This is a genomic window from Streptomyces sp. WM6378 (genome assembly GCF_001279695.1).
In the GTDB taxonomy this organism is placed as follows: domain Bacteria; phylum Actinomycetota; class Actinomycetes; order Streptomycetales; family Streptomycetaceae; genus Streptomyces.
The window spans coordinates 57,672-115,342 of the sequence record NZ_LGDD01000288.1 but is presented as its reverse complement, the minus strand read 5'-3'; the positions used below and the strand labels follow the sequence as shown (position 1 = coordinate 115,342).

Sequence of the window (57,671 nt, the reverse complement as noted above, 5' to 3'; positions counted from 1 at the left end):
AGCCGGATCTTCTGGTAGCCGGGCACGTCGTGGGAACCCGCCTCGGCCTCCTGCCACTGGGTCATGAGATCGCCGCCGCGTACGAGTGCGTACGAGGCGGCGATCTCCTGTTTTCCGCCCGGCGCGTGGTAGTGGATGTTGGACGGGCTCTTGGCGGTACGGGTCCAGCCCTTGGGCGGGATCCAGGCGAAGCCGGTCTCGTCGATCGAGCCGGGCGGCGGGGTCGCGGAGGGCGGGCGCGAGGTGCCGTCCACGGTGGGCGGCGCGGCACTGCTGGAGCCGCCGGCTGCGCCGCTCCCGCCGTGCTGGTTGGCGGTCGTGGCGATCAGGACGGCGGCCACGGCGGCCGCCACCACGACGACGGCCGTGAGCAGGATGCGCTTGCGCGCCCACGGGCGCCGGGGCGGCGGCTTCGGCTCCTCCGGTACGGGCTGGGGCGCCGAGGTCAACTCCCTTGGCGGGGGCGGCGGTTCCTCCCGTACGGACTGGTTGCCGGGCCAGGGCGGCGGGTCGCCGAACACCTGGAGGGTGGGGGGATGCGGCGCGGGCGCCGGTCCCGCGGCGAGGACGGTGGGGGGCGCGGCGATCGGCATCAGGCGGGCGGCGATCTCGTCCAGGCCCGGCCGCAGCTCGGGGTCCTTGACCAGGAGCTGCGCGAGGAGCGGGGCCAACGGGCCTGCCGAGTCCGGGAGTTCGGGCTCCTCGTAGAGCACGGCGTGCAGGGTGGCGAGGGTGGAGGGGCGGGCGAACGGGGAGCAGCCGGCGACCGCCGCGCACAGGGTGGCGCCGAGCGACCACACGTCGGACGCGGGGCCCTGCGGCTTGCCCGAGACCCGCTCGGGCGCCATGTAGTCCGGCGAGCCGACCAGCATGCCGACCACCGTGAGGGCGGCCGCGTCCTGGATGGCGGCGATGCCGAAGTCGGTGAGGACGACGCGGCCGCCGGGGCCGAGCAGGACGTTGCCGGGTTTGATGTCGCGGTGCAGGACGCCCACCGCGTGCACCTCGACGAGAGCCGCGGCGAGGCCGACGCCGATGCGGGCGGCTTCGCGCGGGGCGACGGGCCCGTCCTCAAGCAGGAGTTTCTCAAGGGAGCGGGACTCGACGAGCTCCATCACGATCCAGAGCCGGTCGCTCTCCTCGGCCACCACGTCGTAGACCCGCACCACATTGGGGTGGTCGATCCGGGCGGTGGCCCGAGCCTCGCGCAAGGTGCGCTCGCGGCGAATTCGGCTGTCCTCTGCATCGAGTTCATTGATACGCATTTCCTTTACGGCGACCTGCCGGTCGAGTATCTCGTCCGCCGCACGCCACACCCGCCCCATTCCCCCCTGGCCAATTGTTTCGCCCAGGCGGTAGCGCCCGGCGATCAATAGCCCCCGCGTTCCCGGCATGAACACCCACCCCCTCAGCACTTAATGTGACCAGGTCTGATTCACGACGGTGACACCATCACAGCATAATTCCTGGAAATCTTGTGGGACCCTTCTGTGCACAGATGCACCCAACGCGGGTGAGGGGGATGGGAAATGCACGTTCGAAAAAACAAAGGATCTCTTTTTGCCTCTGTATTCGCCGCCCTGCTGATTTTGCCGTTCGGAGCGGGGGCGGCGTTCGCGGCCAATCCGACGCCGGGCAGCAGCCAGGGCGGCACGCCCGGGCCGAGCGCCCCGCCGGACCTGAAGATCTCCACCGAGCTGCCGTCGACGATCAAGGTGAACAACTCGACGCACCGGACCACGTTCACGGCGACGGTCGCCAACCACGGCAGCAAGGCCACCGGGCCGGTCACCCTGACCGTGCTCGGCCTGGACGGCATGAAGATCACCGGCGTAAAAGGCTGTGTGCCGGTCGCGAAGAACAAGCTGCCGGCGGGCACCAACAGCGGCTACGGCTGCGCGATTTCGGACCTGGCGACCGGTCAGTCGAAGTCGTACACCGTCTCGGCGACGTACGACCTGTCGAAGACCGGCAAGGTCTGCCTGCCGGTGACCGAGGGGAGCAGCGACAAGGTGCTGTGGCAGCAGGGCCCGGTGCCGTTCGGCACGACCAAGCCGACGCCGAACGCGCCGGACACCCCGCTGCTGCTCGGCACGGACAACGTCCCCGCCGCCCCGCCGTCGGGCACGGCCTCGCCGACGCCGACCCCGACGACCCCGACCCCGTCCTCACCCTCTTCGCCCTCCGCACCGCCCCAGCTCCCCAAGACGGGCGTCAACGACGGAGTACTGCCGCTGGCCGCGGCGGGCGCACTGTTCCTGATCGCCGGGGGCACGGGCCTGTGGTGGACGACCCGGGGGCGGCGGTGGATGGCTAGGCACTGACGACCGCGACGCCGCTCGGCGCATGGCCGAGCGGCGGACTCGCCATCCCGGCAAGGGAGTTCGGGCCGGAACTGAAGGAGCGAGGTGTCCAGGGCCGGGTAGGGCGCGGGGAGCAGGAACTTGCCGCCGAGTTCGGTGACCGTCGTCGTCCGGTAGTGGCTCTTCGTGGGCTGCTTCTTGGTCGGGAACCAGCAGGCCCAGGGTCTTCTCCGCCGTCACACGGTGCGGTAGCCGTTGCCGATGCCCACGTGGTCGATCCCGGCCGTGGTGAGCTGGAAGCACAGCTCGGGCGGGCCCATCCGCCGGAGATGTGGACACGTTCACTCGTTCGGGAACGAAGAATCCTTCCGGCTGAGAAGTGCTGGCAGCACAAAGGGCCCGGCAGATGCCGGGCCCTTTCGCATGGTCAGTGGTGCGGAGGTCAGCCCCTGCGGCCGACCAGCTTCCACGCGGCCGGGAGCAGGCCCATGGCCAGGGCCGCCTTGAGGGCGTCGCCCAGGAGGAACGGGGTGAGGCCGGCGGCGACCGCCGCGGTCAGGGACATGCCGGTCGAGGCGGCGAGGTAGGGGACGCCCACCGCGTAGATGATCGCTGAGCCGAGCACCATCGTGCCCGCGGTGCGCAGCACCGAGCGGTCGGCGCCGCGGCGGGCAAGGGCGCCGACGACGGTGGAGGCGAGCAGCATGCCGAGGACGTAGCCGAAGGAGGCGCCGCCCGCGCCCGAGGTGCCGTCCGCGAACCACGGCATCCCGGCCATGCCGACCAGCGCGTACAGGGCGAGCGAGAGGAAGCCGCGGCCCGCGCCGAGGCCCGCGCCGACGAGCAGCGCCGCGAAGGTCTGGCCGGTGACCGGCACGGGCGAGCCGGGGATCGGCACGGCGATCTGGGCGGCGATTCCGGTCAGCGCCGCGCCGCCGACGACGAGCGCGATGCCCTTGGTGCGGGAGGCTGGCAGCAGGTCGGCGAGTACCGATCCGGTGCGGGGGGCGGCGGCGGACGCAGTGCTCATCGGAACTCCGGCAGGTGTTGGGGCAGCGGGACGTGCTGGGGACACGGTGACGTTAGCCCACTGAATCTCGCTGGATCACCAGCAGCCGCCCACAAAGCGGGCGTTGAAGCCTTGGTGGAGTCCGTACAAAGGGCGGGATTCATGCGTGGCCCGGCGTGACCCTCGTCACTGCGGTGATGGTGTCGAGTATCCCTTTTGCGCCGGAGGCCGGGACTCCGCGAGACTGTAGGTTCCCCATAAACCGAAAGTTCGAGGGCCATGCACGACTCCTTGCCCGCGGAGCCCCTCTCACACGGGCTGAAGCAGCGCCATCTGACCATGCTCGGCCTCGGCGGGGTGATCGGCGCGGGCCTCTTCGTGGGGTCGGGCGCCGGGATCGCGGTGGCCGGTCCGGGCATCGTCGTCTCGTATCTGATCGCGGGCGCGATCGCGATGCTGGTGATGCGGATGCTCGGCGAGATGTCGTCGGCGATGCCCGCGTCGGGCTCGTTCTCGGTGCACGCGGAGCGGGCGCTCGGCCGCTGGGCCGGTTTCAGCGTCGGCTGGCTCTACTGGTTCCTGCTCGTCGTGGTCCTCGCCGTGGAGGCGACCGGCGCCGCGAAGATCGCGAACGGCTGGGCGCCCGGGGTTCCGCAGTGGGCCTGGGTGCTGATCTTCATGGTGGTGTTCACCGGCGCCAACCTGGCCGCGGTCAAGAACTTCGGCGAGTTCGAGTTCTGGTTCGCCGCCCTGAAGATCTTCGCGATCGTCACGTTCCTGGCGCTCGGGCTGCTCGCGATCTTCGGCGTGCTGCCGGACACCTCCGCGGTGGGCCTGTCCAACCTGACCGGCCAGGGCGGCTTCCTGCCCGCCGGGTGGAGCGGGGTGGTCTCCGGGGTGCTCGCGGTGATCTTCGCGTTCGGCGGTCTTGAGGTCGTCACGATCGCCGCCGCCGAGTCCGACGACCCGGCCCGCGCGGTCGGGCGCGCGGTGCGCAGCGCGGTGTGGCGGATCCTGTTCTTCTACGTGGGCTCGATGCTGGTCATCGTGACGCTCCTGCCGTGGACGTCGATGAAGCCGGGCCAGAGCCCGTACGTCGCGGTCCTCGACTCGATCGGCATCCCGGCGGCCGGCCAGATCATGAACATCGTGGTGTTCGTGGCGCTGCTCTCCGCCCTGAACGCCAATCTGTACGGCTCCTCGCGCATGATCTTCTCGCTCGCCGAGCGGGGCGAGGCGCCGAAGGGCCTGCTGAAGGTGTCCGGCGGCGGGGTGCCGCGCCGGGCCGTGCTCGCGTCGGTGGCCTTCGGGTTCGTCTCCGTCCTGCTGAACCTGAAGTGGCCGGACTCGGTGTTCCTCTACATGCTCAACGCGGTCGGCGCGGTGCTCCTGTTCGTGTGGGCGCTGATCGCCCTCTCGCAGCTGCGGCTGCGCCGCCGGATCGAGCGCGAGGCGCCCGAGACGCTGTCGCTGAAGATGTGGGCGTTCCCCTATCTCACGTGGGCCGCGCTCGCCGCGATGGCCGCGGTGCTCGTCCTGATGCTCTTCGACGACTCGGCCCGGCCCCAGGTGCTGTGGTCGGCCGGAGCGACGGCGGTGGTGCTTCTGGTGGCAGGGGTACGGGAGTTGCGCACGCGCCGCGTGTGAAGTTTACGTAAACAAAACGCACCCGGCTCTTCACGCTGTGTGAGTCAGGTGTCCGCATAGCGGTCGGGTGTTCCCTCTGAGCGGGGCCGCCCTAAGACTGTGGGCTCCGCGCCGCCGACCCGGTGGATCAGCTACTGAACAGGGCATGCCCATGTCTCGGACAACCGCGCCCGCGCCGAACGACAGCCGGCCGCAGACCGACTCGCCGCTCACCCATGGTCTCAAGCAGCGCCATCTTTCGATGATCGCCCTCGGCGGCGTCATCGGCGCCGGGCTCTTCGTCGGATCCGGCACCGCGATCGCCGCGGCCGGACCCTCGATCATCCTCGCCTATGCGATATCGGGCGCGCTCGTCATGCTCGTCATGCGCATGCTGGGCGAGATGTCGGCCGCCAATCCCGCGTCCGGCTCGTTCTCGGTGCACGCCGAGCGGGCGATCGGGCCGTGGGCCGGGTTCACCGCGGGCTGGGCCTTCTGGTTCCTGCTCTGCGTGGCCGTCGGCCTGGAGGGCATCGGCGCCGCGGGCATCGTGCACGGCTGGCTGCCGGGCGTCCCGGAGTGGGCGCTCGTCGCCGTGTTCATGCTGCTGTTCTGCGGCACCAACCTGGCGGCCGTGAAGAACTTCGGCGAGTTCGAGTTCTGGTTCGCCGCGCTGAAGATCGGCGCGATCGTCCTGTTCCTGGTCATCGGCGTCCTCGCGATCCTCGGCGTGCTGCCGGACACGAGCGCCCCGGGCCTGACCAACCTCACCGGCCAGGGCGGCTTCATGCCCAACGGCAGCGAGGGCCTCATCGTCGGACTGCTCGCCTCCGTCTTCGCGTACGGCGGCCTGGAGACGGTCACCATCGCCGCGGCCGAGTCCGAACACCCCGTCCAGGGCGTCGCGAAGGCCGTGCGCACCGCGATGTGGCGGATCGCGATCTTCTACATCGGCTCGATGGCGGTCGTCGTGACGCTCCTGCCCTGGACCGCGAAGGACATCGCCACCAAGGGCCCCTACGTGGCGACCCTGGACTACCTCGGCATCCCGGCCGCGAGCCACATCATGAACGTCGTGATCCTGGTCGCCCTGCTCTCGGCGATGAACGCGAACATCTACGGCGCCTCCCGCATGGCCGGCTCGCTCGTCTCGCGCGGCCAGGGCCCCAAGGTGCTCGGGAAGACCTCCGGCGGGGTGCCGCGGGTCGCGGTGCTCGTCTCCTCCGCCTTCGGCTTCGTGTGCGTGCTGCTCAGCTACTGGCGTCCGGACGACATCTTCCAGTGGCTCCTGAACACCATCGGCGCGATCATCCTGGTCGTCTGGTTCTTCATCGCCGCCTCGCAGTTGCTGCTGCGCCGCCGCCTTGAGCGCGAGTCGCCGGAGAAGCTCGTCGTGAAGATGTGGCTCTACCCGTGGCTCACCTGGATCGCACTGTTCGGCATGGCCGTGGTCTTCGTGCTGATGGCCCGCGAGGACGGCACGCGGGTGCAGCTCTACTACACGGGCGGCCTCACCCTGGTCCTCGCGATCATCGGCTACGTCCGTCAGCGCACGTCGACCCAGACCCCGATCGACGCCTGACCGAACGGCCCCGCTCCCCTCTCAACTGTCCTGCGTCCCTTGGCCCTAGGCCTCGGGACGCAGGACTTTTTGCTGAGGTCACCCTTAGCTGCACAGCCGCATTGCTGCTGGTAGCGTGCACTTGCACATCAATTGCAATAAGCATTTGCAGTGAGCAGTCGGAGGGCTCGGACATGGCCATTTACACGCTTCCTGAACTTCCGTACGACTACGCGGCGCTCGAACCCGTCATCAGCCCGGAGATCATCGAGCTGCACCACGACAAGCACCACGCGGCGTACGTGAAGGGCGCGAACGACACCCTGGAGCAGCTCGCGGAGGCCCGCGACAAGGACGCCTGGGGCTCGATCAACGGCCTGGAGAAGAACCTCGCGTTCCACCTCTCCGGCCACATCCTGCACTCGATCTACTGGCACAACATGACGGGCGACGGCGGCGGCGAGCCGCTGGAGAAGGACGGCACCGGCGAGCTGGCCGACGCCATCGCCGAGTCCTTCGGCTCCTTCGCCAAGTTCAAGGCCCAGCTGACCAAGGCCTCGGCGACGACGCAGGGTTCGGGCTGGGGCGTCCTCGCCTACGAGCCGATCAGCGGCCGCCTCGTGGTCGAGCAGATCTACGACCACCAGGGCAACGTCGGCCAGGGCTCGACCCCGATCCTGGTCTTCGACGCCTGGGAGCACGCCTTCTACCTCCAGTACAAGAACCAGAAGGTCGACTTCATCGAGGCCATGTGGCGGGTCGTCAACTGGCAGGACGTGGCGAAGCGCCACCTCGCCGCCAAGCAGGCCGGCAACAACCTGATCCTGGCCCCGTAAGGCACGCCCTTACGACACCTGACGTCCTGCTCGTGATCGTCTTCTCAACCTTCACTTGCAGGCGGAATGACGGCCGGCCCCCGCGAGGACGTGACTCGCGGGGGCCGGTCGCGTGCGTACCCGCAACTGCCCCGAGCGGCCGGGGCGTTGTCAGTGGTGGGTGCCATGCTCGACGTATGGACACAGCAGAGCTCTGGCAGTTGATCGACGACGCCCGCGCGCAAGTGCCGCACGGCGGTGACGCGGAGGCGGTCGCCGCGCGGGCCTCGGCGCTGCTCGCGGAGCGGCCGGCCGGTGAGATCCGCGCGGCCCAGCAGGTCCTGTGGGACCTGATGGCCCGCTCCTACACCACCCCGCTGTGGGCGGCCGCGTACACGGTCAACGGCGGCTGCTCGGACGACGGGTTCGACTATTTCAGGGGCTGGCTCATAGCGCAGGGCCGCGAGGCGTACGAGGCCGCGGTGGCCGATCCCGACAGCCTGGCCGGGCTCGCCGCGGTGCGGGAGGCGGCCGTCACCTGGGAGGAGCTGGAGTGCGAGCCGGTCCTCGCGATCGCCTGGGACGCCCATCTCAAGGCGACCGGCGAGGAGCTGCCCGGCGACTGCTTCACCATCGACTACCCGGATCTCGACCCGGCCCGGGGCTTCGACTTCGACGACGCCGCGGAGATGGCCCGCAGGCTGCCGCGGCTAGCGGCGCTGCACGCGGAGTGAGCGGTGGGCGCCCGTGCGGACGGGCACGGGCGCCCGGCGCCGGTCAGAGGTTGCTGAAGTCGGGGCCCACGGTGCGGCTGCGCTTGATCTCGTAGAAGCCGGGAGTGGCGGCGACCAGCAGGGTGCCGTCCCACAGCTTGGCCGCGGCCTCGCCCTTCGGAGTGGGGGTGACGACCGGGCCGAAGAAGGCGATCTGCTCGCCGTCGGCGCCCGGCACCGCGATGACGGGGGTGCCGACGTCCTGGCCGACCTTCTCGATGCCCTCCTTGTGGGAGGCCCGGAGCTGGACGTCGTAGGTGTCCTGGTCGACGTAGTCGATGAGGTCGGCGGGCAGGCCCACGTCCTTCAGCGCGGCGGCGATGGACTCGCGGGTCACGCCGAGGCCCTCGTTGTGGATGCGGGTGCCGAGCGCGGTGTACAGCTTGCCGACGACCTCGTCGCCGTGCAGCTGCTGTGCCGCTATCACGACGCGCACCGGGCCCCAAGACTTGCCGCCGGGCCGCATGTTCGCGGCGTACTCCTCGGGCAGCTCGTCCAGGCGGTCCTCGTTCAGGACCGCGAGGCTCATCACGTGCCAGCGGACCTCGACGTCGCGGACCTTCTCGACTTCCACCATCCAGCGCGAGGTCATCCAGGCCCAGGGGCAGAGGGGGTCGAACCAGAAGTCGACGGGGGTCTTGGCGGACTCGGACATGTCTCTCCTCGGGCAACATCGGGCAAGGTCAGTCAGGCATGCATCTCTACGGTCGAACACCGGCATCAGCCGAAAGCATTCCGCCCGGCGTCCGATTCGGCCGATCTCATTCCCGCTCGGCCGCCGCCGGGGCGGCATGGGAGGATCGAGGCCGTTCGAACGAGACACGAAGGAGTGCCCGTGCCCGGTGAGAATCTGTCCCGCGACGAGGCCCGCGAGCGGGCCGAGCTGCTGTCCGTCGAGGGCTACGAAGTCTCTCTCGACCTGCGGTCCGCGGTCGGGGACGCCCCGGACGGGCCCCGCACGTTCCGGTCGCTGACCACGATCCGCTTCCGCTCGGCGCGCCCCGGCGCCTCGACGTTCGCCGATCTGATCGCCCCGTCGGTGACGTCGGTGACGCTGAACGGCCGCGCGCTCGATCCCGCCCAGGTCTTCGACGGCAACCGGATCGCCCTCGACTCCCTCGCCGAGGACAACGTCCTGGTGGTCGACGCCCAGTGCGCGTACAGCAGGACCGGCGAGGGCATGCACCGCTTCGTCGACCCGGAGGACGGCGAGGTCTACCTCTACACGCAGTACGAGCCGGCCGACTCGCGCCGCGTCTTCGCCAACTTCGAGCAGCCCGACCTCAAGGCCCGCTTCGTCTTCGAGGCGCAGGCCCCCGAGGGCTGGACGGTGTGGTCGAACGGCGCGGGTGGCCAGGAGACGGACGGGGTGTGGCGGTTCGCCGAGACCGAGCCGATCTCGACGTACATCACCTGCGTGGTGGCGGGCCCGTACCACTACGTGACCGACTCCTACACGCGCACCTTCGACGACGGCCACAAGCTGGAGATCCCGCTCGGCGCGATGTGCCGCAAGGGGCTCGCCAGGCACTTCGACGCCGACGACGTCTTCCTGGTCACCAAGCAGGGCCTGGACTTCTTCCACGAGAACTTCGACTTCCCGTACCCGTTCGGGAAGTACGACCAGGCGTTCGTGCCGGAGTACAACCTGGGCGCGATGGAGAACCCGGGCCTGGTGACCTTCCGCGAGGAGTACATCTACCGCGGCAAGGTGACGCAGGCCGCCTACGAGCGCCGGGCCAACGTCATCCTGCACGAGATGGCGCACATGTGGTTCGGCGACCTGGTCACCATGGTCTGGTGGGACGACCTGTGGCTCAAGGAGTCCTTCGCCGACTTCATGGGCTCGTTCTCGCAGGCCGAGGCGACGCGCTTCACCAACAGCTGGGTGACCTTCGCCAACAACCGCAAGGCGTGGGCCTACCGGGCCGACCAGCTGCCGTCCACGCACCCGATCACGGCCGACATCCGTGACCTGGAGGACGCCAAGCTCAACTTCGACGGGATCACGTACGCCAAGGGCGCGTCCGTGCTCAAGCAGCTGGTCGCGTACGTCGGCCGGGACGCCTTCCTCGAAGGGGCCCGGCGCTACTTCAAGCGGCACGCCTACGGCAACACCCGCCTGGGCGACCTGCTCTCGGTCCTCGAAGAGGTCTCCGGGCGCGACATGGCGACCTGGTCGCGCTCCTGGCTCCAGACGGCGGGCGTCAACTCCCTTATGCCGGTGGCCACTTACGACGCCGGCGACCGCCTCACCGAGCTGGCGATCGTCCAGGAGGCCGCCGCCTCCCACCCGGAGCTGCGCCCGCACCGGGTCGCCGTGGGCCTGTACCGCAGCGAGGCGGGCGCCCTTGTGCGCTACGCCCGCGCCGAGGTCGACGTCGAGGGTCCGCGCACGGTCGTCACCGAGCTCGCCGGGGCCGAGCGGCCCGACCTGATCCTGGTCAACGACGACGACCTGACCTACTGCAAGATCCGCTTCGACGAGGGCTCGCTCGCCACCCTGCGCGCCCACCTCGGCGACATCAGCGACCCCCTCGCGCGCGCCCTGTGCTGGTCCGCGCTGTGGAACCTGACGCGGGACGCGCTCATGCCCGCCCGTGACTTCGTCGCCCTCGTCCTCGCGCACGCGGGCCGCGAGTCGGACATCGGCGTGCTCCAGATGCTGCACTCCCAGGCCCGGTCGGCGGTCGTCCACTACGCGGTGCCGGCCTGGCGCGAGGAGGGCGGCCGGCTGCTCGCCGAGGGCGCCCTGCACGAGCTGCGGCTCGCCGAGCCGGGCAGCCAGCACCAACTGACCTGGGCCCGCTTCTTCGCGGCGACGGCCGCCACCGACGCCGACTTCCAGCTCCTTGAGGGGCTGCTCGCGGGCTCGGCGAAGATCGACGGCCTCGACGTGGACCAGGAGCTGCGCTGGGCGCTGCTCGAACCGCTGGCCGCGCACGGCGTGGTGGACGAATCGGCGATCGACGCGGAACTGGCCCGCGACGACACCGCGTCCGGCAAGCGCCACCACGTGCGCTGCCTGGCCGCGCGCCCCTCGGAGGCCGTCAAGGCGCAGGCCTGGGCACAGGTCGTGGAGTCGGACGCGCTGTCCAACGCGCTGGCGGAGGCCACGATTTCGGGCTTCAACCAGCCCTCGCAGCGCGAGCTGACCGCCCCGTACGCCCCGAAGTACTTCGAGGTGATCGAGCGGGTGTGGGCCGAGCGTTCGATCCAGATCGGCATGGACATCGTCAAGGGCCTGTTCCCCGGCCTCCAGGACGACGGGGCGACGCTGTCGGCCACGGACGAGTGGCTCGCCGCGCACGAGGACGCGGCTCCGGCCCTGCGCCGCCTGGTCCTCGAAGCCCGCGACGACCTGGCCCGCACCCTGCGCGGCCAGGCCTGCGACGCGGCGGCGGCCGCAGTCTGACGCCCGATGAGGGGGCCCGCGAACGGGCCCCCTGATCGGCACTCGAACGCCCGTACTTTAGGACGGGGTTGTCCGGATTTGTCGACGGGCATGTAACAGCGGTTAGTGGGCGGTTCGGCTGCGGAAAACCCCGCAGCATGAACCACAACACCCCGCTCTCCCCCCGCCCCCTGAGCCACCTCACCGACGTGCAGCGGCGCGTCCTGTCCGCCAACCAGCTGCGCGCGCACGGGGTTTCGGCCGCGCGGACCGCCGCCCAGTGCCAGCCCGGCGGGCCGTGGCAGCAGCTCCTTCCGGGCGTGTACGTGCTGCACCCGGGCCCCGCCACCAGCGAGGAGCGGCTGCACGCCGCGCTGATGTACGCGGGGTGGCCGGCCGCCGGGCGCACCAAGGCCATCCCGGCGCAGGGCCAGGCCCCCGCCGAGGCGCCGCAGGCGATCGTCACCGGGCTCGCGGCGCTCGCGCTGCACGGGTTCTCCTCCGCTCCCCCGCTGCTCTCGCTCGACCGGATCGACATCCTGGTGCCGCGCACCCGGCGGCTGCGCTCGACGGGCTGCGTCCAGCTGGTGCGGGCGCACGCGATGCCGTACGCGGAGATGATCACGGGGGTGCCGGTGGCGCCGGTGCCGCGGGCCCTCGCGGACGCGGTCGCCGTCGTCGGCGACGCCCAGGCCGTACGCCGCCTGCTCACCGAGGCGGTGCGCTGCGGCCACACCGAACCGGCTGCGATCGTAAGGGAGTTGACCCAGGCGCGGCTGCTGACCCGGGCCCATGTCGTGGACGCGGTGGACGCGCTGCTCGCCGAGGGGCGCTCGATCGCCGAGGAGCGGCTGTACGCGATGGTGCGCGGGTTCGGCCTGCCCGACCCGGTGTGGAACGTGGACCTGCGCCTGCCGGGCGGCCCGCACCTGGGCGGCCTGGACGCGTACTGGCCCGAGCAGGCGGTGGCGGTGGAGCTGGACACCCGGGCCCCTCGTCAGGACGACGATGCCCTGTGGTCGGAGTACACGCGCAAGCGCGAGGCGCTCGAACGGCTCGGGATCACCGTCGTGCACATCACGCCGAGGAAGCTCCGCGAGTCCCTCGAACAGCAGGCGACCGTGGTGCGGACCGCGCTGATGGCGTCCACCGACCGGGAGCCCGCCGCCTATGTGGTGGTGCTCCCCCGCTGACTCCGGTCGCGGGCGGCGGGCCTTCGGAGGGGAACGGCCCGTCGCCCGCGTTCGGAATGGGTGACACAGGCTCTCAGTCCACGGGCAGGGAGGCCTTGCCCGTGGGCGGCCGGGTGCGCCACAACTCCAGTCCCACGTCGACGAGTTCGACCCGGTCGAGCGCGGCTACCTCGGCCAGCGGGTGCCAGGCGGCCAGGTCGGTGGAGCCGTTGGTCTCGTGGCGCAGCTCGCCGCCGGTGATGCGGGCCTCGTACACGATGCGCAGGCCCTGGAAGTCGGCGAACCGGCCGAGTTTTCGGGGGTAGCGCCGGTTGATCGAGTCGATGCCGAGCAGCCGGACCGGTTCGACGGCGTACCCGGTCTCCTCGTCGAGCTCGCGCACCACGGTGTCGAGGGGGTCCTCGCCGTGGTCCATGCCGCCGCCCGGCAGCGTCCACCGCTTGGTGCCGTCCCCGGCCACCCAGCGGGCGAGCAGGACCTCCTGGACACCACTGGTTTCCCGTACGCATACGGCGTAGGCCGCCACCCGCAACTCCGTGTTCATCCGGTGAGGTTACGGGGCGGCGTGCGCGGGGGTGCCGCTCTCCGGCGTGACGACCGGGCCGGGTCGGCCTGGCGGGTCCCGAGCACTGGCGGGAAAGCGCCATGTTCACATCACGTAACGGTCAACTCTCCACAAACAACAGTCATATACGCAATGCTCAGCGGTCATCCGGCACCGAAAGTCGAACCGTTTTCTGCGGCCGGGCCCTTACCCACCTCATAGGGATGCTGAATGACCACTGAATCCCCGCGCTCCATACCCGGGGCGAGACGCACCGCCCGCATCGCGGCGGCGGCCGGCCTGGTGGCCGCGCTCGTCGCGACGGGCGCCGCACCCGCCTTCGCCGCGACGGGCGGCGACGACCCGTGGACCGCGCCGCCGGTCAAGACCGCTCCGGCCAAGACCGCCGAGGACAAGCTCGGCAAGGCCGACGAGCAGCGCCTCGCCGACGCGCAGGCCAAGGGCGAGAAGAGCGTCACCGTGATGGTGGCGACCGCCCCGGGCGCCACCTCCGCCGTCACCCAGCAGTTGCACGCGGTCGCGGGGGCGACCGTGGGCAAGCTGGACGACAAGCTGGGCTACGTCCGCGCGACGCTGCCGACGGCGCGGGCCGAGGCGGCCCTGAAGGCGGCCGCGAAACTGCCCTCGGTGCACGGCATCGACCTCAAGCAGGACATCCAGCTGGACGACCCGACGCCCTCCGCGGACACCACCAAGTCCGCGAAGCAGCTGCGCACTTCGGGCAGTTATCCGGCGCCGGGCAAGGACACGCCCGCGAAGAACCCGTACAACCCGAACTTCGAGACGGGTGCGGTCGACTTCGTGAAGCAGCACCCCGAGGCGGACGGCCGCGGGGTCACCATCGGCATCCTGGACTCGGGCGTCGACCTCGGCCACCCGGCGCTCCAGAAGACCACCACCGGCGAGCGCAAGATCGTCGACTGGGTCACCGCGACCGACCCGGTGCAGGACAACGACGGCACCTGGCTGCGCGCCAACACGGCTGTGTCCGGGCCCACGTTCACGGCCGGCGGCAAGACGTGGAAGGCCCCGGCGGGCTCGTACGACTTCTCCACCTTCGCCGAGAAGGTCACCGCGGGCGGCGACGAGAAGGGCGACCTGAACCGGGACGGCGACACCACCGACACCTGGGGCGTGCTCTACGACCCGGTGGCCGGCACGGTCCGCGTGGACCTGAACAACAACAACGACTTCACGGACGACGTGCCGATGAAGCCGTACAAGGACGGCTACCAGGTCGGCTACTTCGGCACCGACAACCCGGCGACCGACGTCGCCGAGCGCGTCCCGTTCACCGTCGAGATCCGCAAGAACGTCGTCTACGACGCGGCCGGGCACACCTCGGACTACGTCAACATCGGCGTCATCGAGTCCGAGCACGGCACCCACGTCGCGGGCATCACCTCCGCGAACGGCCTGTTCGGCGGCAAGATGAGCGGTGCCGCGCCCGGCGCGAAGATCGTCTCCTCGCGCGCCTGCAACTGGGACGGCGGCTGCACCAACATCGCGCTGACCGAGGGCATGATCGACCTCGTCACCAACCGCCACGTCGACATCGTGAACATGTCGATCGGCGGCCTGCCGGCGCTCAACGACGGCAACAACGCGCGCGCCGAGCTCTACAAGCGCCTCATCGACAGCTACGGCGTCCAGCTGGTCATCTCGGCCGGCAACGACGGCCCGGGCGTCAACACCATCGGCGACCCCGGCCTCGCCGACCACGTCATATCCGTCGGCGCGAGCATCTCCAAGGAGACCTGGGCCGCCAACTACGGCTCCGGGGTGTCCACGGACTACCAGATGATGCCGTTCTCCTCGCGCGGCCCGCGTGAGGACGGCGGCTTCACGCCGACTCTGACCGCCCCGGGCGCGGCCATCAACACCACCCAGACCTGGCTGCCCGGCAGCCCGGTCAAGGAGTCGGGCTACACCCTGCCGGCCGGCTACTCGATGCTCCAGGGCACCTCGATGGCCTCCCCGCAGGCCGCCGGCGCCTCGGCGCTCCTGATCTCGGCCGCCAAGCAGCAGGGCATCGACCTGCCGCCGGCCGACCTGCGCACCGCGCTCACCTCAACCGCCAAGCACATCAAGGGAGTTCAGGCCTACTCCGAGGGTGCCGGGCTCATCAACATCGTGGGCGCCTGGGACGCGATCAAGCAGACCGCGAAGAAGCACGCCCCGGCCCACGAGTACACGGTCACCGCGCCCGTCTCCAGCGCACTCTCCTTCGCGCTGAAGACGCCGAACGTCGGCACCGGCATCTACGACCGCGAGAGCGGCCTGAAGGCCGGGCAGAAGAAGACGTACGACGTCACGGTCACCCGCACCACGGGCCCCGACAAGAACGTCAAGCACAAGCTGTCGCTCAAGAACGACGACGGCACGTTCAAGGTGCTCGGCGACGACGAGGTGAGCCTGCCGCTCGGCAAGCCCGTCACCGTCAAGGTTCAGGCGCAGCCGAAGTCCGGCGGCGTGCACAGCGCGATCCTCCAGGTCGACGACCCGAAGACGGTCGGCGTCGACCAGCAGGTCATGGCCACGGTCATCGTCGCGACCCCGGTCGCCGGCCCCGGCTACACCTTCTCGGCGTCGTCCACGGTGCAGCGCAACTCCACCAAGTCGTACTTCCTGAACGTCCCGGCGGGCGCGAAGAACCTGGAAGTCCGCATGGGCGCGCTGCGTTCGGGCAGCCAGACCCGCTTCATCTCGATCCACCCCTACGGCGTGGCCCTGGACACGACGGCGACGCCGAACTGCTACCCGAACTACGACAACCCCGCCAACACCTGCCGCCCGGACCTGCGTTCGTACGCGAACCCGCAGCCCGGCGTGTGGGAGATCGAGGTCGAGGCACGCCGTACGTCGCCGTACCTGGACAACTCCTACAAGCTGGACGTCTCGGTGCTCGGCGTGAGCTTCGACCCGGCCACCCAGTCGGTGCCGGAGGCGAAGGTCGGCACCCCGGCCCCCGTGCAGTGGAAGGTCACCAACGGCTTCGCCGCCCTCGACGGCAAGCTGAAGGGCGGCTCGCTCGGCTCGGCGAAGGTCGCGACCCCCACCATCAAGACCGGTGAGACGCAGACCAGCACGGTCACCATCGGCGCGGGCGTCGAGCACCTGGACGTGTCGATCGGCGGCACCTCGGACGCGGGCGCCGACCTCGACCTGTACGTCCTGGACCAGAACGGCAGGACGGTCGCCCAGTCGACGACGAGCAGCGCGGACGAGTCGGTCAGCCTGGTCAAGCCGGCCGCGGGCACGTACACGATCCAGGTCGCGGGCTACGCGGTCCCGGCCGGTTCGACGACGTACGCCTACAAGGACGTGTACTTCGCTCCCTCGCTCGGCACCGTCAAGGTCGACGAGAGCAAGACCGTCAAGCTCGCGGGCGGCGCTTCGGCGCAGGTGACGGCGGACGTCGTCGCGGCGGGCGCGGCTCCCGAGGGACGCCAGTTCTTCGGGACGGTCCAGCTGGTGAACGAGCGCGGCACCGCGGCGGGCACCGGCAGCGTGATCATCGGGAAGGTCACGCAGTAACGGCTCGTACGCACACTGCGGGGCGGGGCGCTCGGAATGAGCACCCGCCCCGCTTCGTGCTGTGTGCGCTCAGCCCTTGAGCGAGCTGAGGTCGACGGCGTAGGTGCCGACGGCCTGCGCGATGACGTCGATGTTGAGGTCGAAGTACTTCTTGTCGATGTTCTTCAACGTGTCGCCCTTGGCGTGGTAGTTGGGGTCGAAGGCCTGGCCCGCCGTGCCGCCCCACTTCTTGGCCTGCTCGGGCGTCTTGATCTCCTCGGCGCCGGTGTAGGTGCCGCCGGCCGGAATGCCGACCTCGATGAAGGGGCCGTAGTCGGAGCGGCCGTCGAAGTCGTAGCCCTCGTGCTGGACGTGCCGCTTGTCGAGGTAGTTGTTGATCAGGCCCTCGATCTGCGCCGATCCCGCGGGGCCCGGGCCCGCGCCCTTCTTGTCGGAGTCGTCGCCGTCGTAGACGAGCTGGGCGGCGTTGGGCGAGGCGATCATGTCGAAGTTCAGGTAGAGCTTGATCTGCTTCTTCTGCTGCTCGGTGAGGTTCTTGACGTAGTGCTCCGAGCCGAGCAGGCCGAGCTCCTCGCCGGACCACCAGGCGAACCGCACCTTGTTGGGGAGCTGCTTGGGGTGCTTGCGGGTCTGCTTGGTCTCCTTGGCGAGCTTGAGGGCCACTTCGAGCAGGCCCGCCGAGCCGGAGCCGTTGTCGTTGATGCCGGGGCCCTCGGGGACCGAGTCGAGGTGGCTGCCGAGCGCGACCACGCTGTCCGGGCTGCCGGTGCGGGTCTCGGCGATCACGTTGCGGGTCTTCTTGGCGACGGCCTCGGTGGCCACGTCCAGGGTGACCTCGACCGGGCCCTTGGCGAGCTGCCCGGCGAGCGCCTCGCCGTCGGCGAGGGAGATCCCGGCGGCCGGGATGTGCGCGTTCTGTGGCTCCCCGACCGTGCCGTGCACGGCGTCGGTCCCGGAGTGGTTGTAGACGATGACGCCGGCCGCGCCCGCCTTGGCGGCGACGGCCTCCTTCTCCTGGAAGGTGCAGCTGCCGCGCTTCACCAGCGCGATCTTTCCGGTGAAGGTGCCGGAGGCGTAGTCGTCGAGCGAGCAGCCCGGGGTGTCGTCGACGCGGGCCGACTTCACCTCGGCGGTGAGCCCGCCGGCCGGGGTCGACTTGCTGAACAGGTAGGCGGCGGCGGTCAGTTGACGCCCGCCCACCGTCAGCTTCTGCCGCAGCGTCTTCGACTCGTAGAAGGTGAAGTCCTGGTACGAGACGTCGTACCCGGCCTGCTCCAGCTGCCCGTACACATAGGCGGCCGAGGCGTCGTAGCCGGGGGTGCCGGCCGCCCGGTTGCCGCCGTTGGCGTCGGCGATCTTCTGGAAGGCCTCCAGATGGCGGTAGGCGCTCTCCCCCGACGCCTCCTTGACCAGCTTCTTCGCGAGGTGCTGGTCGTGTCCCCCGCGGGCGACGGCGGGCGTCGCCAGGGACAGGATCACCGGGGCGGCGGCGAGGGCGGCTATGGCCCGGGTGCTGCGGGATACGGGCACGGGAAATCCTCCGGAATGCGGTGCGGTGTCGCCGATGATCGACCGGCTTGCCAGGACCGTAGCCAGCAAAAACGGCTCCGCGGGGCATTTCGGGGCGGATGCAACACGGATGCCATGGACTTGTCACAAGTGGGCAGGCGTCCCACACCCCGGACAATGGATTGGACAAGTCCGCCGGGATCCGACGCATCATGGATGGGCCGGAGCCGTACAGGAGCACGTGAAGCACGTGAGCACCAAGGGAGTCACCGTGAGGGTCGGAATCGTCGGAGCCACCGGGCAGGTCGGATCGGTCATGCGCAAGATCCTCGTCGAGCGGGCCTTCCCGGTCGACGAGCTGCGCCTGTTCGCCTCCGCGCGCTCCGCGGGCACCGTCCTGGACGGCGTGACGGTCGAGGACGCGTCCACCGCCGACTACACGGGCCTGGACATCGTGCTGTTCTCGGCGGGCGGCGCCACCTCGCGCGCGCTGGCCGAGAAGGTCGCATCGCAGGGCCCCGTCGTGATCGACAACTCCTCCGCCTGGCGCGGCGACCCCGACGTCCCGCTCGTGGTCTCCGAGGTCAACCCGGACGCGATCGCGAACCGCCCCAAGGGCATCATCGCCAACCCGAACTGCACGACGATGGCCGCGATGCCGGTCCTGCGCCCCCTGCACGACGAGGCCGGGCTCACCGCGATGGTCGCCACCACCTACCAGGCCGTCTCCGGCTCCGGCCTCGCGGGCGTGGCCGAGCTGCACACCCAGGCCTGCAAGGTCGCCGAGGCGGCCGACCAGCTGACCTTCGACGGCGACGCGGTCGAGTTCCCCGAGCCCGGCGTCTACAAGCGCCCCATCGCCTTCAACGTGCTCCCCCTCGCGGGCAGCATCGTCGACGACGGCTCCTTCGAGACCGACGAGGAGCAGAAGCTCCGCAACGAGTCCCGCAAGATCCTGGACATCCCCGGACTCAAGGTCTCCGGCACCTGCGTCCGCGTGCCGGTCTTCTCGGGCCACTCGCTCCAGGTGAACGCCCGCTTCGAGCGCCCGCTCAGCGTGGAGCGCGCGTACGAGCTCCTCAAGGACGCCCCCGGCGTCGAGCTCTCCGAGATCCCGACCCCGCTCCAGGCGGCGGGCAAGGACGCGTCGTACGTGGGCCGCATCCGCAACGACGAGACCGTCGAGAACGGCCTCGCGCTGTTCCTCTCCAACGACAACCTCCGCAAGGGCGCTGCGCTGAACGCGGTCCAGATCGCCGAGCTGGTGGCGGCCGAGCTGAAGGGTTAAGCACCCTTCACGGCCCGCAGTCGGACAGCGGCGCCGTCAGGGCCTCCGCACCTCGAACTGGAAGCAGCCGTACTCGACGGCGCGGACGTGCACCAGGGCGACCTCCGGGTCGGAGAAGGCCTCGTCGAGGGCGGTGTCGAAGGCGGCGGCCGCGTCCTCGGGGAATTCGAGGAGCCGCCCTCCGAGAATGTGCCCGTCGCCGCTGTAGCGCCGCAGGACCCGGATCGCTCCCGGCCGTGTGAAGGGGTACGGGTCGGCACCCGCCGACCCGTCGCACTTCTCGGCGTGGATGAAGACGGGACCCTGCTCGTCATACGCCCCCGGCGCCGCCGACGTGTCCGCGGCCCAGCGCCGCAGCGGGGCGTAGGAGACCAGGGCGACCTTCTCGCCGGGTGCGATGGGGCGCAGGCAGCACCGCAGGGGGGCGCCACCCTCCTCGTCGACGTAGGGAACGCAAGGGCGCCCGGCGTCGTCCGTGTCGCGGAGCTGCTTGAGGACGGCGGGCTCGATGGGACGGGCGGTGTAGATCGTCATGGCACCAGCGTGGTCGCGCGAGGCCCTGTTCACCGGCGGAAAACGGACATCGCGCTGTGCGGACCCTGCGTGCAAGGATGGCCGGAACGTCACGATCTGATGGAACTGAAGCATCTGAAGGAGATGACCGGGTGCCTGGCACGAATCTGACCCGTGAAGAGGCGCAGCGGCGGGCGGCCCTGCTCACCGTTGACTCGTACGAGATCGAGCTCGACCTGAGCGGCGCGCAGGAGGGCGGCACCTACCGGTCCGCGACCACCGTGCGCTTCGACTCCGCGGAAGCCGGGGCGGAGACCTTCATCGACCTGGTCGCGCCGGCCGTGCACGAGGTCGTCCTGAACGGGACCGCGCTGGACGCGGCCGCCGTGTTCCAGGACAGCCGGATCGCGCTGGCCGGGCTCGTAGCGGGCCCGAACGAGCTGAGGGTGGTCGCGGACTGCGCGTACACCAACACCGGCGAGGGCCTGCACCGCTTCGTGGACCCGGTGGACCAACAGGCCTATCTGTACACGCAGTTCGAGGTTCCGGACGCGCGCCGCGTGTTCGCCTCGTTCGAGCAGCCGGACCTGAAGGCGACCTTCCAATTCACCGTGAAGGCGCCGACGGGCTGGACGGTGATCTCCAACTCGCCGACGCCGGAGCCCAAGGGCCCCGATGGGAACGTGTGGGCCTTCGATCCCACCCCGCGCATTTCCTCGTACATCACCGCGCTGATCGTGGGCCCCTACCACTCGGTGCACTCCTCGTACGAGGGCCCGGCCGGGCAGTCCGTGCCGCTGGGCATCTACTGCCGTCCCTCGCTCGCCGAGTTCCTCGACGCGGACGAGATCTTCGCGGTGACCCGGCAGGGCTTCGACTGGTTCCAGGAGAAGTTCGACTACGCCTACCCGTTCGCCAAGTACGACCAGCTCTTCGTGCCGGAGTTCAACGCGGGCGCGATGGAGAACGCGGGCGCGGTCACCATCCGCGACCAGTACGTGTTCCGCTCGAAGGTGACGGACGCCGCGTACGAGGTGCGGGCCGAGACCATCCTGCACGAGCTCGCCCACATGTGGTTCGGCGACCTCGTGACGATGGAGTGGTGGAACGACCTGTGGCTGAACGAGTCGTTCGCCACCTACACCTCGATCGCCTGCCAGGCGTACGCGCCCGGCTCCAAGTGGCCGCACTCCTGGACCACGTTCGCCAACTCGATGAAGACCTGGGCCTACCGCCAGGACCAGCTTCCCTCGACGCACCCGATCATGGCGGACATCCGCGACCTGGACGACGTCCTGGTCAACTTCGACGGCATCACGTACGCCAAGGGCGCCTCGGTCCTGAAGCAGCTCGTGGCGTACGTCGGCATGGACGAGTTCTTCCAGGGCGTGCAGGCGTACTTCAAGGCGCACGCGTTCGGCAACACTCGCCTGTCCGACCTGCTCGGCGCGCTGGAGAAGACGAGCGGGCGCGACCTGAAGACCTGGTCGAAGGCGTGGCTGGAGACGGCGGGCATCAACGTGCTGCGCCCCGAGATCACGACGGACGCATCCGGCGCCATCACGTCCTTCACCGTCCTGCAGGAGGCTCCCGCGCTGCCGGCCGGCGCGAAGGGTGAGCCGACGCTGCGCCCGCACCGCATCGCGATCGGCTTCTACGACCTGGACAGGTCGGGCAAGCTGGTCCGTACGAACCGGTTCGAGCTGGACATCGAGGCCGCCGCCCGCACCGAGGTCGAGCTGCCCGCGGGCACGTCCCGCCCGGCGGTCGTGCTCCTGAACGACGACGACCTGTCGTACGCGAAGGTCCGCCTCGACGAGGAGTCGCTGCGGGTCGTCACCGAGCACCTGGGCGACTTCGCCGAGTCCCTGCCGCGCGCCCTGTGCTGGGCCTCGGCCTGGGACATGACCCGCGACGGCGAGCTCGCGACGCGCGACTACCTGGCGCTGGTCCTGTCGGGCATCGCCAAGGAGTCCGACATCGGTGTGGTGCAGTCCCTGCACCGCCAGGTGAAGCTGGCCATCGACCTGTACGCGGCACCCGAGTGGCGCGACGCGGGCCTGACCCAGTGGACGGACGCGACGCTGGCGCACCTGCGCACCGCCGAGCCGGGCAGCGACCACCAGCTGGCATGGGCCCGCGCCTTCGCGGCGACGGCCCGCACGCCGCAGCAACTCGACCTGCTCCAGGGCCTGTTGGCGGGCGCGGAGACCATCGAGGGCCTCGCCGTGGACACCGAGCTGCGCTGGGCGTTCGTGGAACGGCTCGCGGCGACGGGCGTCTTCGACGAGCCGGAGATCGCGGCGGAGCTGGACCGCGACAAGACGGCCGCGGGCGAGCGCCACGCGGCGACCGCCCGGGCCGCGCGCCCGACGCCGGAGGCGAAGGCCGAGGCGTGGGCGTCGGTGGTGGAGGGCGACACCCTCCCGAACGCGGTGCAGGAGGCGGTGATCGGCGGCTTCGTCCAGACGGACCAGCGCGAACTGCTGGCCCCGTACTCGGCGAAGTTCTTCTCCGCGGTGAAGTCCGTATGGGAGTCCCGCTCGCACGAGATCGCCCAGCAGATCGCGGTGGGCCTGTACCCGTCGCTCCTGGTCTCCCAGGAAACCCTGGACGCGACGGACGCCTGGCTGTCCTCGGCCACCCCGAACGCGTCCCTGCGCCGCCTGATCTCGGAGTCCCGCTCGGGCGTGGAGCGGGCCCTGCGGGCACGAGTGGCTGACGCGGAAGCCGCGTAGCGGGGGGGCGGGGTGGGGGGTCGGTTCCCTGCGGGGCTGCCCCCACCCCGCCCCTTCCCGAAGGCCTCCGGCGGTGGCTGCAACAGGAGAGGCGCTCCCCCCTGGGGGCTCCGCCCCCAAACCCCCGGCGGGGCTACGCCCCGAACCCCGCTCCTCAAACGCCGGAGGGGCTAGGGGTGGGGGCATAGCTGCAGGCCGTGGATGGCTGCTCGCCCAGTTCCCCGCGCCCCTAAACCCGCCTCCGACCGCAGACCGCGCGTGGCTGGTCTCGCCGACTCGGCGGACCCGCACAATGACACACCCCCGCGCAGCAAGCATTTCCAGCCTGCCATGGGGCCCCTTCCCTGGCCCTTAAGGCCTTGGTGGAGCTTGAGGACGAGCGCCCTTAAGGGGCGAACCGGGGTCCGGGACAGGGCCTGAGCAGGGGCTGCGGCAGAGCCTGAAGCGGGGGCCGGGGCAGGGCCTGAGCAGGGGGCCGGGGCCGGAGCCCCCGGAAGGGGTGCAGGGGACGGAGTCCCCGCAGGGGGTCTGGGGCGCAGCCCCAGGGACCCGTCTCTCGCCGCCGGAGGCTTTCGGGAAGGGGCGGGGTGGGGGAAATGAGACCCGCCCGGCGAACGGGCGTCGAACGCGCAGCCGTCCACCGGGCGGAAGAAGAGGTAGGGAGGGACCGGAGGTCAGGCGGTCAACTCCGCGTAGCGGCTGCGGAGTTCGGCCGCCCCCGCCGCTGTCAGGGCACCGTGCAGCCGCATCCGGGCCACCCCGCCGTCCGGGAACGCGTCGAGGCGGACGTGCGTCGCCACCGCCTGCGCCGGAAGGCGGAACCGGTGCAGCGTGTCGGGCTCAAGCCTCGTACGCGGGATGATCTCGAACCACTCCCCCGTCTCGCCGTTGCGCCCGCTCAGCGCGACCCACCCCGCCGAGTTGCCCTTCAGGTACGCCGTGTCGATCTCGACCGCCCTGATCGCCCCCTGTGCGACCAGCCGGAAGCGCACCCAGTCGTTGGTGTCGCGGACGCGGCGACGGCGGTTCTCCCAGCCGTCGTCCATCTTCTGCGACGTCCCCGGCAGGATGATCTGCGTCGGCGAGGAGTAGAACTTGTCCGACGCGTCCTCGTACGAACCGCCGTTGGCGACCGCCACGAGGTCGATCGTGCCCAGCGTGTCGAGCCACTCCGGGTCGGGGACGACCTCGCCGTGCACGCGCAGGCGGGCGACGCCGCCGTCGGGGTGCTGGCAGAGCCGGACGTGGGTGTAACGGCGGCCCGTAGTGATGTCAAAACCGTTTTCGGCGTGGCCGCGCACCGGCGTCGGCGGGACGATCTCGTCCCACTTCACGTCGTCGGCGAGCAGCTGCTCGGGGCTGGGCGAGCCCTCGACCGCTGTGGCCTGTACGGAGATTCGCTGCGGGTAGTTGCCGCGGAAGTGCGCCGTGTCGACGACGATCCCCTTGATCACGCCGGGCGCGCCGAGCCGTACGAGCGCCCAGTCGTGGTCCTCGGGCGCGGGGAAGACGTGGTCGGCGTCCGCGCCGCGACGGCGGCGGGTCTCCCAGCCGTCCATGATCTTGCCCTTGTGCCCGAAGTGCTCCGGGTCGAACACGGCCCGCTCGCGGACGAGCAGGTTCTCGCGCTCGGCGAAGAACTCGTCGTTGGCGGCGATGACTCCGGCGCCGAGCCTGCGGTCCGCGAGGTCGACGAGCTCGGTGAACGCGAAGTCACCGGAGCGGTAGTCGGCGTACGGGTCGCCACCTCCATAGGGGGCGGCGTCGTTGGCGTGCGGGTCCTCGGCGGAGGCGTGGTCGGCGATGTTCTCGGTGGCGGAAGTCATGACCCGACTCTCGCCCGCCCCCACCCTCCACGTCCACCGAAAGTTTTCGCACAGTCTGTTCAGTGGTACTGAACAGACTGAACGGTCCTGGCAGCTTGTTGCCAGCTTCCGGCTGGCTGCCCCGCCCCTGCCAGACTCCCGCCATGACCACGACCTCAGAAATCATCACCGCGGCCGCCGCGGGCACCTGGCGGCTTGGCGACCTGACCGTCAACCGGATCGGCTTCGGCGCGATGCGCCTGCCGCAGCAGGGCGCGGCCCTGCGCGCCGACGCCGCATCGAGCGACCGGAAACGGTCAATCGCCGTACTGCGCAAGGCAGTTGAGCTCGGCGTCAATCACATCGACACCGCCGCGTTCTACTTCTCCCCGCTGCGTTCCGCGAACGAGCTGATCGGCCGGGCCCTCGCCCCGTACGCGGACGATCTCGTCATCACCACCAAGGTCGGGCCCACCCGGGTCCCGTCGGGCGAGTGGGGCGAGCACGCCAGGACGCCCGAGGCACTGCGCGGGCAGGTCGAGGAGAACCTGCGCCAGCTCGGCCGCGACCACTTGGACGTGGTGAACCTGCGCATCACCGGCACCGATTCGATCGCCGAGCGTTTCGGCGCGCTGGCCGAGCTGCGCGAGGCGGGGCTCATCCGCCACCTGGGCCTGTCCAACGTGGGCCCCGCGCACCTCGACGAGGCGCTGGCGATCGCACCCGTCGTGTGCGTGCAGAACCCGTACGGCATCGGCGCGCCCGCGGCGCAGGAGGAGATGCTCCGGCTGTGCGGCGAGCGGGGGATCGCGTTCGTGCCGTTCTACGCGATCGCGGGGGCCGGGCGTGAGACGGGCGCGGGCGGCGCGGAGAGCGAGGCGGTGCTGGCCGTCGCGCGCGAGCGCGGGGTGAGCGCGGCGCGGGTCCGGCTCGCCTGGACGCTGCACCGCGGCCCGCACGTCCTGGCCATCCCCGGCACCGGCGACCCGGCCCACCTCGTCGACAACGTGGCGGCGGGCGGCCTGCGCCTGACCGACGCCGAGCTCGTCCGCCTGGACGCGCCCGCGAAAACCGCTTAACCGGCGGGGCGTACGTTCGCGACGTCCCGCAGCGCGGCCAGCACCCGGGCCAGGGCGGGGCCCTCCTCCGCGCCGCGCCGCACGGCGGCCACGACATGCCGCCGAGGCTGGTCCGCGCTGAGTATCCGCATGACGACGCCCCCGCGTCGGTCGGCCGCGGCCATCCGGGGCACCAGGGCGACGCCCATCCCGGCCTCCACCATGGCCAGGATCGCGGTCCAGCCGGCCGCGCTGTGCGCCTGCTCGGGGACGAATCCGGCCGCCTCGCAGGCCGCCGTGGTGATCTCCGACCAGGGGCCGCTGCCACCGAAGATCCACGGCTCGTGTGCCAGGTCGGCGAGCCTGAGGCCCGGTTCGGCGGCGAGCGGGTGCCCGGCGGGCAGCGCCACGTCGAGCGGGTCGGTGAGCAGCGGAAGCAGCGCGAACTTCGGGTCGCGGGCGCTCGGCGCATGGGCGGCGAGGGAGAGGGCGAGGTCCACGGCCCCGGCCGAGAGCAGCTCGTACGCCTCGGCCGCCTCGGCCTCCCGCACCCGTACCTCCAGGGCAGGATGGCTGCGGCGCAGCTGCTGCACGGCCGGTACGACGAGGGCGGGCACGGCGGTCGAGAACGCCCCGATCCGCACCTCGCCCGCCTCGCCCTGGAGGTAGCCCGTCAACTCGGCGTCCGCGCGCTCCAGTTGGGCGAAGACGGCCTCGGCGTGGCGCAGCACGAGATGGGCGGCGTCGGTGAGGCGGACCCGGCGGCCGTGCGCTTCGAGCAGCGTCACACCGAGCTGTTTGGCGAGGTTGGACAGCTGCTGCGAGACCGCCGAGGGCGTCATCATGAGCACCTCGGCGGTCGCGGTCACGGTGCCCTGCTCGCGCAGGGTCCGCAGGATGTGCAGCTTCTTGATGTCCCACTCGCTCATGGGACGCAACATACCGGCGCCTCCCCTGGGCGGTTCACCTGCGGGATCCGAGGACGACCCCGCCGAGGATGAGCGCCATGCAGACCAGCTGCGCCGGGCTCATCGCCTCGCCGAGCAGCGGGTAGGAGAGCAGGGCCACGCAGACCGGCTGGAGGTAGTAGACGACTCCGGCGCGGGCGGCGCCGATCAGCGCGATCGCCTTGTTCCAGGCGAAGAAGGCGACGGCGGAGGAGAGCACGCCGACGTAGAGGAGCGGGCCGACGGTGCCGGGCGTCGCGGCGAAGCCGCCCTGGACCGCGAGGCTGACCCCGTACACCGGGGCCAGCATGAGCGCCCCGAGCACGAAGGTGGTGAACAGGAAGGCGAGCGGACCGAGTTCGGCCGGGCGGCGCTTGAGGAGCACGCTGTACGAGGCGAAGCTGAGGGCGGCCGCGACCATCCACAGGTCGCCGGGCGCGAGGTCGAGATCGAGCGAGCCCTTGCTGACCAGGAGCAGCACTCCGGCCACGGCGACGAGCAGTCCGATGGTGCGCCGGGCACCGAGCCGGCCGCCGGTGAGGCGCTCGTGGACGGCCATCAGGACCGGGGAGGCGGCCATGATCATGCCCATGTTGCCGGCCGAGGTGGAGGTTCCGGCCTGGTTGACGAGGGTGTTGTACACGGTGATGCCGAGCAGCGAGGCGACCGTCAGGTATCCCAAGTGGCGCCGGATCAGGTCCCGTTGGCGCCAGGCCTCCCGGACGGCGAAGGGGGCGACCGCCACGATGGCGATCAGCCAGCGCCAGAACGCGGCCTGGATGGGCGGCACCGAGTCGTGCAGGGCCCGGGAGGCGACGAAGCTCCCGGACCAGACGACCGTCGCCACGGCCGCGAAGACGAGCCCGAGCCCGTAGGCCCCGCCCACCCTCGTGGCCGCGGTGGCGCGCGGCGTGCTGCGGACTCGGTCCAGGACGGTCACGATGACTCCGTTTCGGTGCGTGGGGTTTGCCGGCGCCTGGTGTGGCGCTTGATGTGCCCCTACCGTCGCATCGAGCGACTTGTCACGTCCATCGAAAGTTTTAGTGACTTATCTTCAGCAGAGCTGAAAGATCGAGCGGAAGGGTCCGCCGCCTCGGCGGGCTTCTTCGGGGCTGCCTGGCCGGCCAGGGTGGCGCCGAAGGCGATGGCCATCCCGAGGAGCTGCACGGGGGCGAGGGCCTGGCCGAGTGCCGCCCAGCCGATGACGGCGGCGGTGAGCGGGGAGAGCGGGCCGAGGAAGGTGACGGAGGTCGCGGTCATGCGGCCGATGCCGCGGAACCAGAGCCAGTACGCGACGGCGGTGTTCACCAGGGCGAGGTAGACGTATCCGGCGAGGTTGCGCCCGTCGAGCGCGGGCGGGGCGCCCTCGACGAAGAAGGCGACCGGCGCGATGAGGAGCCCGCCCGCGGCGAGCTGCCACCCGGTCAGAACCAGCGGACCGACGCCCTCCGGCCGCCCCCAGCGCTTGGTGAACACGGTCCCGGCGGACATCGACGCCGAGGAGCCGAGCGCGGCGATCACCCCGATCGCGTCGAAGGCACCGGCCGCCTTGAGGACCACGAGGCTGACCCCGAGGGCTGCGGCGATGCCGGTGAGCAGGCTCCGCAGGGTGGGCTTCTCGCCGAGGAACAGGGCGGCGAGCCCCGCGACCCACAGCGGCCCGACCGACCCGATCACGGCCGCCATGCCGCCGGGCAGCCGGTACGCGGAGAGGAAGAGCAGCGGGAAGAACGCCCCGATGTTGAGCGCCCCGAGCACGACGGCCTTCCACCACCAGTCACCTCTGGGCAGCCGTCTGGTGAGCGCTATGAGGGCGAGCCCGGCGGGCAGGGCCCGCATCATGCCGGTGAACAACGGGCGGTCCGCGGGCAGGAATTGGGTGGTGACGAAGTAGGTGGAGCCCCAGGAGACGGGGGCGAGGGCGGTGAGGCCCACGGTGACGAGTCGGTTCTGGTTCATGTGACTTCTGACTTCCCTGTCGGTTCTGGAGCGCCCTTCAGGCGCGATACGGGGTCTGGGGCGGAGCCCCAGGAGTCCTCTCACCCCCGGAGGGTTTGGGGAAGGGGCGGGGTGGGGAGCGCAACCCGCCCGGCGAGAGCGACCCGTACCGCCCCACCCGGCAGCACCCGCTCAAGCCGCACCACCACCCCCGCCGCCACCAGCGACGTACCGACCAGCACGGCCCACGGCAGCCGCCCGTCGACCGACATCAGCGCGGTGAAGAGCGACGGCGCGAGCGCCGCGGAGAGCGACCAGGACAGCTGGTACGCCGCCAAGTACCGTCCCCGAAGCGCCTCCGGCGCGGCCGCCACCGACAGCGCCCCGGCGGACGGGCTGTGGACGAGCTCGCCCATCGTGTACAGCGCGACGATGAGCAGCAGGGCCCCGCCGAGCACGACCCCCGAGCCGGGCCGGAACGTACCGAGCACGATCTGCGCGGCGAACGCGGCGGCGAAGAGGAGCGAGCCGAGGGCCGAGGAGCGGGTGCGCCGGGCGCCGCGGGAACGGACCCGCGCCGCGACCACGACCCCGCCCGCCGCGCACATCACCGTGTTGAGCGTGAACGCGGTGCCGGTGATGGCCTGGGGCCCGTGCAGCCAGGTGGTGATGTAGAGCGGGAAGAGGACGGAGAGGGCCGAATACCCCAGCGCGTTGAGGAAGTTGGCGGCGGTGAGCCCGAGGAAGGGCCGGTCGGCGAAGACCTGCCGGTAGCCGGCGGACGGCCGGGCCGCGCCCTCGACCGGCGCCCGCCGCTCGGCCCGTACGCCCCGCATGAGCAGGGCCGCGAGCGCGAAGCTGGCCGCGTTGAGCCAGGCCGCCGCGGTGAACCCGGCGTCCCCGGCGAACCCGACGACGAGCGAGGCGAGCAGCGAGCCGGCGCCGAGTCCGCCGTTGCGCAGGGCGCGTGAGGAGGCCTGGAGCCGGTCCCGGTCGGCGCCCTGGGCGACCTCGCCGAGCAGCGACTGCTGTACGGCGGGGAAGGCCCGGTCGCCGAAGGCGGTGGCGAGCGCGACGGCGGCGAACGCGGGGAGGGAGTGGGCGAAGGGGTACAGGAGGAAGCCCGCGCCCCGCACTCCGTACAGCAGGAGCTGCACGCGTCTCGCCCCGTACCGGTCGACGGCGGCCCCGGCGAGCGGCAGCGCGCCCAGCCCGAGCAGCCCCACGACGGTGAGCACGAGTCCGACGGTGGCGAACGGGAGCCCGGTGACGTGGTGGAAGAACACCAGGCTGAACGGCACGTACATCCCGGAGCCGGTCGCGTCGACCGCCATGGCGACGAGCATCCGGCGTTCCCCGGCTATGCGGGGGGTGCGGGTACGGCTGCGGAACGCACGCATGGGGACTCCGGGGTGCTCGGGGTTCGCGGTGATGGATGGTTCGGCGTAGTAGCTCGATGGAAAGTAGCTTACTCGTAAGCTACTTTTCGTCAAGCAACTTTCTTGCGTCCGACTCAATGGCCTCGGATACTGGGTCTCATGACTGCCGCGAAGACGACTCCCCCGGCTCCCCCGACGCCCGCCGAGCCGCTGCCCGAAGCCCCCTCGGACGCGGTGGACGCGATCACCGACCAGTGGGCGGCGGTCCGCCCGGACCTCGAAACGGTCCCGATGGCGGTGTACGGCCGGATCTACCGGATCGCGCGCGCGATGGGCGAGCGGATGGACAAGGAGTACGCGAAGTTCGGCATCGGGCGCGGGGAGTTCGACGTCATCGCCACGCTGCGCCGCTCGGGCGCCCCGTACACGCTGTCGCCGCGGCAGCTTTCGGCGACGCTGATGCTGACGACGGGGGGGATGACGGGGCGGCTCGACAAGCTGGAGAAGGCGGGGCTTCTGCGTCGCAGCCCCGATCCGACGGATCGCAGGGGTCTGCGGGTGACCCTCACGGAGAAGGGGCTGGCCCTGGTGGAGGAGTCGGTGACGGCCGGGCTGGCCGCCCAGACCGAGCTTCTCACTTCCGCGCTGAATGCGGAGGAGGCGGCTCAACTGTCCGCGCTGCTGCGGAAGTTGCTGGCGGCGCACTGAGGCGCGGGGCCGTCCGCAGGGGTCGGGCGGACGGCAAACACCCGCCCGGCTCGCCCGGCCCTCAGAGGGGGCGGAGCGAGCCGGGCGGGAAGATCAGGCCGACAGCCCGGCTACGCCTTCTTCGGCGCCTTCCGGGACTTGTCGAGGACCATGACCAGTCCGGCGATAATCGCGAACAGCGCGATGGGCGCGACCACGAACAGACCGATCGTGTCGATCACGCTCAGGCCGGGCCCCGGGTCGTCACCGTCGTCGCGCGTGAGCGCGAGCGCGGGGGACGACATGAGCAGCATCATCAGCGTCGTTCCGGCTGCTACGGCGCCGGCGCGCAGGGCGTTCTTCTTGTCCACGGTGCAAACGTAGCGAACGCCTAAGAGGGCCGCGCGCCCGGGGGTGCCGTACGGGGACCGACAGCGCTGAACACCCGCATCAGCGCGTGCAGCCGAGGCGAGCCCACGATCGCCTCCAGCGTCAGCGGCTGCCCGTCCGGCCCCGCCACCGGCAGGCGCCAGTTGGGGTACTCGTCCCACGTGCCCGGCAGGTTCTGCGGTCTGCGGTCGCCCACCGCGTCCGGCAGCCATACGCCCACCATCCGGGCCGGGGTGCGCAGCAGGAAGCCGTAGACCGCGCGGATCTCCGCCTCCTCGTCGCCGGGGGCGTCGGGGAGGAGGCCCAGGCGTTCCAGGTAGCCGAGCCACTCGGCCACCTCCGCGCGGGCCGCGTGCTGCTCCTGGGCGAGCGGGGTCGCGAGGAGGCCCAGGCGGTGGCGGAGCTGGACGTGTTCGCCGGTGAGGCGGGCCGCGGTGGACGGCAGGTCGTGGGTGGTGGCGGTGGCAACGCAGCCCGACCGCCAGGATTCGGGGGGCAGGGGACGCCCCGTACCCGTCCAGTCGCGCTCGAACCAAAGGACCGATGTGCCAAGGACACCCCGCTCGGCCAGAGCTTCGCGCACGCCCGGTTCGACCGTGCCCAGGTCCTCCCCTATGACGACCGCGCCCGCGCGGTGCGCCTCCAGGGCGAGGACGGCGAGCATCGCCTCCGCGTCGTAGTGGACGTACGTGCCGTCGGTCGGCGGGTGCCCCTCCGGCACCCACCAGAGGCGGAACAGGCCCATCACGTGGTCGATGCGCAGGGCGCCCGCGTGGCGCAGGAGGCCCTGGAGAAGGCCTCGGTACGGGGCGTAGCCACCGGCGGCGAGGACGTCGGGGCGCCAGGGCGGCAGGCCCCAGTCCTGGCCGCGCGCGTTGAAAGCGTCCGGGGGCGCCCCGATCGACATGCCGGGCGCGTACGCGTCCTGCTGGGCCCAGGCGTCGGCGCCCTCGGGGTGCGCGCCGACCGCGAGGTCGTGGACGAGGCCGACCGGCATGCCCGCCTCGCGGGCGGCGCGCTGGGCGGCGGCGAGCTGGGTGTCGGTGAGCCAGGCGAGCCAGGTGTGGAAGTCGACGCGGTCGATGAGCTCGCGGCGGGCGCGGGCGGTCGCGGCGGATCTCGGGTCGCGCAGCCCCTCGGGCCAGCGCCGCCAGTGCGGCCCGTACCGCTCGGCGAGCGCGCACCAGGTGGCGTGGTCCTCCAGGGCCTGGCCCTGCCCGGCGAGGAAGTCGCAGTAGGCGGCCCGGCGGCCGGGCGCGAGCGGCACCCGGTGCAGGATGTCCAGGGCCTCGCGCTTGAGCTCCCACACGGCGTCCCGGTCGATCAACTCCCCCTTGACCACGACCCGTTGACGCAGCGCGGCCGCGCGCACGGTCAGCCCGTCGAGTGCGGCGCGCTCGGTGGCGTACACGTACTCGGGGATGTCCTCGATGCGCAGGTGTACGGGGTCGGGGAAGCGGCGCGAGGAGGGGCGGTAGGGGGACGGGTCGGCCGGGGCGCCGGGTACGGCCGCGTGCAGCGGGTTGACCTGCACGAATCCGGAGCCGAGCGTGCGGCCCGACCAGCTCGCGAGCTCCGCGAGGTCGCCGAGGTCTCCCATGCCCCAGGAGCGGGTGGAGAGCAGCGAGTAGAGCTGGACGAGGAAGCCGTGGGTCCGGGACGGTGGCTGCGGCACGCCGTCCGGCGCGACGATCAGCGTCGCGGTCGCCGCACGCCCGTCTCGGTGGCGCACCTCCAACTGGTGTACACCCAGCGGGAGTTGATCGGCCGGTGTGCCGATGACCGTCAGCTCGTCGGAGAGGCCCGGGACCGGCCCGCCGCCCCAGCGCACGAGCGTCGGGGGCAGCAGACGCTGCGCCTCGGCGGCTTCGGCGGCGGCCAGGGCCCGGCGCAGCGCGGCCGGGGTCGACGCGTCCACGCCGAGTGCGGCGAGGACGGCGACCACCGTGGCGTCCGGCACCTCGACGGTGACGCCCGCCGACGGGGAGTACGACGTGGCCACGCCGTGCCGGGCGGCGAGCCGGGCCAGGGTCATGGCCTCAGAACCCCGCGGCGGCGGCCACCGGCGTGGGCTCGCTGGTCAGGGGAGCCGTCTCGGCCATGGGGGGTTCGCTGATCAGGGGCTCGGCGTCGGCCATCGGGGGCTCGCTGGTCAGCGGCTGCTCGGGGGCGGGGGCGACCACGGGGGCCTCCAGGTTCGGTGGACGGCAGGGACAGAGGTGCCCTACCCAGCGGGCGGCCCGCCAGACGTACCGCCGCTCACAAGCTCGTACCGCGCGCATCGCACCAGGCATATCAGACAGATCGGCCACTCGCATTGACACCCTCGGCAGACGGGTGGTGGGCTCGTGGCTCACGCAGTGTCAGGTGAGGAGTGGCCCGTGCAGCTCGGTCGCGGGAAGAGGGCGACAGCGCTTGCGATCGCCGTGATCGGCGGCCTGATCGGCGCCGCACCCGGCGCCCTCGCCGCCCCGTCCGGACCCGCCCTCACCGCCTCCGATCCTGCCCTGGACGCGGGCCCACTGCCCGAGGTGTGGCCTCGGCCACAGTCCCTGACGCCCGCCGGGTCGCCGGTCGGTTTCGGCCGCGAGGCGGTGCTGCTCGCGGACCCCGGCGCCGATCCGTACGCCGTGCAGGCCGTGGCGGATCTCCTGAAGGCGGCCGGGGTGCGCACCCTGCACCGCCAACTGCCGGGCAGCGGGCCGGTTTTCAGGCTCGGCGGGCCCGGCGCCGACGACGCGCTGCGGGCGCTGCGGGTGCCCGCGCGGGGCGATCTGCCGGCCGGCGGCTACCGGATCGGGGTCGGCCGGGTCGCCGGGCGGGACACGGTGGCGCTGGACGGGGTGGGCGACGACGGCCTCTTCCACGCCGCGCAGACGCTGCGCCAGTTGCTCGGCAAGGACAGGCACGGCGACGGGCGGATCCCGGGCCTCGCGGTGCGCGACTGGCCGGGCACGGCCGTGCGCGGCACCACCGAGGGCTTCTACGGCCAGTCCTGGACCCTCGAACAGCGCCTGGACCAGCTGGACTTCATGGGCCGCACCAAGCAGAACCGTTACCTGTACGCGCCGGGCGACGACCCGTACCGCCAGGCCCAGTGGCGCGACCCGTACCCCGCCGAGCAGCGCGACGCCTTCCGGGCGCTCGCGGACCGGGCGGCCCGCAACCACGTGACGCTGGCCTGGGCGGTGGCGCCCGGCCAGGAGCTGTGCCTGTCTTCGGACGCCGATGTCGCCAGGCTGAACCGCAAGTTCGACGCGATGTGGGCGCTCGGGGTGCGGGCGTTCCAGCTGCAGTTCCAGGACGTCTCGTACAGCGAGTGGCACTGCGGCGCGGACGCGGAAACGTTCGGCTCGGGGCCCGAGGCCGCGGCCAGGGCGCATGCCCGGGTGGCCAACGCGGTCGCCGCCCATCTGGCTTCGGCCCACCCGGGTTCGCAGCCGCTGTCGCTGATGCCGACGGAGTACTACCAGGACGGCGCCACCAAGTACCGCGGCGCCCTGTCGGCCGCGCTCGCTCCGGGAGTGCAGGTCGCCTGGACCGGGGTCGGGGTCGTGCCGCGCACCATCAGCGGCTCCCAACTCGCGGGCGCCCGCGCCGCGTTGGGCCATCGGCTCGTCACGATGGACAACTACCCGGTCAACGACTACGCGCCGGGCCGGATCTTCCTCGGCCCCTACACCGGCCGCGAGCCGGGTGTCGCGACGGGCTCGGCGGCGCTGCTCGCCAACGCGATGGAGCAGCCCGCCGCGTCCCGCATCCCGCTGTTCACGGCCGCCGACTTCGCGTGGAACCCGCAGGGCTACCAGCCGCAGGAGTCCTGGCGGGCCGCCGTCGACGACCTGGCGGGCGGCGATCCGTCGGTCCGCGAGGCGCTGACGGCGCTCGCCGGCAACGACTCCTCCTCCGTGCTCGGCGGCCCCGAGTCGGCGTACCTGCGCCCGCTCATGGACGCGTTCTGGACCGCGCGTACGGGCCCGGACGCGGTGGCGCGCGACCGGGCGGCCAAGGAGCTGCGCGCCGCGTTCACGGTGATGCGGCAGGCCCCGCAGCGCCTCGCGGACTCGGCGGTGGGCGGTGAACTGGGGCCCTGGCTCGACCAGTTGGCGCGCTACGGGCAGGCCGGTGAGCTCGCCGTCGATCTGCTGCAGGCCCAGTCGGCCGGGGACGGCGAGGCGGCCTGGCGGGCCTCGCTGGCCCTGGCTCCGGTGCGCGAGGCGGCCGCTCGGGCCCCGGTCACCGTCGGCAAGGGCGTCCTGGGCGCGTTCCTGGACCGGGCGGTGCGGGAGGCCGACGCCTGGACGGGCGCGGACCATCCGGCGGCCAACGTCACCGAGGCGCCGGACGCCTACACGGTCGGGCTCGGCGGCGGCCGCCCGGTCCAGGCGCTGACCGTGCTGGCGAAGCCGGGCACCACCGGCGAGGTCCAGGCGCACATCCCGGGCGACGAGTGGCGCACCCTGGGCCCGCTCGACGCGTCCGGGTGGACCCAGATCGCCGCGAACGGCGTGCGGGCCGATGCGGTGCGGGTGTCCGGCGGCTCGTCGGGGGTGGATCGCCTGGTGCCCTGGTACGCGGACCAGCCGCGGGCCCACCTGGCCCTGGACCAGGCCTCGACGGACGCCGAGATCGGCGGGGCCGCGCGGCGCGTCACGGCCTCGGTGGCGGCGATGGGGCCCGATGACGTGAGCGGCGCGCTGACCGCGAAGCCCCCGCGGGGCATCACGGTGCGGCTCCCCCGGGACACGACGGTGGCCCGCGGCACGAGCGCCGACGTGCCGGTCGAGGTGAGCGTCGCGAAGGGCACGCCGGCGGGCGCGTACGAGGTGCCGCTGTCCTTCGCGGGCCGGCGGACCACGCTGACCGTGCGGGCCTATCCGCGTACCGGCGGCCCCGACCTGATCGCGGGCGCCAAGGCGACCTCTTCCGGCGACGCGGACCCGTCCTTCCCGGCCCGCGCGGCGGCCGACGGCGACCCGGCGACCCGCTGGACCTCGCTCCCCGACGACGCCGCCTGGTGGCAGGCCGAGCTCGCCGGGCCCGCCCGGGTCGGCCTGGTGGCGCTCCAGTGGCAGGGCGCCGGTGCCGCGCGGTACGAGGTGCAGGTGTCGTCGGACGGGCGTAGCTGGCGTACGGCCGCGGCCGTAGGCGAGGGGAAGGGTGGGCGTGAGGTCGTCCACCTGGACGCGAAGGACGCCCGCTTCATCCGGGTCCAGGGGATTCAGCGGGCGTCGGAGTCCGGCTATTCACTGTGGTCGGTCGAGGCGTACGCCGTCACAGCCGGTTCATAGCCGGGTGGACGACAGGGCCCGGATCGCGTCAGGCGGAGATGCCGTCGATCCGGGCCAGGGCGTCGTCCGCGCCGAAGGGTTGGAGGTAGGGCAGCCAGCGCGGGTCGCGGTGCCCCGTGCCGATGATCCGCCAGGCGAGGCCGGTGGGCGGGGCGGGCTGGTGGCGAAGGCGCCAGCCGAGCTCCATGAGGTGGCGGTCCGCCTTGACGTGGTTGCAGCGCCGGCAGGCGGCGACCACGTTCTCCCAGGCGTGCTGGCCGCCGCGGCTGCGCGGGATGACGTGGTCGACGCTGGTTGCGACGCCACCGCAGTACATGCAGCGGCCGCCGTCCCGGGCGAACAGGGCACGGCGGGTCAGCGGAACGGGCCCCCGGTAGGGGACCCGTACGAATCTCTTGAGCCGCACGACGCTGGGCGCCGCGACGGCACGGGTCGCGCTATGCATGAAGGCGCCGGACTCCTCAAGGCTGACAGCCTTGTTTTCGAGGACGAGGACGAGCGCGCGGCGGAGCGGTACGACGCCGAGGGGCTCGTACGACGCATTGAGGACCAGGACATGCGGCACGGGTGCCTCCTATTACGCCGGCGGCGCGTGGCTCGCGCCGGGACGATCTGCTCTCCAGTCTCTCCTCATGGCTGGTCGAAGCGCCACCACGTCCAGGTAACGGGCCCGAAGTGTTTTCGACCACACCCCCTACTTTCCCAGGCGCGGCGCCCCTCTCCCTCGAACACGTCAACGGAGCACAGCTCTTGCCCCGTTAGTGTGGTGGGTCTGCCGCCGCTTCGGCCGGCACCGCAACGCTGGAGGTTCCTGCCGTGAACTGGTCCGCCGTCCTGGCCGACGGATCGCCGCCGCCCACACCCGCGACGCTCCAAGACGCCCAGAAGTCGGCCACCGAGGCCGCGGGCTGGGTGGAGCAGAACTGGTCGACGTGGCTGTACGTCGGATTCCGCATCCTCCTGATCATCGTCATCGCCTCGGTCCTGAGAGTCCTGGTCCGGCGGGCCCTGACCAAGCTCATAGAGCGGATGAACCGCAGCGCCCAGGCGGTGGAGGGCACCGCGCTCGGTGGACTGCTCGTGAACGCGGAGCGGCGCCGCCAGCGCTCGGAGGCCATCGGCTCGGTGCTGCGCTCGGTGGCGTCGTTCCTGATCATGGGCACGGCCGCCCTGATGGTGCTCGGCGTCCTGAACATCGACCTGGCCCCGCTGCTCGCCTCGGCGGGTGTGGCGGGCGTGGCGATCGGTTTCGGCGCCCGCAACCTGGTCACGGACTTCCTGTCCGGCGTGTTCATGATCCTGGAGGACCAGTACGGCGTCGGCGACTCCATCGACGCGGGCGTCGCCTCGGGCGAGGTGATCGAGGTCGGCCTGCGCGTGACGAAGCTGAGGGGCGCGGACGGCGAGATCTGGTACGTCCGCAACGGCGAGATCAAGCGCATCGGCAACCTGTCCCAGGGCTGGGCGACGGCCGGGGTGGACGTCCGCGTCCGTGCGTCCGAGGACCTGGAGCGGCTGCGTACGGTGATCAACGAGGCGACCGAGTCCATGGCGAAGGACGAGCCGTGGAACGAGCGCCTGTGGGGTCCGGTGGAGATCCTGGGCCTCGACGAGGTACTGATCGACTCCATGGTGGTCCGCGTCTCGGCGAAGACCATGCCGGGCAAGGCGCTGAGCGTGGAGCGGGAGCTGCGCTGGCGGATCAAGGTGGCCCTGGACGCGGCGGGCATCCGCATCGTGGGCGGCCTGCCGCTGGCGGAGGAGCCGCCCGCCACGGACCCGTCGGCAGCAGTGGCCGCCCCGTCGGCCCTGGCCAACCCGACGTCCCCGCAGTCGCTGGCGACTACGCCGATCCCTAACCCGAACCCGAATCTGGCGAAGTAGGGGGCGCGGGGGCGGGGCGCTGCTCACGCAGTTCCCCGCGCCCCCTAACCCCGTTTTCGGCCTCGGACCGTGCGAGCTGGTCGCGCCCGCGCGGCGGAGCCGCACAATGTCACAGCCAGCCCGTCATGGGGGTCCCCCCTGGCCCTTGAGGCCTTGGGGGAGTTTGAGGACGAGCGCCCTTCAGGCGCGAACGGGGTCTGGGGCGGAGCCCCAGGAACCGGCCGAGCTCATCAGGGCTGCACGCCCAGTGCTACTCAGCCACCCGCGACCTCACGATGCGCAGCGCGTACGATCTCGCCCGCTTCCAGAATGGCGGCCGCACGCACATCCGGGTCCGGGCTGTCCACGGCACGCTCCGCCGCGTGCAGGCGCTGGGCCCGCTCCGGATACCGCTCGATCTCCACGACGACGCCCCACCGCTGGTAGAACATCCGGATCAGTACGACGCTGTCCTCGTCTCCGGCCCGTACGAACGCCTGCTGAAGCTCTTCGAAGAATTCGGGCAGCCGAGACGCCGCGACGGTGGCGACGGCCTGTCGGAGAGCGGGCAGAGTGAGTGCCGACGGCAGCCCGCAAAGCTGACCCCGGCCGAGCAACCCACCCCGCCCAGCAGGTAACGCTTTGGCAGCCGCCAGCGCCCCGGCCATTGACGTGTCACTTACCCACGCCCTACGTTTCCTCCCAACGAATAGGAAACTTTCCTAACAGTGGTGTGGGGAAGCAAGCGCCCGAAGGGCAGGGGGATCTGTCGTGGCCGGTAGCACTACCCCGGGGACTCCGCGCGTACTCCGCGCCATGAACGATCGGGCCGCTCTCGATCTGCTGCTGGAGCACGGGCCGCTCTCGCGGACCCGGATCGGCAAGCTCACCGGGCTCTCCAAGCCGACCGCCTCGCAGTTGCTCGCGCGGCTTGAGGCGGCGGGTCTGGTCGTCGCCACCGGCACCACGGCCGGGCGGCCCGGGCCCAACGCCCAGTTGTACGCCGTCAACGCAACTGCCGCCTACGTAGCGGGACTTGACGTCACGCCCGAGCGCATCCGCGCCGCCGTCGCCGATGTGGCGGGCGGTGTCGTCGGGGAGTTCGAGGTCGCCACCCCCGGGCGGCGCGCCGACTCCGTGGTGCGGCAGGTGACCGACGCCCTGGACGGCGCGGTCAAGGCCGCCGGGCTCGCGCGGGCCGATGTGCACCGGGTCGTCATCGGCACCCCGGGCGCCTTCGACCCCGGCACCGGGCGGCTGCGCTACGCCTCCCACCTGCCGGGCTGGCACTCCCCCACGCTGCTCGACGAGCTGGCCGCCGCCCTGCCGATGCCCGTCGAGTACGAGAACGACGTCAACCTCGCCGCCATCGCCGAGCAGCGCCTGGGCGCGGCCCGCGGCCACGACGACTTCGTGCTGCTGTGGAACGAGGGCGGGCTCGGCGCCGCGCTCGTCATCGGCGGGCGGCTGCACCGCGGGTTCACCGGCGGCGCGGGCGAGGTCGGCTTCCTGCCGGTGCCGGGCGCTCCGCTCGTACGGCATGTCACCAAGGCGAACTCGGGCGGCTTCCAGGAGCTGGCCGGCGGGCAGGCGCTGCCCCGGCTCGCCCGGGAGCTCGGGGTCGACGGCATCCCCGCCGGGACGCCCAACGAGGTGGCCGCCGCCCTGATCACGCGGGGCGCCGCGGCCGGGCAGGGCCCCGAGAAAGAGCTTCTGAACGCGTTCGCCACCGGGCTCGCGACCGGCCTCGCCTCCCTGGTCGCCGTGCTCGACCCGGAGCTCGTCGTGCTGTCCGGCGCCCTGATCGCCGCCGGGGGCGAGCCGCTGCGCGAGCTCGTCCAGACCGAACTCGGCGAGCTGGCCGCCTCCCGGCCCCGCCTCGTCATCGGCGAGGTGGACCGACTCCCCGTACTGCGCGGCGCGCTGGAGGCCGCCCTCGCCACCACGCGCGACGAGGTCTTCGACACCACACGCTGAACCGCCCTTCCCCCTCACCCCTCCGCCCCCTCTCCGGGAGACACCGCCATGCCCAGAATCCGCCGGAAGTCGGCCGCCGCCCTGGCCGCGACCGCATCCATAGCCCTGCTCGCCTCCGCCTGTACGGGCCAGAGCAGCACCAGCACGAGCGACGACGCGTCCAAGGACACGACGATCACGTTCTGGCACGGCTGGAGCGCCCCCAACGAGGTCAAGGCCATCCAGGCCGACGTGGACGCCTTCCAGGCGGCGCACCCCAACATCCACGTCAAGGTCGTCGGCGACATCAACGACGACAAGATCAACCAGGGGCTGCGCGCGGGCGGCTCCAGCGCCCCCGACGTGGTGTCTTCGTTCACCACGAACAACGTCGGCAAGTTCTGCTCGTCCAACGCCTTCGTCGACCTCGCCCCGTTCCTGAAGAAGGACGGCATCGACCCGGCGAAGACGTTCCCCAAGACCATGAACGAGTACACCCAGTTCCAGGGCAAGCGGTGCGCCCTGCCGCTGCTCGGCGATTCGTACGCGCTCTACTACAACAAGGACGCCTTCAAGGCGGCCGGGATCACGGACCCGCCCAAGACGTGGTCCCAGTTCGCGGCGGACGCCAAGACGCTGACCAAGCCCAAGGGCGACTCGTACGAGCAGCTCGGCTTCATGCCGAACTACCACGCCTACGAGACGACGACCGAGCACTACCTCGCGCAGTGGTCGCCGACGTACTTCGACGCCAGCGGCAAGTCGAACATCGCCAAGGACCCGGCCTTCGAGAAGGGCCTCGCCTTCCAGAAGCAGCTCGTCGACGACCTGGGCGGCTTCACCAAGCTGGAGAAGTACCGCTCCTCGTTCGGCGAGGAGTACGGCGACACGAACCCGTTCAACACCGGGCAGCTCGCGATGTCGTTGGACGGCGAGTGGCGGCTCGGCATGGCGATGGACAGCAAGCCCAAGTTCGAGATCGGCGTCGCCCCGCTGCCCGTACCCGACGACCAGGTCGGCACGTGGGGCAAGGGCTATCTGACCGGCACCATCGCGGGCATCGCCGCGACCTCGAAGAAGCAGAACGCGGCCTGGGAACTGGTCAAGTTCATGACCACCAACACCGACGCGGTGGTCAACTTCGCCAACGCCATCCACAACGTGCCGTCGACCTTCGACGCCCTCAAGTCGCCCAAGCTGCAGGCCGACCCGCGCTTCAAGACCTTCCTGGACATCGCGCAGAACCCGAACTCCACCACGACGCCGGCCTCCGTCAACGGCGGTCAGTACCTGGTGTCGATCCAGAACCTCGGCTACGACGTGGAGAGCGGCAAGCAGGGCGACATCAAGGCGGGGCTCGCCAAGACCGCCCAGGAGATCGACGCCGCGATCGCGCAGGCGAAGTAGCCCCGCCATGAGCACGACGTACACACTGCGCTCCAAGCACCGCCGCTCGATGCTGCGGACCCTGGCGTTCCTGTCGCCCTGGCTGATCGGCTTCAGCGTCTTCTTCGCCTACCCGCTGATCTCCACGGTCTACTTCTCCTTCACCCACTACGACGGTTTCGGCGCGGCCACCTTCGACGGCCTCCAGAACTGGTCGTACGTCTTCAACGACTACCCGCTGTTCTGGCCGGCGCTGCGCAACACCCTGTGGCTGGTGGTCGTGATGGTCGCCTGCCGGGTCGTGTTCGGGCTCGGCGTGGGCATGCTCATCACCAAGATCAAGACGGGTGTGGGCGTCTTCCGCACCCTGTTCTACCTGCCCTACCTGGCCCCGCCGGTCGCGGCCACGCTCGGCTTCGTGTTCCTGCTCAACCCCGGTACCGGGCCGGTCAATTCGCTCCTCGGCGACCTCGGGATCCCGGCGCCGAACTGGTTCACCGACCCGTCGTGGTCCAAGCCCGCGCTCACCCTGCTCGCGGTGTGGGGCGTCGGCGACCTCATGGTCATCTTCATGGCCGCGCTGCTCGACGTGCCGAAGGAGCAGTACGAGGCCGCCGAGCTGGACGGCGCGTCCCCCTGGCAGAAGTTCCGCTTCGTCACCCTGCCGAACATCTCGCCCATCGTGATGTTCGCCGTGGTCACCGGCGTCATCCAGGCGATGCAGAGCTACACCCAGCCGCTGGTGGCGGGCAAGGTCGCCTCCGGCCACATCGGCAACTCGGGCCAGCAGTTCGAGCCCGGCTACCCCGACAAGTCGACGCTGACGCTGCCCCAGCTCGTCTACAACCTGGGCTTCCAGCGCTTCGACTACGGCTCCGCGTGTGTGGTCGCCCTCGTCCTGTTCGCCCTCTCCATGGTCTTCACGGCGCTCCTCATGAAGCGCCGCGGCGGACTCATCCAGGCAGGTGAGTGACATGACGTACGCCCTCGACGCAACCGAGGCCAAAGCCGCCACGCCGGCGGCCAAGGTGGCCCGCCGCAAGGCGCTGCTCCAGTGGATCGCCGTGCACTCGCTCGGCGTCGCGGCCGCGCTGTTCTTCGTGCTGCCCTTCGTCTTCCTGCTGCTGACCTCTCTGATGGACAATCAGCAGACGCTCACCCGGGACCTGATCCCGCACCACTGGGCGTGGTCCAACTACCGCAAGGTGTTCGACACCCCGGGCTTTCTGACCTGGTGGAAGAACACGCTGCTCTACGCCGGCCTCGGCACCGTACTCAGCGTGGTGTCGTCCGTACCGGTCGCGTACGCGCTCGCCAAGTTCCGCTTCCGCGGCCGCAATCTGTCGCTGATGCTGGTCATCTCGATGATGATGCTGCCGCCACAGGTGATCATCATCCCGATGTACCTGTTCTGGGCGAAGCAGCTGGACCTGTCCGGCACGCTGTGGCCGCTGATCATCCCGCTGGCCTTCGGCGACGCGTTCACCATCTTCCTGCTGCGCCAGTTCCTGATGACCATCCCCAACGAGTACCTGGACGCCGCGAAGGTCGACGGGTGCGGGGAACTGCGCACCCTCATCAAGGTGGTCCTTCCGATGGCGCGCCCCGGCATCGCCGCCGTCGCCCTGTTCCAGTTCTTCTACGCCTGGAACGACTACTTCGGACCGCAGATCTACGCGTCCGACACGCCGGGCTCCTGGACGCTGAGCTACGGCCTGGAGTCCTTCAAGGGCGCGCACCATACCGACTGGAACCTGACCATGGCCGCGACCGTACTGGTCATGGCCCCCGTGATCCTCGTCTTCTTCTTCGCGCAGAAGGCTTTCGTCGAGGGCGTCACGCTGACCGGAGTGAAAGGCTGACCACGAATGAAGCTCGCAGTAGTGGGGGGCGGGTCCACCTACACCCCCGAACTCATCGACGGCTTCGCCCGGTTGCAGGACACCCTGCCGATCAGTGAACTCGTCCTGATCGACCCGGCCGCCGACCGGCTGGACCTGGTCGGCGGGCTCGCCCGGCGCATCTTCGCCAAGCAGGGCCACCCGGGGAAGATCGTGACCACCTCCGACCTGGACGCGGGCGTCGAGGGCGCGGACGCGGTGCTGCTCCAGCTGCGCGTCGGCGGCCAGGCCGCCCGCCAGCAGGACGAGACGTGGCCGCTCGAATGCGGCTGCGTCGGCCAGGAGACCACGGGCGCGGGCGGCCTCGCCAAGGCGCTGCGAACCGTGCCGGTCGTCCTCGACATCGCCGAACGCGTCCGCCGTACGAACCCGGACGCCTGGATCATCGACTTCACCAACCCGGTGGGCATCGTGACCCGGGCCCTGCTCCAGGCCGGGCACAAGGCGGTCGGGCTGTGCAACGTGGCCATCGGCCTCCAGCGCAAGTTCGCCGCCCTGCTCCGGGTCACGCCCGCCGAGGTCCACCTGGACCACGTCGGCCTCAACCACCTGACGTGGGAGCTCGGGGTGCGGCTCGGCGGCCCGCAGGGCGACAACGTCCTGCCGAAACTGCTCGCCGAGCACGGCGACACCATCGCCGACGACCTGCGGCTGCCCCGCCAGATCCTCGACCGGCTCGGCGTGGTCCCCTCCTACTACCTGCGGTACTTCTACGCGCACGACGAGGTGGTGCGCGAGCTCGGCACCAAGCCGTCCCGGGCCGCCGAAGTCGCCGCCATGGAGCGGGAGTTGCTCGCGATGTACGGCGACCCGGCCCTGGACGAGAAGCCCGAGCTGCTCGCCAAGCGCGGCGGCGCCTTCTACTCGGAGGCGGCCGTCGACCTCGCGGCCTCGCTCCTGGGCAACGGCGGCAGCCCCGTCCAGGTCGTCAACACGTACAACAACGGAACGCTGCCCTTCCTCGCGGACGACGCCGTCATCGAGGTGCCGGCCCGGGTGGACGCCGCGGGCGCCGTCCCGCTGCCGGTGCCCGAGCTCGACCCGCTGTACGCCGGGTTGATCGCGCACGTCACCGCGTACGAGGACCTCGCCCTTGAGGCCGCCCTGCGCGGCGGGCGCGACCGGGTGTTCCGGGCGCTGCTCGCCCACCCGCTGGTCGGGCAGTACGCATACGCCGACGGGCTCACCGACCGGCTGATCGAGCACAACCGGGAGCACCTCGCGTGGGCATGAGTGTGCTGGCGATCGACGCCGGCAACAGCAAGACCGATGTGGCACTGATCGGTGCGGACGGAACGGTGCTCGGCACCGCCAGGGGCGGCGGCTTCCGGCCGCCGTCGGTGGGCGTCGAGGTGGCCATGCACATGCTGGCCACCACGGTGGAGGAGGCCTACCTCTCCTCGCACCGGACCGGACCGCTGCGGGTCGAGCACGTCTCGGCGTGTCTGGCCAACGCCGATCTGCCCGTCGAGGAGAGGGAGTTGGCGGCGGCCCTTGAGGCCCGCGGCTGGGGGGACTCCGTGCGGGTGCACAACGACACCTTCGCGATCCTGCGCGCCGGGCTGCCACCCGGCGCCGAGCCGCGCGGGGTCGCGGTGGTGTGCGGCGCGGGCATCAACTGCGTCGGCATGACCCCGGACGGGCGCACCGCCCGCTTCCCCGCGATCGGGAAGATCTCCGGAGACTGGGGCGGGGGCGGCGGGCTCGCCGAGGAGGCCCTGTTCTTCGCGGCGCGCGCCGAGGACGGCCGCGGCGGTCCGACCGCGCTCGCGGCGGCGCTGCCCGCCCACTTCGGGCTCTCCTCGATGTACGAGCTGATCGAGGCGCTGCACCTGGAGAAGATCCCGGCCGTGCGCCGGCACGAGCTGAGCCCGGTCCTGTTCGAGGTCGCGGCGGCCGGCGACCCGGTGGCCCGCTCCCTCGTCGAGCGGCAGGCCGAGGAGATCGTGGCCCTGGCGACGGTCGCCCTGGACCGGCTCGGGCTCCTGGAGGCGGAGACGCCGGTGCTGCTCGGCGGCAGCGTGCTCGCGGCCAGGCATCCCCAACTGGACGACAGGGTGAGGGAGTTGCTCGCGGACCGGGCTCCCAAGGCGGTGCCGCTGGTGGTGACCACGTCGCCCGTGCTCGGCGCGGGGCTTCTGGGCCTCGACCACCTCTGCGCGCCCGACGGGGCCTACGCGCGGCTGCGGGCCCAGTACGCGTAGCCGCGAGGCGGGCGGGGCCCTGTGGAACCGAACGGATCGCCGACGCGTATACATGGTGGGGGCGTGGGGCAGGGGGCCAGGGGCGCGGTACGGCAGGTAACAAGATCCAGACAACCCTGGATGGTTGTCGGTCCCTGCGGCCATACTGCCTAGGCAGCGACCGAGGGGGAGGTCAGGTGGCGAATCCGCCGAACGTGCGCGAACCGGAGACGCGGGAGTCCGCGGCCCGGGTCGCGGCTCAGCGACCCGGCACACACCGGGGCTGGGCCGAGACCCGCAAGCAGCTGCGCGCCGCCGCGACGACCGAGCCCGGCCGCCTGTGGATCATCGGTACGGTCGTGGCGCTGCTCGTCGTCGCCTTCGGCGGCGTCACCGCCTGGGAGATCTCGGACCGCTCGGCGGCGGCGAGCGACGTGGTCAGCCGCAGCCAGCCGCTGAGCGCGGACGCCGCCTCCATCTACCGCTCCCTCGCCGATGCCGACACGGCCGCCGCGAGCGGCTTCCTCGCGGGCGGCCAGGAGCCCCTGGACGTGCGCAAGCGGTACGACACGGACATCGCGACCGCCTCACGCCTGCTGGTCAAGGCGGCCGCGAACACGACGGGTTCGGCCGAGTCGGCCCAGCAGATAGCCACCATGAACGAGCAGCTCCCGCTCTACAACGGCCTCATCGAGCAGGCCCGGGCCAACAACCGGCAGGGCTTCCCGGTCGGCGGCGCCTATCTGCGCTTCGCCAACCAGAAGATGAGCACCAGCCTGCTGCCCGCCGCGCAGAAGCTGTACGAGGCCGAGACGGGCCGGCTCTACGACGACTACGACCAGGCGGACACGTGGCCGTACGCGGCGACCGCGCTCGGCCTGGTGGCGCTCGGCGGGCTCGCGTGGGTCCAGCGCCGCAACTTCCTGCGGACGAACCGGGTGTTCAACCACGGCCTGCTGGCCGCGACGGCCGCCTCCACGGTGGTGCTGCTCTGGCTGGTGGTGGGGCACGCGGTGGCCTCCTCCGACCTGTCGACCTCGCGCGCGCACGGCCAGGAGTCCCTGAAGGTCCTCAACGACGCCCGGATCAGCTCGCTCCAGGCCCGCGCCAACGAGAACCTGACGCTGGTGGCCCGGGGCGCGGTGCTCAACGACGACGGCAAGGACCTGTACGAGGCGTCGTTCACCAAGGAGATGGCATCGCTGTCCGGCAAGCTCGGCGCGGCCAAGAGCCTCGCCGACGACGCCGCGGGCAAGGATCCCGTCACGAAGGCCGTCGGCGACATGGACGAGTGGCAAAAACGCCACACGGCGGCCCGCAAGACCGACGACAGCGGTGACTACGACGGCGCGCTGACCCAGGTCATCGGCGCGACGGGCTCCACCGGCGAGTGCTTCGACCAGGTGGACAAGGCGCTGGACTCGGCGATCGCCCACGAGCAGCACGAGTTCACCACGGCCGCCTCCGATGGCCGCGGCGCCCTGACGGGTCTGCCGCTGGGCGCGGCCGTCCTCGCGGTGCTCGCGGCGGCGGGCGCGGGCGTCGGCATCAGCCGCCGGCTCGCGGAGTACAGGTGAGCGGCATGGACAGCGGCAACGGACGCGGCACCGGCGGCGGATCGGCGAGAGGGGTCGAGATGAGCGGCGCGAACGGCTCGGCGGATCCGGCACACCCGGTCGCCCCCGACACCGACCTGCCCGGCCGTGCCCGGCGCACGCGGCGCGGGGCCGGGCGGCTGCGCGGCTGGGGCGGCGTCGCCGGCATGGCGCTCGCTCTGGCGGTCGCCGCGGGCGCGCTGATCCCACTGACCCGGCACGGCGGCGCGGACGGCGCGGCGGGCGTCGCGGGCCCCGGGATCGCCCGGGCCGTGCAGGCCAAGGCCGACGACTGCAAGGACCCGGAGGCGAGCCTGGCCCCGTCGTCGGCGGACGGGCCGAACATCGACGCCATCAAGCGGCGCGGCAAGCTGATCGCGGGCGTCGACCAGAACAGCTTCCGCTGGGGCTACCGCAATCCGGCGACGCGCACCCTCGAAGGCTTCGACATCGATCTGGTGAAGGCGATCGCGAAGAACATCCTGGGCGACGAGAACGCGGTCATCTACCGCGCCATCCCGACCAGTCAGCGCATCCCCGCGCTCCAGAACGGCACGGTCGACGTCGTCGTGCGCACGATGACGGTCAACTGCACCCGCATCAAGCAGGCCTCGTTCTCCACCGCCTACTTCGAGGCGGGCCAGCAGGTGCTCGCCCCCAAGACGTCCGCCATCACGGGCTTCGACGACTCGCTGAAGGGCAAGCGGGTCTGTGTGGCGGCGGGCTCCACCGCGTTCGACGCACTGAAGGCGAACGCGCACGGCGCGGACTACCAGGACTTCACGGTCCCCAACCAGCTGGACTGCCTGGTCCGCCTCCAGCAGAACCTGGTGGACGCGGTGGTCACCGACAACGCGCTCGCCGCGGGCCAGGCCGCCCAGGACCCGGCGGTCCAGCTGAAGGGCAGCCCGTTCACCACCGAGTACTACGGCGTCGCCGTCAAGCTCGGCAACACCGACCTGGTGCAGCGGATCAACCAGGTCCTGGTGGACTACCGGGCCGGCGGCGCCAACAGCCCGTGGATGACGGCGTACCGCCACTGGCTCGCCGCCGACCTGCCCGGCATATCCGGGCCACCGGCCCCCAAGTACCGGACAGGATGAGCGAGTTGACGGCGGCGTCGTACCACAGAGCGGAGAGGTGATCGATGGGCGCGGGACCCTCCCCCAGCTCCACCGGGGGACCCCCGGAGCCGGTCATGGACCGGGACGAGGTGGACCGTGCGCTGGCACGCCTCGGCGCCGAGCACGAGGCCGTCGAGACCTCGCTGCTCGCCCTCCAGGACCATGCCGGGCGCCGGCTCCTCGAAGGCGCCGGGCTCACCGGCGTCACCAAGGAGCGCTGGGCGTCCACCGAGCAGTCGATCTCCCTGCTCTGGGCGTACTTCGACGCGTACACGGCGGCCCTTGAGTCCGCCCGTGAGCTGCGCGCGAGGCGGCGCTGGCTCGGCCGGGAGGACCTGGTGGAGCTGACCGAGCGGCTGCGCGGCGAGTCCGTGACGCTGTCGGGCGCCGCCCTGCACAGCGCCCCGACGCTGGCCGGGGGCCCGGCGCGGCTGACCGAGCGGTTCACCCTCGCCGAGCTGGTGAACCGGATGAACGAGCTGTACGCGCGCGCGCTCGACCTGGTCGTGGCCGCCGACGCGGTGTGGTCGGCGCTGCCCGCCCGGATAGACCTCCTGGCCGCCGAGCTGCACCGCACCCGGGGCCTCGCGCACTCGGTGGGCGTGCGGCCCGGGGAGCATCCCTCGGGCGACGACCTGGAGTCGATCACGGCCGAGCTGGCCGATCTGCGCGCCCAGGTGATCTCCGACCCGCTGGCGTTCTGGGTGCCCGCGCCGGGCAGCTCCGCGCCGGGCGGCGGCCGCCCCGACACCGGTCGCTACGACCGGGCGGCTCGCGCCCTGGAGGACGTACGCCGCGAAATTGACGCGGTCCTGACGGTCCGGCAGGACGCTGAGCAGCGGTTGGTCCGGTTGCGCGATGTACTGTCACGGGCGGATCGCACGCTGGCCGAGGCCCGGTCGGCGCGCGGCGAGGTCCTCGCGAAGATCGCCGCGAGCGAGGTGCCCGCCGTGAGCGGCCCGTCGATCGCGCTCCAGGAACAGCTGGCGACCGCCGCCGAGTACCGCAGGCACTCGCAGTGGCACCGGCTCTCGCCCCTGCTCGAATCGCTTGAGCGGGAGGCCGAGGACGAACTGCTGCGCGCCCGCGAGTCGTTGACGGCGGTCACCGCGCCGCTGGCGGTCCGCGCGGAGCTGCGCGGCCGCCTCGACGCGTACAAGGCGAAGGTCGCCCGGCACGGCATGGCCGAGGATCCGCTCCTGATCGAGCGGTACGACGCGGCCCGCCGGATGCTGTGGTCTGCGCCCTGCGACCTGCGCGTCGCCGAGGAGGCGGTGCTCCGCTACCAGCGGGCGGCGGCCGACGTACTGGTCCCGAGACATCCCGGGCCCGTTGACCAGAGGGGGGATTCGTGAGCGAGAACACCCAGTGCCAGCGCCCCGGTTGCGCGGGTTCGTACGAGGACATGGGCGGCGGCGAGCTGTACTGCGACACGTGCGGGCTGGCGCCGGTTGTCTCACCGAACGGGATGGTGTCGTCGCCGCCCACCGGGATCACCGGCGGCGGGCACAGCTCGTCCTCCCAGTCGTCGCGGTCCTCCTCGCGCTCGTCGCGGTCCTCCACCTCCCGGTCCTCGACCTCGCGGCGCTCGGTCTCCGGGCGGCTGTCCTCGCTGACCGGCGCCAGCACCTCGCGGTCGGTGTCGGTGCGCAGTTCGGGCAAGGCGGCGAGCTCGTCGGCGCGCAGCCGGCTCGGCGCGGGCCTGGTGTCGGTGCCGGAGGTGCCGCGGCCCGATCCGCGCTCGGCGGTGATGGAGCACCCCGAGGTCCCCGAGCGGAAGCGGTTCTGCTCGCGTTCGGACTGCGGGGCGCAGGTGGGACGTTCACGCGGTGAGCGCCCGGGGCGCACGGAGGGCTTCTGCACCAAGTGCGGCCACCCGTACTCGTTCGTACCGAAGCTGCACGCCGGCGACATCGTGCACGGCCAGTACGAGGTGGTGGGCTGTCTGGCGCACGGCGGGCTCGGCTGGGTCTATCTCGCCGTGGACCGCGCGGTCTCGGACCGCTGGGTGGTCCTCAAGGGCCTGCTCGACACCGGCGACCAGGACGCGATGGCGGCGGCGATCTCCGAGCGGCGCTTCCTCGCCGAGATCGAGCACTCCAACATCGTGCGGATCTACAACTTCGTCGAGCACCTGGACCAGCGCACCGGCTCGCTCGACGGCTACATCGTCATGGAGTACGTCGGCGGCAAGTCGCTCAAGGAGATAGCCAACGAGCGGCGCACGACCGCCGGCAAGCGCGACCCGCTGCCCGTGGAGCAGGCCTGCGCGTACGGCATCGAGGCCCTGGAGGCGCTCGGCCATCTGCACAGCCGCAACCTGCTGTACTGCGACTTCAAGGTCGACAACGCGATCCAGACCGAGGACCAGCTGAAGCTGATCGACATGGGCGCGGTGCGCCGCATGGACGACGACGAGTCGGCGATCTACGGCACGGTCGGCTACCAGGCCCCCGAGGTCGCCGAGCTCGGCCCCTCGGTCGCCTCCGACCTGTACACGGTGGCGCGCACCCTGGCCGTCCTCACCTTCGACTTCCAGGGCTACACGAACGTCTACGCGGACAGCCTGCCGGACCCCGACAACATCGACGTGTTCCGCAAGTACGAGTCGTTCTACCGGTTCCTGGTGCGGGCCACCGACCCGGATCCGGCGCGCCGGTTCGCCTCCGCGCAGGAGATGGCGGAGCAGCTGACGGGCGTCCTGCGCGAGGTCGTGGCGCTCCAGACGGGCCGCCCTCGGCCGGCTCTCTCGACGCTGTTCGGCACCGAACTGCGCGTCACGGACACGAAGTTGTTCGCCGAGCAGAACGGGGACGTCTCGCGGCTCGGAGCGCGGGTGGCACCGGTGGGCAGACGCGCCCGCAAGGCGCTCGCGGCGGCCCCGGCACCGGCCCTGGCCGCTGTTCCGGCGGGCGCCCCGCCCGTCCCGGCCGTCGCCCCGAGCACCCCGAACCTGCCCCACCCGGCGACGCAGGGCGCCATCCCCGTGCCGCGCGCCGAGGGCACGATCGGCGGCGGGCACGCCGCGCCGCTGCTCACGCCCCTGGACCCGCGCGGCACCTCGCTCGCGCTGCCCGTGCCGCACGTGGACCCGAGCGACCCCAACGCCGGGTTCCTCGCGGGCCTGATGGCGGCCGCGCCCGCCGAGCTGATCACCGCGCTGCGCTCGGCCCCGGCCGACTCCATCGAGCGCCGGCTGCGCGAGTTGCGGGCCCGGCTCGACATGAACGAGCGGGTGTCCGCCGCCAAGGCCCTCGAATCCCTGGAGATGGACCACCCGGACGACTGGCGGGTGGTCTGGTACCGGGGCCTGGCTGCGCTGGCGGCGGGCGACAACGAGAACGCGGCGCTGTCCTTCGACGCGATCTACGACGCGTTCCCCGGCGAGCCCGCCCCCAAGCTCGCCCTCGGCGTGTGCGCGGAGGTGCTCGGACAGCTCGACAACGCCGCCGAGTACTACCGCCTGGTGTGGACGACCGACCCGAGTTATGTGAGCGCCGCCTTCGGCCTGGCCCGGGTGCAGCTCGCCGCCGGGGACCGCACCAGCGCCGTACGGACCCTGGAGTCGGTGCCCGAGTCCTCCATCCACTACACGGCGGCGCGCGTCGCGGCGGTCCGGGCGCGGCTGCGCAGCCGCGCCCCGCAGGACCCGCTGATCGAGGACTTGTCGGCCGCGGCGGCCCAGGTCGAGGCGCTCGACGGGTTCGGTCTGGACGCGGTGCGACGTGAACAGCTGGCGACCGAGGTCCTGGGCACCGCTCTGGACTGGGTACTGTCGGGGAGCACCGGCGCCGGGCAGGCGAAGACCGCACTGCTCGGCAGCGAAGTCGACGAGCGGGGCCTGCGCTTCGGTCTGGAACGTTCGTACCGGGTGCTCGCCCGGCTCGCACAGCGTGGCGAGGAAAGGATCGACCTGGTGGAACGGGCCAACCGATTCCGCCCCCGGACCTGGGTGTGACGATGTCGCAGACGCATCAGCCGGCCGCCTGCCCCGGCTGCGAAGAGCCGCTGGAGACGGGGGACCTGTTCTGCGGGGCCTGCGGGTACGACCTGTCGGCCGTGCCCGAGCCGCCGCTCGACCATCCGACCATCGAGATGGCGTCCCCGGCCGCCGCGGGACCGGAGCCTCAACTCCCGTACGCGGTACGGACGGACGAGCCCGGGACGGCGGGTGCCGTGGACGTCGGGGTGGACGAGTATCCGCTCCCGGCGCCCGACCCGCGCGCGGCCGAGCCCGACCCGGCCACCCATGTCGCCCGGCCCCCGGCGCCCGGCACCAAGGTGTGCGTGGCCTGCCGGTCCGGCCGGGTCGACGGCGACGGGTACTGCGAGAACTGCGGGCACGCCCAGCCGCGCGAGCGCGACCACATGGAGGAGGAGCTCGGCTCGGTCTCCGCGGTGAGCGACCGCGGGCTGCGCCACCACCGCAACGAGGACTCCTTCGCGCTGTCCTCGACCGCGCTGCCCGACGGCTCGCCCGCCGTCGTGGCGATCGTCTGCGACGGGGTGTCGTCGGCGACCCGCCCCGACGAGGCGTCCGAGGCGGCGGCCGCCGCCGCCAATGAGGCGCTGCTCGCCGCCCTGCCGCAGGGCACCCACCCCCAGCAGGCCATGCACGACGCGATCCTGGCCGCCGCCGAGGCAGTCAACTCCCTTGCCGCAGACCCGGGTCAGGCCCTCGGCGACGATCCGCACCGCCATCAGAACGCGCCGGCCTGCACGCTGGTCGGGGCGATCTCGGCGGGCGGTCTTCTCGTCGTGGGCTGGGTCGGGGACAGCCGGGCGTACTGGGTGCCGGACGACCGAACGACCGTCCCGGCCCGGCTCACCGAGGACGACTCGTGGGCCGCGCAGATGGTGGCGGCCCGCCTGATGAGCGAGGCCGACGCCTACGCCGACGAGCGCGCCCACGCCATCACCGGGTGGCTGGGGGCCGACGCGTACGAACTGGACCCGCACACCGCCTCGTTCAAGCCGGACCGCTCCGGCGTGGTGGTGGTCTGCACGGACGGGCTGTGGAACTACGCGGAGGCCGCCGAGGAGATGGCCCGCGTCATCCCGGCGGACGCCGCCGAACGGCCCCTGCACAGCGCCCAGGTGCTCGTCGGGCACGCCCTGGACGGCGGGGGCCACGACAACGTAACAGTGGCCGTGCTGCCGTTCGCGGTGGAGCAGCAAGGGGCAGGATCCGCCTACAACTAGGCCTCCGTCCCCATTGCATCCCCATTGCGCGGCTTCTCTCACTTCTTTCACTTCAGGTCCATGGAGCCTCAAGGAGCCTTTTCCGATGGCCAACTTCTCCAAGTCCAACGTGCCGCAGTTCTCCGTCGAGGTGTACCAGAACGAGTTCCTGCCGGAGGGCGGCCGCGAGGTCAACGCGATCGTCACGGTGGCCTCCACCGGCGGCGGCACCCTGGGCGGCGCGCCCTTCACGGCGGCCACGACCGCGCCGTCCTACATACCCGGCCGGCCGCCCACCGCGGCCGTGGTGATCATGGTGGACTGCTCGGGCTCGATGGACTACCCGCCGACCAAGATGCGCAACGCCCGTGACGCGACGGCCGCCGCCATCGACACGCTGCGCGACGGGGTCGCCTTCGCGGTCGTCGCCGGCACGCACATCGCCCGTGAGGTCTACCCGGGCAACGGCCGCCTCGCCACCGCCGACAGCCAGACCCGTACGCAGGCGAAGGAGGCGCTGCGCAAGCTGAGCGCGGGCGGCGGCACCGCGATCGGCACCTGGCTGCGGCTCGCCGACCGGCTGCTCGGGGCGGCCGACGTCCCGATCCGGCACGGCATCCTGCTCACCGACGGGCGCAACGAGCACGAGTCGCCCGAGGACCTGCGCTCCGCCCTGACAGCCTGCGCCGGACGCTTCACCTGTGACGCCCGGGGCGTGGGGACCGACTGGGAGGTCAAGGAGGTCACCTCGATCGCCTCCGCGCTGCTCGGCACCGCGGACATCGTCGCGGATCCGGCCAATCTGGCCGCGGACTTCACGCAGATGATGGAGAACGCGATGGGCAAGGAGGTCGCGGACGTCGCGCTGCGGCTGTGGACCCCGGTCGGCGTGGAGATCGCGTTCGTCAAGCAAGTGGCGCCCACCGTCGAGGAGTTGACGGACCGTCACACCGAGGCGGGCCCGCGCGCCGGGGACTATCCGACCGGCTCCTGGGGGGACGAGTCCCGCGACTACCACGTGTGCGTGCGGGTGCCCGAGGCCGGAATCGGCCAGGAGATGCTCGCCGCCCGCGTCTCGCTGATCGTGCCCGACCGCGAGGGCGGTGCGCCGCAGGTCCTTTCGCAGGGTCTGGTGCGGGCGGTGTGGACCGACGACATGGCGGCCTCCACCTCCATCAACCCCCAGGTCGCGCACTACACGGGCCAGGCCGAACTGGCACAGGTCATCCAACAGGGTCTGGATGCCCGCAAGTCGGGCGATGTGGACGGCGCGACCGCGAAGCTCGGCCGGGCGGTGCAGCTGGCCGCCGCCTCGGGGAACGCGGATACCGCGAAACTCCTTGCGAAGGTGGTGGACGTCGTCGACGAGGCGACGGGTACTGTGCGACTGAAGGCGAAGGTCGCGGAAGCGGACGAGATGACCCTCGAAACGCGCTCCACCAAGACCGTTCGCGTCAAGAAGTAGCAAGAAGCGCACAAGAAGTGGCTACGCCCGAATAGTGCGTGGTTACGCCGAGAAGTACTGAGAAGCACCGCGAAGCAGTACCACGTACACAGAACCGCCGAAATACCGCGGCCCGCCGGGCCGGACGACGAGAGGGGGAAGCGACTCCATGCCGACCTGCCCGAACGGACACCAGTCGGGTTCCGACGACTGGTGCGAGATCTGCGGCCATCGCATGGGCGCCGTGCCGCCGCCTCCCCCGCCTCCGCCCGCGTACGGCTACCCGGGCCCCGGGGATCCGAACGCCACCTCCCAGGCCGAGCTCTGCCCGCAGTGCCGCACCCCGCGCGAGGCCGGGGCGCCCTTCTGCGAGGAGTGCCGCTGGAACTTCCTCACCAACACGGCGACCTCGTACACGCCGCTGGCGCCGCAGCAGCCGATGCCGAACCAGGGCCCCGGCCCGGCGAACGGCCCCGGCCTTGGGCCCGGCCCTGCTCCCGGCCCCGGGCTGAACCTGCCGCCCGCCTTCCAGCAGGGCCCGCCGCCGCCCCCGCCGGCGCGCGACCCGTACGAGTACCAGAGCTCGCGGCCCTCTCAGGTGAACCGGCCCGCCGAGCCGCTGGCCGGCGACCCCTCGCAGCGCTCCGCGCAGCAGCTGCCCCCGAACGCGTTCCAGCAGCAGCCGCCCCCGCCCCCCGGGCCCTTCAACGGCGGCCAGGGCGGGCCGCCCCCGCCGCCCGCCTTCCAGCAGCAGGCGCCGCCGGCTCCGCCGCAGGTCCAGCAGCCGGGGGCCGACGACGACTGGATGCTGCCGCCGCCGTCCCAGCCCGTCCAGGGGACGCGCCAGCAGCCCGACCGCGGCGACGACTGGCCGCAGCCCACCGGCCCTGACCGGGGTGACGACTGGCCGCAGCCGACTCCCGAGCGGGGCGGCGACGACTGGCCGCAGGCCACCCCGGAGCAGGGCGACGACTGGCCGCAGGCCGTGCCGCCGCCCGCGCCGGCCGCCTGGGCCATCACGATCGGCCCGGACCGGGACTACTTCGTGGCGATGATGCAGCGCAGCGGCCCGGAAGCGGCCGGTCTGAACCTGCCGGCGTACTCGCCCGAGCAGCAGCGCCCGCTGTCCGGCAACCAGATCACCATCGGCCGCCGCCGCCACTCCACCGGCGAGGCGCCCGACATCGACCTGTCGGTGCCGCCGGAGGACCCGGGCGTCTCGCACCAGCACGCGGTGCTCGTGCAGCAGCCGGACGGTACGTGGGCGGTCGTCGACCAGAACTCGACGAACGGCACCACGGTCAACGGCTCCAGCGAGCCGATCCAGCCCTACGTTCCGGTGCCGCTGCAGGACGGCGACCGGGTGCACGTGGGCGCCTGGACGACGATCACCGTGCGCCGGGGCTGAGAGCCTGACCGGTCAACCCCGCAGGGGCCAGGTGTAGGGCCCCTGCGGATCGTCCAGCCACGCCCACTGGGCGCCGTCGTCCACGGTCACCCCGAACCGCTCACGGCGGGGCCGCTGCTCGCGCCGCCACAGCTGGTGCGCCTCGTACGGGTCGAGGCTGCCCGCCGTCAGTTCGAGCAGGAAGCGGAACAGCTCGTTCGCCACGCTCTCGCGGGGCAGGCCGCCCGCGTAGGGGACGGTCCGGTTCTGTGAGGCCGCGCCGCGCAGCGGCACGAAATAGGCCGGGGTGTGCAGGAAGCGCCCCTCGGCGTGGCCCGGGCCCGTCACCCGCAGCCGGATCAGGCCGGTCGCCAGCGGGGCCAGGATCAGCGCGCCCGTACGGCACTGGGCGGGCCAGTCGTGGGGTACCGAGCCCACCGTGCAGGTCGCCACGATCTTGTCGAACGGGGCCCGCGAGGGAGCGCCGCGCGCCCCGTCCCCGGTGATCACGGCGGGGTGGTACCCGGCCGCGGCCAGGTGCGTCCGCGCGGACTCGGTGATCTCGGGGTCGAGGTCGACGGTGGTCACGTTCTCCTCGCCGAGCCGGTGGCACAGCAGCGCCGCGTTGTACCCGGTCCCGGCGCCGACCTCCAGGACCCGGTCCCCGTCCCCGATCTCCAGCGCCTCCAGCATGCGGGCCATCAGCGAGGGCTGGCTGGAGGACGAGACGAGCTCGCCGTCGCGCATCCGGGTGGCCAGCGGGGCGTCCGCATAGGCCCCGGTCAGCCAGCGTTCGCGCTGCTCGGGGTCCGGGTCCTCGCCCCACAGCCGGACGTGGCCGCCGGGCGCGCCCTCGTAGTAGTACGGCACGAAGAGGTGGCGCGGCACGTCCTCGAAGGCGGCCCGCCAGGCCGGGTCGGCGAGCGCCCCGCCGGCCGCGATCCCGCGCACCAGGGCCCGCCTCAGTGCCAGGTCCGCGCTCATACGTCCACTGTGCTGCGCCGGGGGCCGGGAGGCGAGCGGTCCTAGGCCCCCGGTCCTCGGCCACGAGGTCTGAGACCATGGAAGCGTGCTGCATTTCCCGGGGAACGGCCCCTGGACTCCGGGCCGCGTTCCGGGGCAGGCCAACACGACATTGCGAGGGTGTTCTACGTGACCGAGATTCCGCGCGGCACGCTGCCGGAGCAGACCTTCTACGAGCAGGTCGGCGGCGAGCGGACCTTCCGGCGCCTCGTGCACCTCTTCTACCAGGGCGTCGGCGAGGACCCGCTGCTTCGTCCGATGTACCCGGAGGAGGACCTGGGCCCGGCCGAGGAGCGCCTCGCCCTGTTC

Annotated in this window: 45 protein-coding genes (2 of these 45 cut by a window edge); 28 read left to right on the top strand and 17 right to left on the bottom strand. The window is 71.8% G+C overall.

Annotation, left to right across the window (positions count from 1 at the left end; all coding sequences use genetic code 11):
• Positions 1-1,325, bottom strand: the 5' portion of a protein-coding gene (locus ADK54_RS22060) for a serine/threonine-protein kinase (protein WP_063802031.1). The gene continues 202 nt to the left of window position 1, outside the view; only the first 1,325 of its 1,527 coding nucleotides appear in the window; its start codon is at positions 1,323-1,325; its stop codon lies off the left edge, out of view.
• A gap of 264 nt (positions 1,326-1,589) precedes the next feature.
• Between ADK54_RS22060 and ADK54_RS22055 the strand changes: the two genes are divergently transcribed.
• Positions 1,590-2,324 carry an LPXTG cell wall anchor domain-containing protein gene (locus ADK54_RS22055; protein ID WP_078966532.1) on the top strand — a complete coding sequence of 245 codons (735 nt, stop codon included), beginning with the start codon at positions 1,590-1,592 and terminating at the stop codon, positions 2,322-2,324.
• A gap of 421 nt (positions 2,325-2,745) precedes the next feature.
• On the opposite strand, the gene ADK54_RS22050 is transcribed toward ADK54_RS22055, so the two are convergent.
• Positions 2,746-3,333, bottom strand: coding sequence for a biotin transporter BioY (locus ADK54_RS22050; protein WP_053727392.1), 588 nt, complete (start codon positions 3,331-3,333; stop codon positions 2,746-2,748).
• Positions 3,334-3,591: 258 nt separating this feature from the next.
• Between ADK54_RS22050 and ADK54_RS22045 the strand changes: the two genes are divergently transcribed.
• From ADK54_RS22045 to ADK54_RS22030, 4 genes are all read left to right on the top strand, one after another.
• A complete protein-coding gene (locus ADK54_RS22045; RefSeq protein WP_053727391.1) occupies positions 3,592-4,959 on the top strand; it encodes an amino acid permease in 1,368 nt (455 codons plus the stop codon).
• A gap of 151 nt (positions 4,960-5,110) precedes the next feature.
• The gene (locus ADK54_RS22040; protein ID WP_053727435.1) at positions 5,111-6,520 is read left to right on the top strand and encodes an amino acid permease; all 1,410 of its coding nucleotides are present in this window, start codon (positions 5,111-5,113) and stop codon (positions 6,518-6,520) included.
• 173 nt (positions 6,521-6,693) lie between these two features.
• Positions 6,694-7,335: a superoxide dismutase gene (locus ADK54_RS22035; RefSeq protein WP_053727390.1), complete on the top strand. Its 642-nt coding sequence runs from the start codon at positions 6,694-6,696 to the stop codon at positions 7,333-7,335.
• A 176-nt stretch (positions 7,336-7,511) separates the two neighbouring features.
• The gene (locus tag ADK54_RS22030; RefSeq protein WP_053727389.1) at positions 7,512-8,048 is read left to right on the top strand and encodes a DUF4240 domain-containing protein; all 537 of its coding nucleotides are present in this window, start codon (positions 7,512-7,514) and stop codon (positions 8,046-8,048) included.
• A gap of 43 nt (positions 8,049-8,091) precedes the next feature.
• Here the strand turns inward: ADK54_RS22030 and ADK54_RS22025 are convergent, their stop codons facing one another.
• The gene (locus ADK54_RS22025) at positions 8,092-8,742 is read right to left on the bottom strand and encodes a DsbA family protein (RefSeq protein ID WP_053727388.1); all 651 of its coding nucleotides are present in this window, start codon (positions 8,740-8,742) and stop codon (positions 8,092-8,094) included.
• Between the two features lie 180 nt (positions 8,743-8,922).
• On the opposite strand from ADK54_RS22025, the gene pepN (ADK54_RS22020) reads away from it, so the two are divergent.
• Both pepN (ADK54_RS22020) and ADK54_RS22015 read left to right on the top strand, forming a co-directional pair.
• Entirely contained in the window at positions 8,923-11,502 is a 2,580-nt protein-coding gene (gene pepN / locus ADK54_RS22020; RefSeq protein WP_053727387.1) for an aminopeptidase N, read from the top strand.
• Between the two features lie 137 nt (positions 11,503-11,639).
• A complete protein-coding gene (locus ADK54_RS22015; protein ID WP_053727386.1) occupies positions 11,640-12,674 on the top strand; it encodes a hypothetical protein in 1,035 nt (344 codons plus the stop codon).
• A 73-nt stretch (positions 12,675-12,747) separates the two neighbouring features.
• On the opposite strand, the gene ADK54_RS22010 is transcribed toward ADK54_RS22015, so the two are convergent.
• On the bottom strand, positions 12,748-13,218 hold the full coding sequence (locus ADK54_RS22010) for an NUDIX hydrolase (protein ID WP_053727385.1): 471 nt from the start codon (positions 13,216-13,218) through the stop codon (positions 12,748-12,750).
• A gap of 231 nt (positions 13,219-13,449) precedes the next feature.
• Here ADK54_RS22010 and ADK54_RS22005 point away from each other — a divergent pair, with 231 nt between their 5' ends.
• Positions 13,450-16,776 carry a S8 family serine peptidase gene (locus tag ADK54_RS22005; RefSeq protein ID WP_053727384.1) on the top strand — a complete coding sequence of 1,109 codons (3,327 nt, stop codon included), beginning with the start codon at positions 13,450-13,452 and terminating at the stop codon, positions 16,774-16,776.
• 69 nt (positions 16,777-16,845) lie between these two features.
• Here ADK54_RS22005 and ADK54_RS22000 read toward each other — a convergent pair whose 3' ends face one another.
• Positions 16,846-18,306, bottom strand: a complete 1,461-nt coding sequence (locus ADK54_RS22000) for a M28 family metallopeptidase (protein ID WP_053727383.1) — start codon at positions 18,304-18,306, stop codon at positions 16,846-16,848.
• A 250-nt stretch (positions 18,307-18,556) separates the two neighbouring features.
• Between ADK54_RS22000 and ADK54_RS21995 the strand changes: the two genes are divergently transcribed.
• Positions 18,557-19,573, top strand: a complete 1,017-nt coding sequence (locus ADK54_RS21995; protein WP_053727434.1) for an aspartate-semialdehyde dehydrogenase — start codon at positions 18,557-18,559, stop codon at positions 19,571-19,573.
• A gap of 36 nt (positions 19,574-19,609) precedes the next feature.
• Here the strand turns inward: ADK54_RS21995 and ADK54_RS21990 are convergent, their stop codons facing one another.
• Complete coding sequence (locus tag ADK54_RS21990; RefSeq protein ID WP_053727382.1) at positions 19,610-20,107, bottom strand: DUF1203 domain-containing protein; 498 nt, start codon at positions 20,105-20,107, stop codon at positions 19,610-19,612.
• Positions 20,108-20,238: 131 nt separating this feature from the next.
• Here ADK54_RS21990 and pepN (ADK54_RS21985) point away from each other — a divergent pair, with 131 nt between their 5' ends.
• Positions 20,239-22,824, top strand: coding sequence for an aminopeptidase N (gene pepN / locus ADK54_RS21985; RefSeq protein WP_053727381.1), 2,586 nt, complete (start codon positions 20,239-20,241; stop codon positions 22,822-22,824).
• A gap of 674 nt (positions 22,825-23,498) precedes the next feature.
• On the opposite strand, the gene alc is transcribed toward pepN (ADK54_RS21985), so the two are convergent.
• A complete protein-coding gene (alc, locus tag ADK54_RS21980) occupies positions 23,499-24,650 on the bottom strand; it encodes an allantoicase (RefSeq protein ID WP_053727380.1) in 1,152 nt (383 codons plus the stop codon).
• Positions 24,651-24,793: 143 nt separating this feature from the next.
• Here alc and ADK54_RS21975 point away from each other — a divergent pair, with 143 nt between their 5' ends.
• Positions 24,794-25,708, top strand: coding sequence for an aldo/keto reductase (locus tag ADK54_RS21975; RefSeq protein WP_053727379.1), 915 nt, complete (start codon positions 24,794-24,796; stop codon positions 25,706-25,708).
• Here ADK54_RS21975 and ADK54_RS21970 read toward each other — a convergent pair.
• The 4 genes from ADK54_RS21970 to ADK54_RS21955 form a co-directional block, all read right to left on the bottom strand.
• Entirely contained in the window at positions 25,705-26,616 is a 912-nt protein-coding gene (locus tag ADK54_RS21970) for a LysR substrate-binding domain-containing protein (RefSeq protein WP_053727378.1), read from the bottom strand. The genes ADK54_RS21975 and ADK54_RS21970 overlap by 4 nt on opposite strands.
• Positions 26,617-26,650: 34 nt before the next feature.
• The gene (locus ADK54_RS21965; RefSeq protein ID WP_078966531.1) at positions 26,651-27,574 is read right to left on the bottom strand and encodes an EamA family transporter; all 924 of its coding nucleotides are present in this window, start codon (positions 27,572-27,574) and stop codon (positions 26,651-26,653) included.
• Between the two features lie 59 nt (positions 27,575-27,633).
• On the bottom strand, positions 27,634-28,593 hold the full coding sequence (locus ADK54_RS21960) for an EamA family transporter (RefSeq protein WP_053727377.1): 960 nt from the start codon (positions 28,591-28,593) through the stop codon (positions 27,634-27,636).
• An 80-nt stretch (positions 28,594-28,673) separates the two neighbouring features.
• A complete protein-coding gene (locus ADK54_RS21955; RefSeq protein ID WP_053727376.1) occupies positions 28,674-29,972 on the bottom strand; it encodes an MFS transporter in 1,299 nt (432 codons plus the stop codon).
• Positions 29,973-30,110: 138 nt separating this feature from the next.
• Here ADK54_RS21955 and ADK54_RS21950 point away from each other — a divergent pair, with 138 nt between their 5' ends.
• The gene (locus ADK54_RS21950) at positions 30,111-30,659 is read left to right on the top strand and encodes a MarR family winged helix-turn-helix transcriptional regulator (protein WP_078966530.1); all 549 of its coding nucleotides are present in this window, start codon (positions 30,111-30,113) and stop codon (positions 30,657-30,659) included.
• A 110-nt stretch (positions 30,660-30,769) separates the two neighbouring features.
• Here ADK54_RS21950 and ADK54_RS21945 read toward each other — a convergent pair whose 3' ends face one another.
• Genes ADK54_RS21945 through ADK54_RS46150 form a run of 3 tightly spaced genes read right to left on the bottom strand, consistent with a single transcriptional unit; the run spans position 30,770 to position 33,211 of the window.
• Positions 30,770-31,009, bottom strand: a complete 240-nt coding sequence (locus ADK54_RS21945; RefSeq protein WP_078966529.1) for a hypothetical protein — start codon at positions 31,007-31,009, stop codon at positions 30,770-30,772.
• 20 nt (positions 31,010-31,029) lie between these two features.
• Positions 31,030-33,063 (bottom strand): 4-alpha-glucanotransferase, encoded by a 2,034-nt coding sequence (malQ, locus tag ADK54_RS21940; RefSeq protein WP_053727375.1) that lies wholly within the window; start codon positions 33,061-33,063, stop codon positions 31,030-31,032.
• Positions 33,064-33,067: 4 nt separating this feature from the next.
• Positions 33,068-33,211 (bottom strand): hypothetical protein, encoded by a 144-nt coding sequence (locus ADK54_RS46150; protein WP_159047870.1) that lies wholly within the window; start codon positions 33,209-33,211, stop codon positions 33,068-33,070.
• A 198-nt stretch (positions 33,212-33,409) separates the two neighbouring features.
• Between ADK54_RS46150 and ADK54_RS21930 the strand changes: the two genes are divergently transcribed.
• Positions 33,410-36,319, top strand: coding sequence for a beta-N-acetylglucosaminidase domain-containing protein (locus tag ADK54_RS21930; RefSeq protein WP_053727373.1), 2,910 nt, complete (start codon positions 33,410-33,412; stop codon positions 36,317-36,319).
• 28 nt (positions 36,320-36,347) lie between these two features.
• Here ADK54_RS21930 and ADK54_RS21925 read toward each other — a convergent pair whose 3' ends face one another.
• Entirely contained in the window at positions 36,348-36,884 is a 537-nt protein-coding gene (locus ADK54_RS21925) for an HNH endonuclease (protein WP_053727372.1), read from the bottom strand.
• A gap of 251 nt (positions 36,885-37,135) precedes the next feature.
• Here ADK54_RS21925 and ADK54_RS21920 point away from each other — a divergent pair, with 251 nt between their 5' ends.
• Positions 37,136-38,203 carry a mechanosensitive ion channel family protein gene (locus ADK54_RS21920; RefSeq protein ID WP_053727371.1) on the top strand — a complete coding sequence of 356 codons (1,068 nt, stop codon included), beginning with the start codon at positions 37,136-37,138 and terminating at the stop codon, positions 38,201-38,203.
• Between the two features lie 254 nt (positions 38,204-38,457).
• Here ADK54_RS21920 and ADK54_RS21915 read toward each other — a convergent pair whose 3' ends face one another.
• Positions 38,458-38,799 (bottom strand): hypothetical protein, encoded by a 342-nt coding sequence (locus tag ADK54_RS21915; protein ID WP_159047869.1) that lies wholly within the window; start codon positions 38,797-38,799, stop codon positions 38,458-38,460.
• A 199-nt stretch (positions 38,800-38,998) separates the two neighbouring features.
• Between ADK54_RS21915 and ADK54_RS21910 the strand changes: the two genes are divergently transcribed.
• The 13 genes from ADK54_RS21910 (at position 38,999) to ADK54_RS21850 (ending at position 56,360) form a co-directional block, all read left to right on the top strand.
• On the top strand, positions 38,999-40,159 hold the full coding sequence (locus ADK54_RS21910) for an ROK family transcriptional regulator (protein WP_420717352.1): 1,161 nt from the start codon (positions 38,999-39,001) through the stop codon (positions 40,157-40,159).
• Between the two features lie 48 nt (positions 40,160-40,207).
• Positions 40,208-41,545: an ABC transporter substrate-binding protein gene (locus tag ADK54_RS21905; RefSeq protein ID WP_053727368.1), complete on the top strand. Its 1,338-nt coding sequence runs from the start codon at positions 40,208-40,210 to the stop codon at positions 41,543-41,545.
• Positions 41,546-41,552: 7 nt separating this feature from the next.
• The gene (locus tag ADK54_RS21900) at positions 41,553-42,497 is read left to right on the top strand and encodes a carbohydrate ABC transporter permease (protein ID WP_053727367.1); all 945 of its coding nucleotides are present in this window, start codon (positions 41,553-41,555) and stop codon (positions 42,495-42,497) included.
• 1 nt (position 42,498) lies between these two features.
• The gene (locus tag ADK54_RS21895; RefSeq protein ID WP_053727366.1) at positions 42,499-43,386 is read left to right on the top strand and encodes a carbohydrate ABC transporter permease; all 888 of its coding nucleotides are present in this window, start codon (positions 42,499-42,501) and stop codon (positions 43,384-43,386) included.
• 6 nt (positions 43,387-43,392) lie between these two features.
• Positions 43,393-44,658: a 6-phospho-beta-glucosidase gene (locus tag ADK54_RS21890; RefSeq protein WP_053727365.1), complete on the top strand. Its 1,266-nt coding sequence runs from the start codon at positions 43,393-43,395 to the stop codon at positions 44,656-44,658.
• Complete coding sequence (locus ADK54_RS21885) at positions 44,655-45,629, top strand: N-acetylglucosamine kinase (RefSeq protein WP_078966540.1); 975 nt, start codon at positions 44,655-44,657, stop codon at positions 45,627-45,629. The genes ADK54_RS21890 and ADK54_RS21885 overlap by 4 nt, the downstream gene beginning before the upstream one ends.
• A 176-nt stretch (positions 45,630-45,805) precedes the next feature.
• The gene (locus ADK54_RS21880; RefSeq protein WP_053727363.1) at positions 45,806-47,185 is read left to right on the top strand and encodes a hypothetical protein; all 1,380 of its coding nucleotides are present in this window, start codon (positions 45,806-45,808) and stop codon (positions 47,183-47,185) included.
• Positions 47,186-47,370: 185 nt separating this feature from the next.
• The gene (locus ADK54_RS21875) at positions 47,371-48,306 is read left to right on the top strand and encodes a glutamate ABC transporter substrate-binding protein (protein WP_234392158.1); all 936 of its coding nucleotides are present in this window, start codon (positions 47,371-47,373) and stop codon (positions 48,304-48,306) included.
• A 95-nt stretch (positions 48,307-48,401) separates the two neighbouring features.
• Positions 48,402-49,682, top strand: a complete 1,281-nt coding sequence (locus ADK54_RS21870) for a hypothetical protein (RefSeq protein WP_053727362.1) — start codon at positions 48,402-48,404, stop codon at positions 49,680-49,682.
• Between the two features lie 50 nt (positions 49,683-49,732).
• Positions 49,733-52,285, top strand: coding sequence for a serine/threonine-protein kinase (locus tag ADK54_RS21865; RefSeq protein ID WP_053727429.1), 2,553 nt, complete (start codon positions 49,733-49,735; stop codon positions 52,283-52,285).
• Positions 52,282-53,529, top strand: coding sequence for a PP2C family protein-serine/threonine phosphatase (locus tag ADK54_RS21860; RefSeq protein ID WP_053727361.1), 1,248 nt, complete (start codon positions 52,282-52,284; stop codon positions 53,527-53,529). Before ADK54_RS21865 ends, ADK54_RS21860 begins: the two co-directional genes overlap by 4 nt.
• 85 nt (positions 53,530-53,614) lie before the next feature.
• Positions 53,615-54,973 carry a vWA domain-containing protein gene (locus ADK54_RS21855; RefSeq protein ID WP_053727360.1) on the top strand — a complete coding sequence of 453 codons (1,359 nt, stop codon included), beginning with the start codon at positions 53,615-53,617 and terminating at the stop codon, positions 54,971-54,973.
• Positions 54,974-55,121: 148 nt separating this feature from the next.
• Entirely contained in the window at positions 55,122-56,360 is a 1,239-nt protein-coding gene (locus ADK54_RS21850) for an FHA domain-containing protein (RefSeq protein ID WP_053727359.1), read from the top strand.
• A gap of 12 nt (positions 56,361-56,372) precedes the next feature.
• Here the strand turns inward: ADK54_RS21850 and ADK54_RS21845 are convergent, their stop codons facing one another.
• The gene (locus ADK54_RS21845) at positions 56,373-57,323 is read right to left on the bottom strand and encodes a methyltransferase domain-containing protein (protein WP_053727358.1); all 951 of its coding nucleotides are present in this window, start codon (positions 57,321-57,323) and stop codon (positions 56,373-56,375) included.
• A 168-nt stretch (positions 57,324-57,491) separates the two neighbouring features.
• On the opposite strand from ADK54_RS21845, the gene ADK54_RS21840 reads away from it, so the two are divergent.
• Positions 57,492-57,671 carry the 5' portion of a globin gene (locus ADK54_RS21840; RefSeq protein ID WP_053727428.1) on the top strand. It continues 225 nt past the right edge of the window, so only the first 180 of its 405 coding nucleotides appear in the window; it begins with the start codon at positions 57,492-57,494; its stop codon lies beyond the right edge, outside the window.

Excerpts from the sequence above, each read along its gene's own strand:
- ADK54_RS22050 (WP_053727392.1), bottom strand. The coding sequence starts at position 3,333 with ATGAGCACTGCGTCCGCCGCCGCCCCCCGCACCGGATCGGTACTCGCC.
- ADK54_RS22045 (WP_053727391.1), top strand. The coding sequence starts at position 3,592 with ATGCACGACTCCTTGCCCGCGGAGCCCCTCTCACACGGGCTGAAGCAG.
- ADK54_RS22040 (WP_053727435.1), top strand. The coding sequence starts at position 5,111 with ATGTCTCGGACAACCGCGCCCGCGCCGAACGACAGCCGGCCGCAGACC.
- ADK54_RS22035 (WP_053727390.1), top strand. The coding sequence starts at position 6,694 with ATGGCCATTTACACGCTTCCTGAACTTCCGTACGACTACGCGGCGCTC.
- ADK54_RS22030 (WP_053727389.1), top strand. The coding sequence starts at position 7,512 with ATGGACACAGCAGAGCTCTGGCAGTTGATCGACGACGCCCGCGCGCAA.
- ADK54_RS22025 (WP_053727388.1), bottom strand. The coding sequence starts at position 8,742 with ATGTCCGAGTCCGCCAAGACCCCCGTCGACTTCTGGTTCGACCCCCTC.
- ADK54_RS22015 (WP_053727386.1), top strand. The coding sequence starts at position 11,640 with ATGAACCACAACACCCCGCTCTCCCCCCGCCCCCTGAGCCACCTCACC.
- ADK54_RS22010 (WP_053727385.1), bottom strand. The coding sequence starts at position 13,218 with ATGAACACGGAGTTGCGGGTGGCGGCCTACGCCGTATGCGTACGGGAA.
- ADK54_RS22005 (WP_053727384.1), top strand. The coding sequence starts at position 13,450 with ATGACCACTGAATCCCCGCGCTCCATACCCGGGGCGAGACGCACCGCC.
- ADK54_RS21990 (WP_053727382.1), bottom strand. The coding sequence starts at position 20,107 with ATGACGATCTACACCGCCCGTCCCATCGAGCCCGCCGTCCTCAAGCAG.
- alc (WP_053727380.1), bottom strand. The coding sequence starts at position 24,650 with ATGACTTCCGCCACCGAGAACATCGCCGACCACGCCTCCGCCGAGGAC.
- ADK54_RS21975 (WP_053727379.1), top strand. The coding sequence starts at position 24,794 with ATGACCACGACCTCAGAAATCATCACCGCGGCCGCCGCGGGCACCTGG.
- ADK54_RS21970 (WP_053727378.1), bottom strand. The coding sequence starts at position 26,616 with ATGAGCGAGTGGGACATCAAGAAGCTGCACATCCTGCGGACCCTGCGC.
- ADK54_RS21960 (WP_053727377.1), bottom strand. The coding sequence starts at position 28,593 with ATGAACCAGAACCGACTCGTCACCGTGGGCCTCACCGCCCTCGCCCCC.
- ADK54_RS21955 (WP_053727376.1), bottom strand. The coding sequence starts at position 29,972 with ATGCGTGCGTTCCGCAGCCGTACCCGCACCCCCCGCATAGCCGGGGAA.
- ADK54_RS21950 (WP_078966530.1), top strand. The coding sequence starts at position 30,111 with ATGACTGCCGCGAAGACGACTCCCCCGGCTCCCCCGACGCCCGCCGAG.
- malQ (WP_053727375.1), bottom strand. The coding sequence starts at position 33,063 with ATGACCCTGGCCCGGCTCGCCGCCCGGCACGGCGTGGCCACGTCGTAC.
- ADK54_RS21910 (WP_420717352.1), top strand. The coding sequence starts at position 38,999 with ATGAACGATCGGGCCGCTCTCGATCTGCTGCTGGAGCACGGGCCGCTC.
- ADK54_RS21905 (WP_053727368.1), top strand. The coding sequence starts at position 40,208 with ATGCCCAGAATCCGCCGGAAGTCGGCCGCCGCCCTGGCCGCGACCGCA.
- ADK54_RS21900 (WP_053727367.1), top strand. The coding sequence starts at position 41,553 with ATGAGCACGACGTACACACTGCGCTCCAAGCACCGCCGCTCGATGCTG.
- ADK54_RS21895 (WP_053727366.1), top strand. The coding sequence starts at position 42,499 with ATGACGTACGCCCTCGACGCAACCGAGGCCAAAGCCGCCACGCCGGCG.
- ADK54_RS21890 (WP_053727365.1), top strand. The coding sequence starts at position 43,393 with ATGAAGCTCGCAGTAGTGGGGGGCGGGTCCACCTACACCCCCGAACTC.
- ADK54_RS21885 (WP_078966540.1), top strand. The coding sequence starts at position 44,655 with ATGAGTGTGCTGGCGATCGACGCCGGCAACAGCAAGACCGATGTGGCA.
- ADK54_RS21875 (WP_234392158.1), top strand. The coding sequence starts at position 47,371 with ATGGCGCTCGCTCTGGCGGTCGCCGCGGGCGCGCTGATCCCACTGACC.
- ADK54_RS21870 (WP_053727362.1), top strand. The coding sequence starts at position 48,402 with ATGGACCGGGACGAGGTGGACCGTGCGCTGGCACGCCTCGGCGCCGAG.
- ADK54_RS21865 (WP_053727429.1), top strand. The coding sequence starts at position 49,733 with ATGGGCGGCGGCGAGCTGTACTGCGACACGTGCGGGCTGGCGCCGGTT.
- ADK54_RS21855 (WP_053727360.1), top strand. The coding sequence starts at position 53,615 with ATGGCCAACTTCTCCAAGTCCAACGTGCCGCAGTTCTCCGTCGAGGTG.
- ADK54_RS21850 (WP_053727359.1), top strand. The coding sequence starts at position 55,122 with ATGCCGACCTGCCCGAACGGACACCAGTCGGGTTCCGACGACTGGTGC.
- ADK54_RS21845 (WP_053727358.1), bottom strand. The coding sequence starts at position 57,323 with ATGAGCGCGGACCTGGCACTGAGGCGGGCCCTGGTGCGCGGGATCGCG.